The 57,671-nt window shown below is 43.6% G+C and carries 40 protein-coding genes, 6 tRNA genes and 2 pseudogenes (1 of these 48 running past the window's edge); 12 read left to right on the top strand and 36 right to left on the bottom strand.

The window, feature by feature from the left end; all coding sequences use genetic code 11:
• The 14 genes from rsfS to miaB form a co-directional block, all read right to left on the bottom strand.
• On the bottom strand, positions 1 to 78 hold the 5' portion of the coding sequence (gene rsfS / locus PSI22_RS08135) for a ribosome silencing factor (protein ID WP_080516005.1). It extends 249 nt beyond the left edge of the window; the window shows 78 of its 327 coding nt (coding positions 1-78); the start codon lies at positions 76 to 78; its stop codon lies beyond the left edge, outside the window.
• A gap of 95 nt (positions 79 to 173) precedes the next feature.
• On the bottom strand, positions 174 to 854 hold the full coding sequence (nadD, locus tag PSI22_RS08130) for a nicotinate-nucleotide adenylyltransferase (RefSeq protein WP_273579316.1): 681 nt from the start codon (positions 852 to 854) through the stop codon (positions 174 to 176).
• Positions 838 to 1,878 carry a DNA polymerase III subunit delta gene (gene holA / locus PSI22_RS08125; RefSeq protein ID WP_273579315.1) on the bottom strand — a complete coding sequence of 347 codons (1,041 nt, stop codon included), beginning with the start codon at positions 1,876 to 1,878 and terminating at the stop codon, positions 838 to 840. Before holA ends, nadD begins: the two co-directional genes overlap by 17 nt.
• Positions 1,875 to 2,420, bottom strand: a complete 546-nt coding sequence (gene lptE, locus PSI22_RS08120) for an LPS assembly lipoprotein LptE (RefSeq protein WP_038180207.1) — start codon at positions 2,418 to 2,420, stop codon at positions 1,875 to 1,877. Before lptE ends, holA begins: the two co-directional genes overlap by 4 nt.
• A gap of 32 nt (positions 2,421 to 2,452) precedes the next feature.
• On the bottom strand, positions 2,453 to 5,035 hold the full coding sequence (leuS, locus tag PSI22_RS08115; protein ID WP_273579314.1) for a leucine--tRNA ligase: 2,583 nt from the start codon (positions 5,033 to 5,035) through the stop codon (positions 2,453 to 2,455).
• A gap of 198 nt (positions 5,036 to 5,233) precedes the next feature.
• On the bottom strand, positions 5,234 to 5,959 hold the full coding sequence (locus PSI22_RS08110) for an amino acid ABC transporter ATP-binding protein (protein WP_273579313.1): 726 nt from the start codon (positions 5,957 to 5,959) through the stop codon (positions 5,234 to 5,236).
• A complete protein-coding gene (gltK, locus tag PSI22_RS08105; protein ID WP_038180119.1) occupies positions 5,959 to 6,633 on the bottom strand; it encodes a glutamate/aspartate ABC transporter permease GltK in 675 nt (224 codons plus the stop codon). Before gltK ends, PSI22_RS08110 begins: the two co-directional genes overlap by 1 nt.
• Positions 6,634 to 6,637: 4 nt before the next feature.
• Entirely contained in the window at positions 6,638 to 7,378 is a 741-nt protein-coding gene (locus PSI22_RS08100) for an amino acid ABC transporter permease (protein WP_273579312.1), read from the bottom strand.
• Positions 7,379 to 7,532: 154 nt separating this feature from the next.
• The gene (locus tag PSI22_RS08095; protein ID WP_038196099.1) at positions 7,533 to 8,426 is read right to left on the bottom strand and encodes an amino acid ABC transporter substrate-binding protein; all 894 of its coding nucleotides are present in this window, start codon (positions 8,424 to 8,426) and stop codon (positions 7,533 to 7,535) included.
• Positions 8,427 to 8,856: 430 nt separating this feature from the next.
• On the bottom strand, positions 8,857 to 10,386 hold the full coding sequence (lnt, locus tag PSI22_RS08090) for an apolipoprotein N-acyltransferase (protein ID WP_273579311.1): 1,530 nt from the start codon (positions 10,384 to 10,386) through the stop codon (positions 8,857 to 8,859).
• Between the two features lie 10 nt (positions 10,387 to 10,396).
• Entirely contained in the window at positions 10,397 to 11,275 is an 879-nt protein-coding gene (corC, locus tag PSI22_RS08085; protein ID WP_038196074.1) for a CNNM family magnesium/cobalt transport protein CorC, read from the bottom strand.
• Positions 11,276 to 11,348: 73 nt separating this feature from the next.
• Positions 11,349 to 11,816, bottom strand: coding sequence for an rRNA maturation RNase YbeY (gene ybeY / locus PSI22_RS08080; protein ID WP_038180101.1), 468 nt, complete (start codon positions 11,814 to 11,816; stop codon positions 11,349 to 11,351).
• The gene (locus PSI22_RS08075) at positions 11,813 to 12,859 is read right to left on the bottom strand and encodes a PhoH family protein (RefSeq protein ID WP_038217532.1); all 1,047 of its coding nucleotides are present in this window, start codon (positions 12,857 to 12,859) and stop codon (positions 11,813 to 11,815) included. Before PSI22_RS08075 ends, ybeY begins: the two co-directional genes overlap by 4 nt.
• Positions 12,860 to 12,883: 24 nt before the next feature.
• A complete protein-coding gene (miaB, locus tag PSI22_RS08070; protein WP_038180093.1) occupies positions 12,884 to 14,314 on the bottom strand; it encodes a tRNA (N6-isopentenyl adenosine(37)-C2)-methylthiotransferase MiaB in 1,431 nt (476 codons plus the stop codon).
• 203 nt (positions 14,315 to 14,517) lie between these two features.
• On the opposite strand from miaB, the gene ubiF reads away from it, so the two are divergent.
• Positions 14,518 to 15,705 (top strand): 3-demethoxyubiquinol 3-hydroxylase, encoded by a 1,188-nt coding sequence (ubiF, locus tag PSI22_RS08065; protein ID WP_273579344.1) that lies wholly within the window; start codon positions 14,518 to 14,520, stop codon positions 15,703 to 15,705.
• A 349-nt stretch (positions 15,706 to 16,054) separates the two neighbouring features.
• On the top strand, positions 16,055 to 16,420 hold the full coding sequence (locus tag PSI22_RS08060) for a MerR family transcriptional regulator (protein ID WP_273579310.1): 366 nt from the start codon (positions 16,055 to 16,057) through the stop codon (positions 16,418 to 16,420).
• 446 nt (positions 16,421 to 16,866) lie between these two features.
• Here the strand turns inward: PSI22_RS08060 and PSI22_RS08055 are convergent, their stop codons facing one another.
• The 10 genes from PSI22_RS08055 to nagB form a co-directional block, all read right to left on the bottom strand.
• The gene (locus PSI22_RS08055) at positions 16,867 to 18,075 is read right to left on the bottom strand and encodes an MFS transporter (protein WP_273579309.1); all 1,209 of its coding nucleotides are present in this window, start codon (positions 18,073 to 18,075) and stop codon (positions 16,867 to 16,869) included.
• A 522-nt stretch (positions 18,076 to 18,597) separates the two neighbouring features.
• Positions 18,598 to 18,672 (bottom strand) — tRNA-Gln (locus tag PSI22_RS08050).
• 13 nt (positions 18,673 to 18,685) lie between these two features.
• A tRNA-Met gene (locus tag PSI22_RS08045) sits at positions 18,686 to 18,762 on the bottom strand.
• A gap of 53 nt (positions 18,763 to 18,815) precedes the next feature.
• Positions 18,816 to 18,890 (bottom strand) — tRNA-Gln (locus tag PSI22_RS08040).
• A 30-nt stretch (positions 18,891 to 18,920) separates the two neighbouring features.
• Positions 18,921 to 18,995 (bottom strand) — tRNA-Gln (locus tag PSI22_RS08035).
• 71 nt (positions 18,996 to 19,066) lie between these two features.
• Positions 19,067 to 19,151: transfer RNA gene (locus PSI22_RS08030), tRNA-Leu, on the bottom strand.
• Positions 19,152 to 19,156: 5 nt separating this feature from the next.
• Positions 19,157 to 19,233, bottom strand: a tRNA-Met gene (locus PSI22_RS08025).
• Between the two features lie 155 nt (positions 19,234 to 19,388).
• Positions 19,389 to 20,612 carry a DNA-binding transcriptional regulator NagC gene (gene nagC / locus PSI22_RS08020; RefSeq protein ID WP_038249198.1) on the bottom strand — a complete coding sequence of 408 codons (1,224 nt, stop codon included), beginning with the start codon at positions 20,610 to 20,612 and terminating at the stop codon, positions 19,389 to 19,391.
• Between the two features lie 12 nt (positions 20,613 to 20,624).
• Positions 20,625 to 21,788: an N-acetylglucosamine-6-phosphate deacetylase gene (nagA, locus tag PSI22_RS08015; RefSeq protein WP_273579308.1), complete on the bottom strand. Its 1,164-nt coding sequence runs from the start codon at positions 21,786 to 21,788 to the stop codon at positions 20,625 to 20,627.
• Positions 21,789 to 21,808: 20 nt separating this feature from the next.
• The gene (nagB, locus tag PSI22_RS08010; protein ID WP_273579307.1) at positions 21,809 to 22,615 is read right to left on the bottom strand and encodes a glucosamine-6-phosphate deaminase; all 807 of its coding nucleotides are present in this window, start codon (positions 22,613 to 22,615) and stop codon (positions 21,809 to 21,811) included.
• 332 nt (positions 22,616 to 22,947) lie between these two features.
• On the opposite strand from nagB, the gene nagE reads away from it, so the two are divergent.
• From nagE to PSI22_RS07970, 8 genes are all read left to right on the top strand, one after another.
• Entirely contained in the window at positions 22,948 to 24,975 is a 2,028-nt protein-coding gene (gene nagE / locus PSI22_RS08005) for an N-acetylglucosamine-specific PTS transporter subunit IIBC (RefSeq protein ID WP_273579306.1), read from the top strand.
• Between the two features lie 624 nt (positions 24,976 to 25,599).
• Positions 25,600 to 26,451: a phytanoyl-CoA dioxygenase family protein gene (locus tag PSI22_RS08000; protein WP_273579305.1), complete on the top strand. Its 852-nt coding sequence runs from the start codon at positions 25,600 to 25,602 to the stop codon at positions 26,449 to 26,451.
• A gap of 23 nt (positions 26,452 to 26,474) precedes the next feature.
• Positions 26,475 to 27,233: a glycosyltransferase gene (locus tag PSI22_RS07995; RefSeq protein ID WP_273579304.1), complete on the top strand. Its 759-nt coding sequence runs from the start codon at positions 26,475 to 26,477 to the stop codon at positions 27,231 to 27,233.
• Between the two features lie 136 nt (positions 27,234 to 27,369).
• Complete coding sequence (locus PSI22_RS07990) at positions 27,370 to 28,017, top strand: HAD-IA family hydrolase (RefSeq protein ID WP_273579303.1); 648 nt, start codon at positions 27,370 to 27,372, stop codon at positions 28,015 to 28,017.
• A gap of 87 nt (positions 28,018 to 28,104) precedes the next feature.
• Positions 28,105 to 29,229 (top strand): MFS transporter, encoded by a 1,125-nt coding sequence (locus PSI22_RS07985; RefSeq protein ID WP_273579302.1) that lies wholly within the window; start codon positions 28,105 to 28,107, stop codon positions 29,227 to 29,229.
• Between the two features lie 79 nt (positions 29,230 to 29,308).
• Entirely contained in the window at positions 29,309 to 30,538 is a 1,230-nt protein-coding gene (locus PSI22_RS07980) for a DegT/DnrJ/EryC1/StrS family aminotransferase (RefSeq protein WP_038249180.1), read from the top strand.
• A gap of 236 nt (positions 30,539 to 30,774) precedes the next feature.
• A complete protein-coding gene (glnS, locus tag PSI22_RS07975; protein WP_273579301.1) occupies positions 30,775 to 32,442 on the top strand; it encodes a glutamine--tRNA ligase in 1,668 nt (555 codons plus the stop codon).
• Positions 32,443 to 32,811: 369 nt separating this feature from the next.
• Positions 32,812 to 35,493 carry a beta-N-acetylhexosaminidase gene (locus tag PSI22_RS07970; protein WP_273579300.1) on the top strand — a complete coding sequence of 894 codons (2,682 nt, stop codon included), beginning with the start codon at positions 32,812 to 32,814 and terminating at the stop codon, positions 35,491 to 35,493.
• 120 nt (positions 35,494 to 35,613) lie between these two features.
• On the opposite strand, the gene fur is transcribed toward PSI22_RS07970, so the two are convergent.
• The 7 genes and pseudogenes from fur to PSI22_RS07935 form a co-directional block, all read right to left on the bottom strand.
• Positions 35,614 to 36,063 (bottom strand): ferric iron uptake transcriptional regulator, encoded by a 450-nt coding sequence (fur, locus tag PSI22_RS07965; RefSeq protein WP_012987662.1) that lies wholly within the window; start codon positions 36,061 to 36,063, stop codon positions 35,614 to 35,616.
• Positions 36,064 to 36,243: 180 nt separating this feature from the next.
• Positions 36,244 to 36,777, bottom strand: a complete 534-nt coding sequence (gene fldA / locus PSI22_RS07960) for a flavodoxin FldA (RefSeq protein WP_273579299.1) — start codon at positions 36,775 to 36,777, stop codon at positions 36,244 to 36,246.
• A 173-nt stretch (positions 36,778 to 36,950) separates the two neighbouring features.
• A complete protein-coding gene (gene ybfE / locus PSI22_RS07955) occupies positions 36,951 to 37,238 on the bottom strand; it encodes a LexA regulated protein (protein WP_038182970.1) in 288 nt (95 codons plus the stop codon).
• Positions 37,239 to 37,541: 303 nt separating this feature from the next.
• Entirely contained in the window at positions 37,542 to 37,820 is a 279-nt protein-coding gene (locus PSI22_RS07950; RefSeq protein WP_273579298.1) for a helix-turn-helix domain-containing protein, read from the bottom strand.
• A pseudogene (locus PSI22_RS07945) lies at positions 37,801 to 37,965 on the bottom strand (type II toxin-antitoxin system RelE/ParE family toxin); the annotation flags it as partial. The pseudogene PSI22_RS07945 and the gene PSI22_RS07950, both read right to left, overlap by 20 nt.
• A gap of 62 nt (positions 37,966 to 38,027) precedes the next feature.
• Positions 38,028 to 38,987, bottom strand: a complete 960-nt coding sequence (locus PSI22_RS07940; RefSeq protein ID WP_273579297.1) for an AEC family transporter — start codon at positions 38,985 to 38,987, stop codon at positions 38,028 to 38,030.
• A gap of 172 nt (positions 38,988 to 39,159) precedes the next feature.
• Positions 39,160 to 39,522, bottom strand: a complete 363-nt coding sequence (locus PSI22_RS07935) for a hypothetical protein (RefSeq protein ID WP_273579296.1) — start codon at positions 39,520 to 39,522, stop codon at positions 39,160 to 39,162.
• A 148-nt stretch (positions 39,523 to 39,670) separates the two neighbouring features.
• On the opposite strand from PSI22_RS07935, the gene PSI22_RS07930 reads away from it, so the two are divergent.
• Entirely contained in the window at positions 39,671 to 40,564 is an 894-nt protein-coding gene (locus PSI22_RS07930) for a LysR family transcriptional regulator (protein ID WP_273579295.1), read from the top strand.
• Positions 40,565 to 40,871: 307 nt separating this feature from the next.
• On the opposite strand, the gene PSI22_RS07925 is transcribed toward PSI22_RS07930, so the two are convergent.
• The 4 genes from PSI22_RS07925 to PSI22_RS07910 form a co-directional block, all read right to left on the bottom strand.
• Complete coding sequence (locus tag PSI22_RS07925; protein ID WP_273579294.1) at positions 40,872 to 45,563, bottom strand: inverse autotransporter beta domain-containing protein; 4,692 nt, start codon at positions 45,561 to 45,563, stop codon at positions 40,872 to 40,874.
• Between the two features lie 533 nt (positions 45,564 to 46,096).
• The gene (locus PSI22_RS07920; RefSeq protein WP_273579293.1) at positions 46,097 to 46,687 is read right to left on the bottom strand and encodes a TetR/AcrR family transcriptional regulator; all 591 of its coding nucleotides are present in this window, start codon (positions 46,685 to 46,687) and stop codon (positions 46,097 to 46,099) included.
• 207 nt (positions 46,688 to 46,894) lie between these two features.
• Positions 46,895 to 49,978 (bottom strand): efflux RND transporter permease subunit, encoded by a 3,084-nt coding sequence (locus PSI22_RS07915; RefSeq protein ID WP_273579292.1) that lies wholly within the window; start codon positions 49,976 to 49,978, stop codon positions 46,895 to 46,897.
• 1 nt (position 49,979) lies between these two features.
• Positions 49,980 to 51,086: an efflux RND transporter periplasmic adaptor subunit gene (locus PSI22_RS07910; RefSeq protein WP_273579290.1), complete on the bottom strand. Its 1,107-nt coding sequence runs from the start codon at positions 51,084 to 51,086 to the stop codon at positions 49,980 to 49,982.
• 175 nt (positions 51,087 to 51,261) lie between these two features.
• On the opposite strand from PSI22_RS07910, the pseudogene PSI22_RS07905 reads away from it, so the two are divergent.
• Positions 51,262 to 51,396, top strand: a pseudogene (locus tag PSI22_RS07905) (IS256 family transposase); the annotation flags it as partial.
• A 134-nt stretch (positions 51,397 to 51,530) separates the two neighbouring features.
• Here PSI22_RS07905 and PSI22_RS07900 read toward each other — a convergent pair.
• Positions 51,531 to 57,284, bottom strand: coding sequence for an inverse autotransporter beta domain-containing protein (locus PSI22_RS07900; protein ID WP_273579289.1), 5,754 nt, complete (start codon positions 57,282 to 57,284; stop codon positions 51,531 to 51,533).
• Between the last annotated feature and the right edge of the window lie 387 nt (positions 57,285 to 57,671).

The following is a 57,671-nucleotide window of genomic DNA, read 5'->3' as shown; positions in this document are numbered from 1 at the left end:
AACAATATCCTGTGCTTTGGAATCTTCAAGTTTATCAATAACAAATTTTTGTAGTTCTGTGCCTTGCAAAAGGATCACCTTAATTTCATCAAATTGGTTGAATAATGCAGAATAATAGCATGCCAATCTCTGTAAAAGTAAGCGACTCAGCGGCAAATCACAGTATGTTTTCGTTATTGTCGATATAGTCCCCGTGAATCGATATAATTTTGTATCGCTGGAGGCAGTAAATCATCACAACTCAGCCCTTGCTGATGGCGTTGACGAATATCAGTTGCTGAGATGTTTAATAACGGAGTAGCAGCCAGATAAATACAACCATGTGGTTTTTGGCTCAATGATATTGGAGTGTCAATTTTGTGCTGTTCAAGCCATTTCTGCATATCTGAGGTTGAAAGTTGGCTTTGATAACCCGGACGTGAGCAGACCAGAAGGTGGCAGATACCCAGTAATTCTTCCCATTTATACCATGTATGGATGGATTGCAGTGAATCCTGTCCGATGATGAATGCCAGTGGCCGTTGCTCGCCGACTTCTTGACGAAAGGATTTCAGCGTTTCTATCGTATAAGAGGGCGTCTGACGTTCCAGTTCACGGGTATCGACGGTAAAAAGCGGGTTGTCCTGTACGGCCAGACGAACCATCTCCAACCGTTGACTGGCGGTTGCTTCAGGTTGTGGGCGATGTGGCGGAACATGGTTTGGTAGTAAAATGACCTGTTTTAGCCCTACCTGTTTCGCTAATGCCTCCACAGGGCGCAAGTGACCATAATGAATGGGATCGAATGTGCCCCCAAACAGTGCCTGAATAATCGGGGAGCTCGGGGCTATTGTTGAATCAGTGGAATGAAGCATTCAAGAAGCTCTCTGGTAATGTTTTTCCGCATAACAGCATGGAAAGCGTTTCCAGGTCAGCCCAAATAGATTGGCCATAATCCTGTTTGACACACAGTTCCATCTGGATCAGCAAATGTATGGCTGATTGCAGATCTTGCAGTGACAAGCGCTGTAGTGCGGCTGTCAGCAGTGATCGACGGTTTTGCCAAACTTTGTGTTGATCAAACAGTGTCTTCAAAGGGGTCGTCTTATCCTGACGTTTGAGGATTAACAGCAGCATTAGCTCCCGTTGTATAGTGCGAAGCAGGATGACCGCCTCAGTATCTTCTTGTCGAAGTTGTTTCAGTATATGCCACGCCCGTTTGATTTTGCCTGCCAGCAGGGCATCAACCCAGTGATAGGGGGCAAAATGTGCTGCATCGTTGACAGCTTCTTCAACACGGGGAAGCGTCAGCCGATTATCGGGATGGAGCAGAGAAAGGCGTTCCAGCGCCTGAGCCAGTGCCAATAAATTTCCCTCATAGCAATAGCACAGTAGTTGGTTAGCTTCATCTTCCAGTGATAGCCCCATGCTTCTGGCACGTTGTGCCACCCATTGAGGAAGACGGTTTTGTTCAGGGGTCAGACAACTGACGTACACGCCATTTTGCCCAAGTGTTTTGAACCACGGGCTATTTTCCTGCGCCTTGGTGAGTTTGTGCCCACGTAATATCAATAAGATATCTGCGTGCAACAATCCAGACAGCTTGGTTAGTCGTTCTATCATTGCTGCATTTGGGCCATTTTCCGGCAGTAGCAGGGTAAGCGACTGGCGAGAGGAAAACAGGCTGAGTGACTGGCACAGGCTGAAGATTTCTTCCCATTCAGTATGGTTATCCAAAGAAAAGGTGAAATGCTCCAGAAAGCCATGCTGTTCAGCCACTCTGCGGATGCTGTCCTGACTTTCCTGCAACAGTAACGGCTCGTTGCCCCATAGCAGGTAATTGTTTCGCAGCCCTTCATTGAGCTGCGAAAGGAGTTGTTCAGGATAGAGTCGGATCATTGCTTTTGTGCAGTCGCTGCTTGCTGTTTTTCTTCAGTTTTCAAGAGTTCTGCACTGTGAACGGTCAGCAACTGGCGCATAAGCTGGTGGGCTGCTTGCTCGCGCATTTCCTGCTGAATCAGTTCATTTTCCGCATCCTTTGCCAGTGCCTCCAGCGGGTTATCGAAGAAAGAACGATCAACCCTTGCTCGCAATGGATAGATACCGCCATTCGGCATGAGTACTTGGGCATCAACGTACAGTACTAATTGACGTTCCGCCGCTTTACCATCCTGAAATACAGAAGCAGTCTCTTTGTGCTCATTAGAACCCAAGAGTTTCAGGATCGGTACTGAGGCATCGCCACGTTCAACAATCTTGACATCGTTCAGACGAAGTTGCTGGCGTACTGCTCTGGCCAGAGGCCCGTAGGGATCACCTGAACTTAATTGTAATGTTTGAAGTTCTTTTGGTACCTGTGTTGTGCCACGAAGATGAAAACCACAGCCAGCGGTGACCAGCACCGCTAACCCCAGAAACAACGTGAAAATACCATGCCGCACATTATTTCCTACCAAAATATGGACTCCTGTTATCAGCCGACGACCAGATTCAGCAATTTGCCTGGAACATAGATGACTTTACGAATACTGACGCCTTCAAGGTATTTCGCAACGCTGTACTCTTTTGCCGCCATCTCTTGGACATACTCTTTTGTCGCATCTGCGGGTACGGTAATGCGACCACGAACCTTACCGTTAATCTGGATGATGACCAACTTGGTATCATCCACCATTGCCTGCTCATCAGCCTGTGGCCATGCAGCAGTGTCAATGTCGCTTTCATTACCAAGTTCTTTCCACATCACGAAACAAGCGTGTGGCGTGATAGGGGAAAGCATACGCACAACCGCAGTCAGTGCTTCCTGCATTAAAGCGCGATCCTGCTCGGTTTCCTGTGGGACACGAGTCAGCTTGTTCATCAGCTCCATGATAGCCGCAACTGCAGTATTGAATGCTTGACGACGGCCGATATCATCGGTGACTTTCGCAAGGGTTTTATGTAAGTCACGACGCAAATCTTTCTGTTCAGTCGTCAGGCTGGCGATATCCAGCGGCTGGGTTGCTCCTTTGCTGCTGTGTTCATACACCAGGCGCCAGACACGTTTAAGGAAGCGGTTAGCGCCTTCTACGCCAGATTCTTGCCATTCCAGTGTCAGTTCTGGTGGCGCAGCGAACATCATGAACAAGCGAACGGTATCAGCGCCGTATTTATCGACCATAATTTGTGGATCGATACCGTTATTTTTGGATTTAGACATTTTGCTCATGCCAGTATAGACCAGCTCATGACCGTCTTGATCCACCGCCTTCACGATGCGGCCTTTATCATCACGCTCAACAATCGCGTCAGCTGGGGATACCCAGACTTTTTCGCCGCTGTTGCCGGTGTAATAGAATGCATCTGCCAGAACCATACCTTGGCACAGCAGGCGTTTGGCTGGTTCGTCAGAATTGACCATCCCAGAATCACGCATCAGCTTGTGGAAGAAACGGAAGTACATCAAGTGCATGATGGCGTGTTCAATACCACCGATGTATTGATCCACTGGCAGCCAATAGTTAGCGGCGGCCGGATCGAGCATACCTTTGTCATAATCTGGGCAGGTATAGCGTGCGTAGTACCATGATGATTCCATGAAAGTATCGAAAGTATCGGTTTCACGCAGCGCTGGTTGACCATTGATAGTCGTTTTGGCCCACTCAGGATCTGCTTTGATTGGGCTGGTGATGCCATTCATCACAACATCTTCTGGCAGGATAACTGGCAGTTGATCTTCTGGAACAGGAACGACAGTGCCATCTTCCAGTGTCGCCATTGGAATTGGCGCCCCCCAATAACGTTGACGGGAAACACCCCAGTCACGCAGACGATAGTTAACCTTACGGTTGCCAGCACCCATCTCGACCAGTTTATCTGCGATAGCATTGAAGCCTTCTTCATTGCTCAGTCCACTGAATTCACCGGAATTAACCAGTGCATTTTTATCAGTAGCTGCGCCTTCCTGAACAGTTGGCACATTGCCGTCGTTGTCCAGAATGACGGTTTTCATTGGCAGGCTGTACTTGGTTGCAAATTCCCAGTCGCGCTGATCATGGGCTGGGACTGCCATCACTGCGCCTGTACCGTATTCCATCAGAACAAAGTTAGCGACCCAGATAGCAATTTTTTCGTTGGTCAATGGATGAATTGCGAACATGCCTGTTGGCACACCTTTTTTCTCCATAGTGGCCATATCAGCTTCGGCAACTTTGGTATTGCGGCATTCGTTGATGAACTCAGCCAGTTCAGGATTATTTTCCGCTGCCTGTTTTGCCAGAGGATGGCCAGATGCAACAGCGACATAGGTCGTTCCCATGAATGTATCTGGGCGAGTCGTATAAACCGTCAGTGTTTCCTGACTGTCAGCCACATTAAAGGTAATTTCAACACCTTCTGAACGACCAATCCAGTTACGCTGCATAGTTTTGACCTGCTCTGGCCAATCTTCCAGCTTATCCAAATCGTTCAGCAGTTCTTCAGCGTAATCAGTGATTTTGATGAACCACTGAGGGATCTCTTTGCGTTCAACCTGGCTATCACAGCGCCAGCAGCAGCCGTCAATAACCTGTTCGTTAGCCAGAACGGTCAGGTCATGTGGACACCAGTTGACGGCAGAGGTTTTTTTATAAACCAGACCTTTCTCGTACAGTTTGGTGAAGAACCATTGTTCCCAGCGGTAGTATTCTGGCGTACAGGTTGTGACTTCACGATCCCAGTCATAACCGAATCCCAGAGTTTTCAGCTGGGCTTTCATGTATTCAATATTGGAATAGGTCCATGGAGCAGGTGCGGTATTATTTTTGACCGCAGCGCCCTCTGCTGGCAGACCGAATGCATCCCAACCGATAGGTTGCAGGACGTTTTTGCCAAGCATACGCTGATAACGGGAAATCACATCACCAATGGTGTAGTTACGGACGTGGCCCATATGTAGTCGGCCAGAAGGATAAGGTAGCATGGACAGACAATAGTATTTTTCTTTGTTGCTGTCTTCTGTCACTTTAAAAGTTTGCTTCTCTTGCCAGTGAAGCTGTACTTGTCGCTCTATGTCTTCTGGACGATATTGTTCTTGCATGGCACCGATAATCCTATGGTGAGTAATAAAGCTGCGCCTGTAACGCGCATAGTTTGTTTATGAAATCTAAGACCTCATAGCATAGCTGATAAGGGATAGGGGCAACAACACTTGTTAAAGTGAGATCGCTGAAATTTACCTATTTTCGAAGCAGATTAAGGTCGGCGGAAGTCGTGTTATCCGCCGACAGGGAGAAAATCAGTGTAGAATTTTCGCCAGAAAATCACGGGCGCGTTCTGATTTAGGGTTGGCGAAGAAATCTTCTTTTTTGCTGTCTTCGACAATTTTTCCTTCATCCATGAAGATGACGCGATGAGCCACTTTTTTGGCAAATCCCATTTCATGGGTCACAACCATCATGGTCATGCCTTCATTAGCCAGCTTAACCATGACATCCAGTACTTCATTGATCATTTCAGGATCAAGTGCTGAAGTGGGTTCATCAAACAGCATGGCGATGGGATCCATACAGAGTGCACGGGCAATGGCGACACGCTGTTGTTGACCGCCAGAAAGCTGTGCGGGGAACTTATCAGCATGACTGGTCAACCCGACTCGCTCCAAGAGTTTCAACGCTTTTTCGGTGGCGGTTTTTTTATCGCGTTTCAAAACCTTAATCTGAGCCAGTGTCAAGTTCTCAATGATTGATAAATGGGGAAACAACTCAAAGTGCTGGAACACCATGCCAACCTTAGAACGCAATTGAGCCAGGTTGGTGCTTTTATCATTGACCGGTGTGTTGTTTACCCGAATTTCACCCTGCTGGACAGGTTCAAGGCCATTAACCGTTTTTATTAGTGTGGATTTACCGGAACCCGAGGGGCCACAGACCACGACTACTTCGCCCTTTTTGACTTCAGTTGAGCAGTCAGTCAGAACCTGAAATTGGCCATACCACTTGGATACATTTTTCAGGGAAATCATCAAACAGTCCTTTTCTTTAAATAGTTAACTAGCATGGAAGCGGCAAAGCTAATCACAAAATAAACAACGCCGGCAAACAGAATCATTTCAATCTGAGTACCGTCGCGCTCACCTATATTCGTTGCTGTACGGAAAAAATCAGCCAGACTCAGTACATATACTAGCGATGTATCTTGAAATAATACAATGCCTTGCGTTAACAGTAATGGGATCATTGCGCGGAATGCCTGTGGCAGGATAATCAGACGCATACTTTGCATGTGGGTCATACCCAGCGCCAGCGCAGCAGATGACTGCCCCCGGGAAATACTCTGAATACCCGCCCGAATGATTTCGGAGTAGTAGGCCGCTTCAAATAGCGAGAACGCTACCATTGCAGAAATTAAACGGATATCGGTTTTTGGTGATATACCTAGAACATTTTGTAATAAATTCGGCACAATCAAGTAGAACCACAGCAATACCATCACCAGTGGAACTGAGCGAAAGAGGTTGACATACAGGGTGGCAAACCAGCTCAGTATTTTGATAGAAGATAGGCGCATCATTGCCAGCAAGGTTCCCCAAGCAATGCCAATGATAATGGCTATCACGGTAATTTTGGCGGTTATCACCAATCCATTCAGTAGAAATGGCAAGCTGGGAATAATGGAACTCCAGTCAAACTGATACATTTTTCTATCTCCCCCCCAGATTGCCTGGCAAGCGCACTTTTTTCTCAAGCAGAGTCATGGCAAGCATGATCACCAGATTGATGCCAACGTAAGCTAGTGTGATCGCCGTAAATGATTCATAAGCATGTGCCGAATAATCGAGTAATTTACCTGCCTGTGCTGCCATGTCCACCAGACCAATGGTGGAGGCAATAGCAGAATTTTTTACCAGATTAAGCATCTCTGAGGTCATCGGAGGGATAATGACACGATAGGCGTTTGGCAGCAGGACATAGCGGTAGGTTTGTGGCAGAGTCAGGCCCATGGCCTGGCCTGCGGCTTTTTGCCCCCGTGGCAGTGACTGGATGGCCGCTCGAACCTGCTCGCAGATACGGGCGGCAGTAAATAGCCCCAGACAGATTACCGAGGAAATAAAAAATTGAATATTGGGGTCCAGTTCCATCTTGAACCAATTACTCAAATTTTTGGGCAGGAATTCTGGTACCACCAGATACCATATAAAAAACTGGACGATCAAAGGAACATTGCGGAACAGCTCAACATAACAAGCGCCTAGTGTTGCTAGAAATTTGTTCGGAACGGTGCGGAGGATACCGAACAACGATCCAACAACGAGCGCAATAACCCAAGCGCAGACGGAAAGTGCAATCGTCACCTGAAACCCAGAAATAAGCCACCCCAAATAGGTGGTATTACCAAAAGGGGCAGCTTGTAGAAAGATGCCCCAATTCCAATCAACAGACATAATCGTGCTCCCTGAAATGGGGTTGGCTGTCACGCCTAAAACGTTCTATTAGTGGTAATTCATTGACTCAAAAGAACAGGCTAAAAAAATGAGGTAGGGAACGACTACCTCACCCCCATCGTGCCAATAAAATCGAGTGTTTTTAGTTAATTCCTTAATTCAAAGCCTTATCATTTGGTGATTTAAATAAGGTCTTCATCTCATCTGACATGGAGAAGTTCATATTCAGTTTTTTAGGTGGAATCGGTTGTTTAAACCAGAGATCAAAGAGTTTTTCTGCTTCACCGGAGGTCTGTACTTTCACAATCGTGCCATCAATCAATTTCTTGAATTGAGGATCATCTTTGCGCAGCATACAGCCATAAGCTTCTTCTGATTGTGGTTTACCAACAATGATCCACTGATCAGGTTTTTTCGCTTTAGCGCGTTCACCCGCCAGCAATGCGTCATCCATCATGAAAGCGACAGCACGGCCTGATTCCAGAGTACGGAATGAATCACCGTGGTCTTTGGCACTGATTATGCGCATCTGCATTTGCTTCTCGTCATTAAGTTTGTTCAGCAGAATTTCAGATGTTGTACCGGAAGTAACGACAACATGTTTCCCGGCCAGATCGTCAAACCCTTTTATTCCTGAATCCTTATTGGTCAGCAGACGAGTACCGACGACAAAGATAGTGTTGGAGAATGCAGCTTGTTTTTGGCGCTCAAGGTTATTGGTGGTAGAGCCACACTCAAAATCATAAGTGCCGTTTTGCAGCAACGGAATGCGGTTTTGGGAGGTAATCGGGATTAGTTTGACTTGCAGGTTGGGCATATCCAACTTTTTCTTGACGGCATCAACAATCAAGTTGGAATAATCTTGAGCATAGCCGACAACGTTTTGTTGATTATCGTAATAAGAAAATGGAACAGAAGATTCTCTGTGTCCAACAACGATAATCCCATTGTCTTTGATTTTTTTCAGTGTTCCAGTTAATTCCTCAGCATGGGCAGCTCCTACCGCGCTAAGCAACATCATGGTTAACATCAACTTACGCATATACAGCTCCTTTATCGGGTTATTCTTTGAAGATTGGGTTTGCTTGCAGATAGTGGCGTTTACATTTTTGTAGAAACGATTTCCTGAATCTTTTTGTTTATATGCTGTAAAAAAGTAATTCATAATGTTAGTTTTTTGAAACCATAATGTTTCTGTTTCGCGACCTGCCTCGCACTATAAATAAACAATTTTACTTATGTACGATTAAAGAGAAAATAATTTTGAACTCTGTTCACAGTTTGTGTTTTTTAGGTCAATGTATTTATTTTTGATTGTAATTAAGAATAATATAAAGTGTATTGGGTTAAGTGTGTGGTAAAAATAATAAATTATGCCGCTTGGTTGGAATTTTCTGTGGAATGAATGAGGCATAGAGAAGATCAGGGTATAAATAATATACCCTGATCTTTTATTGAGGGATCTACTGAATAGGAAATTAAGTTCGGCGGCGGTTGCTTATCAATCCGAAGCCAATGAACAGTAGTGCTAATCCCCATACCGGCCAATAACCAAAGCGAAAATAAGGGGTGCTGCCACTAGCTGGAGTAACCTTAGCTTCCAACACTTGACGGGTAAACTGTGGAAGCTTGGCTTGTATTGAGCCATCTGGCCTGATAACCGCAGTAATACCGTTATTTGTTCCTCTAAGCAATGGGCGTCCCAATTCAAGAGAGCGCATTCGTGCCATTTGGAAATGTTGCCACGGGCCAATAGAGCGTCCGAACCAGGCATCATTAGAAATTGTCAGCAAAAATTCAGTATCGGGCTTGAAATTATCACGTACTTGCTCGCCCAAAATAATTTCATAGCAGATTGCAGCAGTTATGTTATGCCCTGCTACAGAAAGCTGTGGCTGTATATAATCACCACGATTGAAGGAAGACATTGGCAAATTGAAGAAGGGGGCCAATGGGCGCAATATTGACTCCAGCGGAACAAATTCACCGAACGGAACGAGATGATGTTTATCATAGCGGATCGATGCCGGATATCGGTAAGGTGTTTTATCTCCCAACACGATAATACTGTTATAGAATTTATAGCCTTCCAATGTGGGACGAGCATCAGGAATTCCGGTAATCAGGCTGGTATTACGCTGTCTTAACAAAGAATCCAGTTCGGTCAGGAAATTACCTTGAGTGATTTCGTAAGCAGTAATGGCAGATTCCGGCCAGATGATGATGGGTATTTTACCGATGAAAGGACGGCTATTATTTAGATAGATGTCCAGCGTATTTTCCAGTTCTGAGGGATTCCATTTTATGACTTGGGGAATATTGCCCTGAACCAGTGCGATATCGGCAGATTTCTCTGGCAGTAGGGTATACCACTGATAATATTTCATTGGCCACGGCAGCAGCAGCAGAATAACCGCGGCGATAGCCAGTGAAAGTTTTTTCCGGATAGTGGCAAGCACCAGCAGACCACTGATCATTAGCATCAGGAAGGTGATGCCTTCCACCCCCAGAATAGGGGCAATAGCTTTCATTGGGCCATCGATCTGGCTGTAGCCAAATTGCAGCCATGGAAACCCAGTTAATACCCAACCACGCAGGAATTCAGTCAATTGCCATAGTGCTGGACTGGCAACGACCAGCCTGAGCCCGTTGGCGGCCGGAAAAAAACGGTTGAGCAGGCCAGCAAACAGAGTGGGATAAAGAGCGAGATAGGCAGATAGCAGTATAACCAGAAAGATATTGACGACAGTGGGCATGCCGCCAAAATTCGCGATGCTGACATAAACCCAGTTTGTACCACTGCCAAATAAGCCAAATCCCCAGCAGAAGCCAATAAAGAGAGACTGTCGAGTGGTTCTGTTGAGTGTCAGAATTTGCAGGCCGAAAAGGGACAGGAATGCAGCAGGCCAGAAATCAAAAGGTGAAAAAGCCAGTGTTCCACTGGCTCCTAAGAAAAGTGCCAGCAAGGCGCGTAGCCGCTGGCAACTCAATAATGAGGCTTTGTTCATCCAGATCCTATTATTGTTTATCAAGGCCAGGAACGTCAGCATCATCCGGTATTTTGACATGAACCTGAATGATTTTCCGGCTATCTGCCATTGCTACTTTGAAAAGATAACCATTTATGTCGATAGATTCACCCCGGGAAGGTAGATGACCAAATGCCTGCATCACTAGCCCACCGATGGTATCCACTTCTTCATCGCTGAAATTGGTGCCGAAAACATCGTTGAAATCTTCGATTTGAGCCAATGCCCGTACTGAATAAGTATGGCGGCTTAAGGCACGAATATCGTTATCTTCATCATCGTCGTATTCGTCTTCTATTTCGCCCACAATCAGTTCAAGAATGTCCTCTATCGTGACCAGACCGGAAACACCACCGAATTCATCGATTACAATTGCCATATGGTAACGCTGGGAGCGGAACTCTTTCAGCAGGCGGTCAACACGTTTGCTCTCTGGCACCACAATAGCCTGACGCAGCACTTTATCAATGCTGAAAGGCTCTGCATTCGTGCGCATGAATGGCAGAAGATCTTTTGCCATCAAAATGCCTTCGATGTGATCTTTGTCCTCGCTGATTACAGGGTAGCGTGAGTGAGCCGAATCGATAATCACATCCAGACATTCGTCCAGAGGTTGATTTCGTTTTAAGGTAACGATTTGTGAGCGAGGGATCATAATGTCACGCACGCGTTGGTCAGCAATATCCATTACCCCTTCGAGCATCTCTCGAGTATCGGGATCGATCAGATCGTTCTGTTCAGAATCACGGATCAGTTCAACCAAATCATGACGGTTTTTCGGTTCACCGTGAAAAAGTTGATTAAGAAGCGCAAGAAAGCCTTTCTTAGGGCCAGGGCTATCGTTATTTGAAGGATGGTCGTCGCTCATGGCGTTTGAATGAAAATTCCCCATTAATTAATATTGTAAATCGTAATTTTTAGCATAAAAATGATGCTAACGGTTATTCTTTTTCCGCTAAATAGGGATCAGCATAACCCATTTTTTGTAGAATTTCTGTTTCCAGAGATTCCATTTCTTCTGCTTCATCGTCTTCGATATGGTCGTATCCAAGCAGATGGAGAGAACCGTGAATTACCATGTGTGCCCAGTGTTCTTCAACTGTTTTTTGTTGTTCCTCTGCTTCTTGTTCAACAACTTGACGGCAGATGATTAAATCACCGAGCAAAGGTAATTCCACTTCAGGCGGTGCTTCAAACGGAAAGGATAACACATTGGTTGGTTTATCTTTCCCGCGATAAGTGAGGTTTAAATCGTGGCTTTCTGCCTCATCGACTAGGCGGATTGTTACTTCACTTTCTGCTTGAAATTGTGGCAGAACACTCTCCAGCCAGCGCTGGAAAAGGGCTTCATCAGGAAGCCCTTCTGGGTTTTCACATGCAATTTGTAAATCTAATATAACTGAATTCATTGTGCTTCCTGCTTGCGTTTATCATTAAGCTCTTGTTTCCGTTTCTGTTCCGCAGATTCCCATGCTTCATAGGCGATAACGACTTTGGCGACCACAGGATGACGGACAACGTCTTCGCTATGGAAGAAATTAAAGCTTAATTCATCAACTTCAGACAAGACTTCTACTGCGTGGCTAAGGCCGGATTTCTGGCCTCTTGGCAAGTCAATCTGAGTCACGTCACCGGTAATCACCGCTTTGGAATTGAAGCCAATGCGGGTTAAGAACATCTTCATCTGTTCGATGGTGGTATTCTGGCTTTCGTCGAGAATAATAAAGGCATCATTGAGGGTACGTCCACGCATATAGGCCAGTGGAGCCACTTCAATAACATTTCTTTCGATCAACTTCTCAACTTTTTCAAATCCCAACATTTCAAACAGGGCATCGTAAAGCGGACGCAAGTAAGGATCGACTTTCTGGCTCAGATCGCCCGGTAGAAACCCCAGCTTTTCACCCGCTTCAACCGCTGGACGGGTTAGCAGGATACGGCGAATTTCCTGACGTTCCAGTGAATCAACGGCGGCGGCAACGGCCAGATAAGTTTTCCCTGTCCCTGCGGGCCCAATTCCAAATGTAATATCATAATCAAGGATATTGGCAATGTATTGTGCTTGATTGGGCGTACGGGGTTTCACAACACCCCGTTTGGTTTTGATATTCACAGCCTTGCCATAGTCAGGAATACTTTCTGCCGATTGTTCCAGCACGCGGCTTTCTGTGATGGCCAGATGAATCTGTTCAGGTTCAAGAACTGGGATCACGCTGCGGACAGGTGCGGTTTCGACGTAAAGATGGCGCAGGATACCGGCTACTGCACTGACACACAGTGGTTTACCCACCAGTTTGAAACGATTGTCGCGGCGGCTGATCTCGATTCCAAGACGACGCTCAAGTTGTTTCAGATTGTCATCAAGTGGGCCACACAGACTCATCAGCCGTTGATTATCTGCGGGTTCCAGAAAGATCTCTTGTGTTGCTACTTGTGAGTTTATTTGTGTCACTGATTATCTCTATGTTAGGACCTGTTAAGGCTGATAAATGCCAACGCCGATTTCATCTTCCTTGCGGGTACGGGCGATGACTGACTCAGGTGACTCATGGATGCGCAAATTCATCTCATCTTCAGTACGGATAACTTTACCGCGCAGGGAGTTGGCATACACGTCAACAATTTCGGCATCAACGAACTTGCCAATCATGTCAGGCGTTCCCTCAAAGTTAACCACGCGGTTATTTTCAGTACGGCCGGAAAGCTCCATGATATTTTTGCGGGATGTGCCTTCAACCAGAATACGCTGTGTACTGCCAACCATTGCGCGGCTGAAGCTCATGGCCTGCTGGTTGATACGCTGCTGGAGCAGATACAGGCGCTGTTTTTTCTCTTCTTCACTCACGTCATCCGGCAAATCGGCCGCAGGGGTTCCCGGACGTGCTGAATAGATGAAGCTGAAACTCATGTCGAAATTCACATCGGCAATCAGTTGCATGGTTTTTTCGAAGTCATCCTGTGTTTCACCAGGGAAACCGATGATGAAGTCAGAACTGATCAGAATGTCAGGACGTGCTTTGCGCAGACGGCGGATGATACCTTTGTACTCCAGCGCGGTATGTGCACGTTTCATCTGGGTCAGGATACGGTCAGAGCCACTCTGTACGGGTAGGTGCAGATAGCTGACTAACTCCGGTGTGTCTTCGTAGACCTCGATAATATCATCAGTAAATTCAATTGGATGGCTGGTGGTGAAACGAATACGATCAATACCATCAATGGCCGCGACCAGACGCAGTAATTCCGCAAATGTACAGATATCCCCGTCGAATGTTGCGCCTCGGTAGGCGTTGACGTTCTGACCGAGCAGGTTAACGTCACGTACGCCTTGTGCCGCAAGCTGGGCAATTTCAAACAGAATATCATCACAAGGACGGCTGACTTCTTCTCCGCGGGTGTAAGGAACGACGCAGAATGTACAGTACTTATTGCAGCCTTCCATGATGGAGACGAATGCGCTCGGGCCTTCTGCCCGAGGTTCTGGCATTCGGTCGAATTTTTCGATCTCAGGGAAGCTGATATCAACTATTGGGCTATGGGTGCCTTTCACATGATTAATCATTTCAGGCAGGCGATGCAGGGTTTGAGGCCCGAAGATAATATCAACGCTAGGAGCGCGCTGGCGGATGAAATCCCCTTCCTGAGAGGCAACGCAGCCGCCGACACCAATAATAATTTCGGGATTTTTGTCTTTTAGACCCTTCCAGCGTCCGAGTTGATGGAAGACTTTTTCTTGGGCTTTTTCACGGATTGAACAGGTGTTCAGGAGTAAGATATCTGCTTCTTCGGCGACATCGGTTAACTGATAACCGTGAGTGGTTTCCAGTAGGTCGGCCATCTTGGATGAATCATATTCGTTCATCTGACAGCCCCAAGTTTTGATATACAGTTTTTTTATCGTCGACATTTTATGTATCCGGTATTTCCAGTGAAATGTTGCATCAACACTGAAAAGCGCAGTGTATTGAACATAATGTATTTAGCATAATATTACAGGCTATTGTAGTCATTTGAGGCACCAGTGACCAGACTGTAACATCGGATATTCACAGCCGGAAAGGGAAAATTCCGGTACACTATTTTAATCAGGAAGTTAATGGCGTGATGAATATGAATAATCCACAGCAAAAATTCGATATCGTCGTCGTGGGTGCGGGTATGGTTGGTGCAGCGACGGCTTTGGGACTCGCACAAGAGGGCTGGCGTGTCGCGTTACTGGAGCACCAGCCGCCTCAGCCTTATGATGAAGGTAATGAACCGGATCTTCGCGTATCTGCAATTAGCTGCGCTTCCGTGGATTTATTGAAACAATTAGGCGTTTGGAACCATGTTTTGCGGATGCGCAGTGCGCCTTACCGGAAATTGGAGACGTGGGAACAGGATGATTCCAACGTGACTTTCGATGCCCAAAGTCTCGGGTTGACAGAGTTGGGCTATATGGTAGAGAACCGCATCCTGCAATTGGCACTGTGGCAGGAGTTTGCACGTTACCCGAATCTGACGCTGTTTTGCCCGGCCGCCCTGAAATCGATGCAACGGCAGAATGCACATCAAATGTGGCAAATAACATTGACTGATGGCACGGAAATGAATGCGCGTTTGATCATTGGTGCAGATGGTGCCCGCTCTCAAGTTCGACAACTGGCAGGTATTGGCAGCAATGGGTGGCAATATCGGCAGTCATGTATGTTGATCACCGTCAAAACCGAGCAACCTCAGCAGGACACAACATGGCAGCAGTTTTTCCCTTCTGGCCCGAGAGCCTTCTTGCCTCTGTTTGATCAGTGGGCTTCATTGGTCTGGTACGATTCTCCTGCCCGAATTCGTCAATTACAGTCGATGACGATGGTACAGCTTGAGCGAGAAATCTTTCAGGCATTTCCCGCCCGCCTAGGCAAAGTGACTCCAATTGCTGTGGGTTCGTTTCCTCTGACTCGTCACCATGCCAGCCACTATGTGCGTGAGGGATTGGCCTTGCTTGGCGATGCGGCTCACACCATTAATCCATTGGCCGGGCAGGGCGTGAATTTAGGTTATCGAGATGTTGAGGTTTTGCTTAACGTGCTGATAAACGCCAAAGAATTACAGGAAGAGTGGGATTCTCAAGCGGTATTGATGCGTTATCAACGTCGCAGGATGCCGGACAATTTAGTGATGCAGGCGGGTATGGATCTCTTCCACACCGCATTCAGCCATGATTTGCCAGGATTGAAAACCATGCGGAATTTAGTACTGATGGCGGCACAACGTTCAGGGGCGATGAAGAAGCTGGCGCTGAAATATGCATTGGGGTTGTAGTTAATCTGTAGTAATTCAAACGGATCAGTGCTGGGAGATAGAAAGTGATTTTGAAGAGACAGGGCTTGGATGGCTACGAAGTCCGGTTCTGGTCGTATTGAGTATGATGGAATTGCACAATTTATTGTTGAGTCTAATGAAAAGAGCCTATGATTCCTTTGAACTGGCTCTGCATTGGTCAGATTTGACGATGGAGATACTAATATCATACTTTGTAGTGCCGCTATCGCCGTATGAAAAGTGTTCCATCTTTAGGATATCTATTGGGATAGGCTCTTAGTCTTATTTTCAGAATCTGCAGAAAAGTTAATTTACAGGTATATATTGTCAAATTGATATGAGGTGAGGCATGAAAATAAAGGAGTTATCTAGTAAAACTGGAGTTAGCGCTAGAATGATACGTTATTACGAAGAACAAGGTTTACTTAAGCCTGATAGAACAAATTCTGGTTATAGAAGATTCACATCAAAGGATTTAATCACCATAAGAAGTATACAGTCCCTTCAAGAAGCAGGATTAACGTTAGATGCAGTCAGAGTCCTGATGCCATGTATTGTTAGTGAACCAATCAAACTCTCTCCTTGTCCTCTCATTATTGCAACCCTAAAGCAACACAGAGATAAAATTAAAGCGGATCTTAACAAAAATACACGAGCTCTTTCGTTGCTAGATCAATTTATATCTGACGTCACAATTTTTAGTAAAAATGTATAACATAATGTTAGTATCTTTTTTTAAAACTCAAATAAAAAAGGTCTGTTACATTATATTTTTTAGTAAAAAACTGGCGTGTTTCTCATGCCAGTCATGGTTTTTATAATTTCGTCGGTAGTAGATTTACTAGCTAAATCTATTCTTATATTGGTATTCCTTGCTAATTTTTAAATAGATTGACTGGACAATAAAAACAGTATTCAACGAAAAATCGATATTGTAAAATATTGAAGAGAATTTATTGCGTAATCATGATGTAATTATCTTGAATAAATTTCAATGTTTAAATCTTATTTATTTTTTCGTGATATACTATGGCCTAATTTTAATAATCTGTAGCAAAGACTGAACTGGATTTTATTTAGATGAACTTTTTTCCATGCTTATTTCTCAGCTGAAATTTTTATCGCATCAATAAATTGGATGTATTACCTAATCTCATTTAATTAAGAAGAACTATTATTATTTAGTTTTATTTTAGGAATTAAAATAACGAATGCGATTGTTAATAGTATTCCTCCTGTCAAAGCTGTAGTTTCGGTGTTAAATCTATCTATCAAAATTCCGCCTATAAATGCGCCTGAGCCAATACCTGTATTAAACATCGCGACATGGACTGAAGATGCTCGTTCTCCAGTGTCTGTCGCTAAATTAAGAACAAGAGATTGAAGGGTAACTGTTAACAAACAGATCCCTATACCCCACATAGCAACAAAAGAGTAGGTCAGGGCGACATTACCTTCTGAAAAATAACCAATACCAATGACAGAAATAATTAAGACGGCTAATATTGCTCTTGTAGCAGCAACCAGTCTGGAATCTGTTATAAACCCTGAAATTATATTTCCTATTACTCCAAACATACCAAAAAGCAGTAGAAAGAATGGTAATTGTTCGTGGCTGATTCCAGCTCTATTCTCCAGTAGTGGACTTATATAGGTAAAAGCACAGTAATTTCCACTCAGGGCGAGGGCTGTAACTGGAAATGTTCTTCTTAGATAAGGCTGAGTAATGATTTCTTTTATAGCTATTTTTTTGCTCGCATCAGCTTGATGTACTTTAGGCATCGAAAAGAGTGCTGCAATGGTAATAAGTAATCCCATAATAGCGAGGCTTATAAAAGACAATCGCCAACCAATATTTTGCGAAACAAACGTTGCTATGGGAACAACAGCTACAGAAGCAATAGCAATACCACCAAACACTAATGACGTCGCTTTAGCTTTTCCACTGTCAGGAACTAACCTTACTGCAAGAGGGCCTACAATTGACCAAAATACACCATGAAAGAATGCGCCTATCACTCTTCCTATATATAACCAGAATAAATTTGGTGCAAAAGAAACTATCAGATTTGATATTGAGAATGCCAAGAGAATACCTATAACAAGTTTCTTCTTTTCTACTTTCATAAAAAAAGAAGTGGCGCTTATTGCAGATAATGCTACTACCCAAGCATATCCGGTAACAATCAACCCTATATTACCTGCGGATTTATTATAAGTATTTCCAATTTCATGTAGTACTCCAATAGGAAGGAGCTCAGCTGTTACGAAAATTATTGCTGCCAGCGATAATATAATTATTGAAAACCAGCTTGTTTTACGAACTGGCTTAGTAACAGCGCCTTGGCAATCATTCTCTTCAATTGACATAGAATTCCCCAACCTTTACGCCGATTATTCAGATGAATCATAAGTCACCATGAAATCCTTGACAGTACTGTCAGAGTCAAGGGGTTTGTGATGAAAATGATTTTTTCACCACTATTTTGGAGTCCATGGGCATAGTCAATGGAGAGATGGCGGTTGTCAATAATCTGAAATCTGAGTTATTTTGGGAGACGTGTATTCACTCGTTGACTGGCTTTTTAAATCCGACAAAAGAGGAGAATTCCTACCTTTCCACAATTTCCTGCTTTTCTTTTCGGTGAGTGTAGAGAGGCGAGCCTAAAATTCGCCATAGAAACAACGGTAGAAGGGGATAATTGGTTAACACTAGCCATGCTACCCTTTAATCAGATAATCGCTTGGTGAGCTTTAAAATGGATTTTTAGGTGTTGGTATTTTGATGGAAGGAAAGCAAAAAACCACCTTTCGGTGGCCTTCTATATCAAAGAATATTCTTACTGTATATTCTTTTTCAACACGTCACTTCATGTAACACATTGATAAATATGGCTGGGGTACCAGGATTCGAACCTGGGAATGCCGGAATCAGAATCCGGTGCCTTACCGCTTGGCGATACCCCAATTGAATTGTTAATGGTGGCTACGACGGGATTCGAACCTGTGACCCCAGCATTATGAGTGCTGTGCTCTAACCAGCTGAGCTACGTAGCCATTTACGATGTAAAATTATCAAATCGTAAAGTTTGTGACAATCTTCATTATGATGGCTGGGGTACCTGGATTCGAACCAGGGCATGCCAGGATCAAAACCTGGTGCCTTACCGCTTGGCGATACCCCACCTGAATATCATCACTTGTTTTCAATAATATGGCTGGGGTACCTGGATTCGAACCAGGGCATGCCAGGATCAAAACCTGGTGCCTTACCGCTTGGCGATACCCCACCTGAAAACAACACACTAAAACTTAAACTGTTATTCGAAATAACATTCTAAGTACAACCCAATGAAAGAAATGGTGCGGGAGGCGAGACTTGAACTCGCACACCTTGCGGCGCCAGAACCTAAATCTGGTGCGTCTACCAATTTCGCCACTCCCGCAAAGATGGTGGCTACGACGGGAATCGAACCTGTGACCCCAGCATTATGAGTGCTGTGCTCTAACCAGCTGAGCTACGTAGCCATCTTTTTTCGCTTTGCCTTCATCGGCGGTGCGGGGCGCATTATGCGTATATCAGACCAATGCGTCAACTGCTTTTTTAAAGAAATATGCACAAAAACGTTTGTTTGTTTGGCTTGTAATCGCTTTGCCGATTTTATCGGCAAAAGAGGTTAAAATTATCCGCCAAGAAGATGTTGCAGCAGTACACCGTTCAGCATCGCACGTTTCGTCAAGGCGAATGCACCAATCGCAGAACAATGATTTAGCTCAGAAACGACCACCGGAAGATCCTCTCGGAATGCTTTTAACACCTGCGTATTGATGCAACTTTGAATCGCGGGGAGTAAAACCTGTTCCGCTTCGGTAATATCACCGGCAATGACGATTTTCTGGGGATTAAATAAATTAATCGCAATCGAGATCCCTTTACCAAGATAGTGCCCTACTTGTCTGATAACTTCTACTGCCAGTGGATCACCTTCATTGGCTGCGAGGCAGATCGCATGGATATTGCAATTATTCAAGGCTAGCTGGCTTGGAAAACCCTGTCGTAATTGATGTTGAACTCTGGTTTCTATCGCTGAATTGGATACGATCGTTTCCAGACAGCCAAAATTACCGCAATGGCAGCGTTCGCCAAGTGGCTCGATCTGGATGTGGCCTATTTCACCCAGATTGCCACGTTTGTTGCGCAGAATATTCTTATTGATGATGACTCCTGCTCCCGTGCCACGATGAATACGTACCAGAAGTGAGTCTTCACAATTGCGGGTTGCCCCGAAGTAATGTTCGGCCAGTGCAAGGCTGCGAATATCATGCCCAACAAAGCAAGAGATATTGAAATGATTGTTGAGGTTTTTGACCAGTGGCCAGTTATCTACTTTGATGTGAGGCATATAGCGAATGACACCGTCATCGGGATCAACCAGACCGGGCAGAATGACTGAAATTGCGATCAATTCACGGAGCCGCCGCTGATTTTTCTCGATGAAATCTTCAATGGCGGAGATAATCCGGTTTTCGACTTCCTGTTGCGTATTCTCTGGAACTGAATAGTGCTGTTCCACTAGCGTCTTACCGCTCATATTAAATAGCGCCACCGTGGCGTCATGGCGGCCAAGCCTGACTCCGATGGTATGGAAGTGGTGAGTTTCGGTGATGATTGAGATCGCGCGCCGCCCTCCGGTGGAAGCCTGCTGCTCGACTTCTTTTATCAAGCCCCGTTCCAGTAACTGACGAGTAATCTTGGTTACGCTGGCGGGAGCAAGCTGGCTTTCTTCTGCAATCTGGATGCGGGATATTGGCCCATGTTGGTCTATCAGCCGATAGACCACGGCACCATTAAGCTGTTTGACCAGATCAATATTACCGATTTGCTTCTGTGCATTATGATTACTCATCAGGCGATATACTCACGATAGTTCGATTTCATTTCCATTAACGATGGTTTTGCAGATGTTGAAATCATGAGTAAATGCAGTCAGATTCGCGACCTTACCGGGTTCAATCGTACCGAGGCGTTTATCAACACCGATTGCTCGGGCTGGATAAAGCGTCACCATCCGCAATGTTTCATCCAAAGCAATACCAACATATTCAACACTATTCTTGACGCTCTCAATCATCGTGATTGATGAGCCGCTCAGTGTGCCATTCTCATCAACACATAAGCCATTTCGATAGTATATTGTTTTATTGGCAAAGGTAAATTGTTCTAGTGTATTGGTTTTCGGGTCAAGGCCAGCAGGGACGATGGCATCCGTCACTAAGATTAATTTGTCGGTTTTTAATCGCTTGGAGTTGCGGATATTCGGCCATGAAACATGCATTCCGTCACAGATAATGCCGGCATAGACCTCGGAAGAATCATAGATGGCACTGATTAGCCCTGGCTGGCGGCCGGAAATGGCGGGCATGGCGTTATATAAGTGGGTGGAAAAAGAGATACCCTGCTGGAAGCCGTGGCGAGCCTCTTCATAGGTTGCGTTGGAATGGCCAGCAGAAACAATAATGCCGGCTTCGGTCAACTGATGAATATACTTACTTTCCACTATTTCAGGAGCGAGTGTGATTTTAGTGATCACATCGGCATTAATGCACAGATAGTTGACCATTTCGGAGGTTGGCTTGCGTATATAGGCTGGATTGTGAGTCCCTTTTTTTATGGGATTAATATAAGGCCCTTCCAGATGCAGCCCCAGCGCCTGATTAGGATGCTTTGTCAGATAGGAACGCATCACTTCGATTGCCGTTATCATCAATTCATCGGGACTGGTGATCAACGTCGGCAGAAAACTGGTACAACCGTAGCGCTGATTGGTTTTCTGCATGATATTCAGCGTATCTTCTGTAAGATCTTCCAGTCGCTCATTAAATTGGACTCCCCCACAGCCATTGACTTGTAGGTCAATAAACCCTGGGGAGAGGTTTGCGCCCTGTAAATCGTGTTTTTCAATATGTTCCGGTAATTCATTTATCGGGCAAACGTGCTGAATCAAGCCGTCTGCAATGATAACCGCGTGGTTATCAAGCCTCTCGTACCCGGTATAGATAACGCAGTTAGTTAAAGCGTACATTCTGGCCTCCTGAATAAATACTAGCTGGCGAATTCATTAAGAATATCGGCCTCTAACTGGCGAAAATATTTCACTGTCTTCACTTTCAACTCCATTGTTGCGGGTTCATCACAGACGATGACCGATTTAGCATGCATCTGGAGACAGCTTACTGTCCACATATGGTTGATACTGCCTTCGACAGCCGCTTGCAGAGCCTGTGCTTTTTTCATGCCTGTCGCCAGAATCATGACTTCTTCGGCATCCATCAAAGTTCCTACACCGACCGTTAATGCATATTTCGGAACCTGTTCCACATCATTATTGAAAAAACGGGAGTTTGCGGTTCGCGTTTCAATGGTCAACGTTTTGATACGAGTGCGTGAAGAGAGGGAAGACGCGGGTTCATTAAAGGCAATATGACCATCATTACCAACTCCGCCCATAAACAGGTGGATTTTCCCGTAAGACTTGATCTTATTTTCGTAACGTAGGCATTCAGCATCAATATCTGCTGCATTACCGTTGAGCAAATTGATGTTTTCTTTTGGAATATCAATATGACTAAAGAAGCTTTGGTACATGAACGTATGGTAGCTCTGGGGATGATCTTCAGGAATACCGACGTACTCATCCATATTAAATGTCACTACATGCCTGAAACTGACTTTTCCCGCCTGATACAGAGCAATAAGTTCTCTATAAGTGGTCAGTGGAGTACTGCCAGTGGGTAGGCCAAGCACGAAAGGATGCTCTGCGGTTGGATTGAATGCATTGATTTTACTAACAATATAGTGAGCAGACCATCGTCCGACATCGCTTGCATTAGTTAGGGGGATCAGCCTCATGATTACCTCTTAAATCATTTGTTATTAATTATGGGGGCGACTGGATAGCCGTAGGGCAAAAGCACCTATCATACCTGTTCTGTCGACGGGTTTGACCCATTCAATACCTCGAAGATATTTTTAATCATAAAATAAGTTTTGTGTGCCAGCTAGATAATTGATTAAAAATTTATCAAATGTGGTGACGTTTATCACATATTAGAAGGATTTAATTTGCGATACAAAATAATCTTTTTAGACTAAAAAATGTTTTAACAAGAAATACATAAGTGATGTCATCAGATCATGAATTAACAAAAAGACTCCATTAACGGAGCTTCAAGGGGGCAAGAGTGAACATTCTAAGCTACTTACAACGTATTGGTCGGGCATTGATGGTGCCCGTTGCGACATTGCCGGCAGCGGCAATATTGGTAGGGATAGGGTACTGGATCGATCCGACGGGTTGGGGTGCTGATAATGCGCTGGCAGCACTGCTTATCACATCCGGTAATGCCATTCTTAACAATATGGGGATGTTGTTTGCTGTTGGGATTGCCTATGGTATGTCGAAAGATAAAGATGGTGCTGCTGCACTCGCGGGGTTAATCGGATTTATTGTTGTCATAAATCTGTGTTCTCCCGCATCTATCGCCATGATTAAAAGTATGCCGATTGATGAAGTACCGAAGGCATTTGGGAAGATCAATAACCAGTTTGTTGGGATTTTAATTGGTGTACTTTCTGCTGAACTGTATAACCGCTACAGTAGCGTGGAGTTACCACAGGCGTTGTCATTCTTCAGTGGTCGCCGTTTAGTACCTATCTTAAACTCTTTCCTGATGATTCTGGTTTCTTTTATCCTGATGTTCATTTGGCCAGTGGTTTATGACTGGCTGGTGGCATTCGGTGAAAGTATCACTAATCTTGGGTCAACCGGTGCGGGTATTTACGCATTCTTTAACCGTCTGTTGATTCCTGTTGGCCTGCATCATGCGTTAAACTCGGTATTCTGGTTTGACGTTGCTGGCATTAATGATATTCCTAACTTCCTCGGTGGTCAGAAATCGATTGAAGCAGGTACGGCCATTGCGGGTATCACTGGACGTTATCAAGCGGGTTTCTTCCCCATTATGATGTTCGGATTACCGGGAGCCGCATTGGCGATTTACCACTGCGCACGTCCTGAAAACAAAGCTAAAGTTGCTGGTATCATGATGGCGGGAGCTATTGCGGCTTTCTTCACGGGGGTGACTGAGCCACTTGAATTCTCTTTCATGTTTGTAGCGCCTGTGCTTTATGTTTTGCATGCCATTTTAACGGGGATTTCTGTCTATATCGCGGCCACGATGGAGTGGATCGCAGGCTTTGGCTTTAGTGCAGGGTTTGTCGATATGCTGCTTTCTTCGCGTAACCCACTGGCTGTTCACTGGTACATGCTGATCCCTCAAGGTTTGGTATTCTTCTGTCTCTACTATGTCGTATTCCGTTTCACCATCAAGAAATTCAACCTGATGACACCGGGGCGTGAATTGTCAGCCACCGATGAAACCGATGGTTATAATGTGAATATGGCGAAAAAGAATGGCAATTCGGTGAATAATATTCAGGAAGAAGCTCGTCAATACATTGCCGCAGTAGGGGGATCAGATAACTTGACGGGTATTGATTCCTGCATTAGTCGTTTGCGTTTATCAGTGGAAGACTCTGGGCTGGTCAATAATGAGTTGACCAAACGTCTTGGCGCTTCAGGGATTATTCGTCTGAATAAGCAGAGTGTTCAAATCATTGTGGGAACCCGGGCAGAGTTGATTGCCAGTGCTATGAAGGAAGTCTTGGCAAAAGGTCCTGTTTCGGCAATAGCAGAATCTCAGCATTCTGAGCCTAATATTCGGGCAAAGAAAGATAGCAAGCAGGAAGGCACACCGATTTTGACTTTAATCGCCCCTGTAACGGGTGAATTGGTTAAATTGGAAGATGTACCTGATGAAGCCTTTTCCAGCAAGTTAGTGGGAGATGGCATTGCTATTAAGCCGACGTCAGATACTGTTTTTTCTCCTATTGCCGGGACTGTTGTGAAAATTTTCGATACTAATCATGCAGTATGTATTGCGGCAGATAATGGTGTTGAAGTCATTGTTCATATAGGTATTGATACCGTCACCCTTAATGGCAGAGGGTTTGAACGCCTGATTGAAGAAGGGGTGACAGTTAAAGCAGGTGAACCGTTGTTGAAACTGGATCTTGAGTACTTGAATGCTCATGCCAAATCGATGATCAGCCCGGTTATTATCAGCAATATCGATGATTATTCTGGCGTCATAATGATCGCTAAAGATTCTGTTATTGCCAAAGAGTCAAATTTATTTCAGGTGATATAACGAATTTTATATTTTTCGTATGTAATTATCCTGACCTTTAGTTGAACCGTCACTAATATCTTCAGTTCCGAATCAGAGGTATTTAGTGACGGTTTCTTTTCTTGGCGACAATAAGCAATCTGTCCTCCCAGGACATTCAACATCAATACTTTTCCTTCATGTTGCTGTGATAATTACCAATCTTAATAATTAAAATTAAGATAGACTATGTTATTATTCACGATATATAGATATAATAAATAAAAGTTTAAATATATTATTGTAATTATTTATTTTGTTTTTATATCTTGTGAATTTATTTATTTTTGTTATTTTGACAATAATGATAATTATCTATAAATATAATATTGAAATTTGTTTATTTGATATGAATCAATATGTGATTTATCTCAATTTTTTTTAAAAAAAATATTTTTTATTTGAATTTCAATTTGCTTAAGGTAACTTGTTTCTGATAAGTTTGTTTTCTGTTTCTATATTTACGTCTATCTCAGTAATTATTATCATTGTCAGTTTAGATCTGGCAGAGCACATAAATTATATGCGGGTATAATATTTAATGAGTTTAATATTTTTTAATGAGGTAGATATTATAAAATATATCCTGATTAAGTAGGAGGAATTATGTCTGAATTTCTTTCTGAAGAAAAAATGGAACAGTATTTAAAAAGCTGGGATGATAACGGTTATATAGTTATAGAATCAGCGGTTAGCAGGGAGCAAACCCAGAAAACAGTCGATGCTATATTTTGCTTTTTGGAAATGGATAAAGAAAATCATATTGATTTTTATGATAAAGATATTCGCTCTCGCTCAGGAATTGATGAAATGGGTCGTATTCCTTTTTATCATCATCAGGCTTTATGGGATAATCGTCAAAACCAAATAATTTACTCTGTATATGAAAAAATTTTTGGTACAAAAGAACTATTAGTCAGTATTGATAGAGTAAATATGAATCCCCCGGTTATTGATGATTGGCAATATGAAGGTTTTATTCATTGGGATATTGATGTCTCGAAACGACCACTAGAGAGAAAAATACAAGGGTTACTGAGCTTAACTGATGATGATGGCAATTCAGGGGGATTTCAGTGTGTACCCGGTTTTCATAAGGTGATCTATGAATGGCTATCAAAACAACCGGAAGGGTATAACAGTAGATTCCCTGATATTACAGGAATGAAAATTGAATCTATTCCACTGAAAGCGGGTGATTATGTTATCTTTCATGGTGCACTGCCTCATGGAAACAAACCGAATATTTCTGATAAACCCAGATTAGCCCAATATTTTTGTTGTTTTCCACGGGCTGATATCACTGAGCAGGAAATCACAGAGCGAATGGCAGCTTATAAACAAGGATTACCGACAACATCTATAACGGGTAAAGCTTTTCCTGTTAAAAAAGTTAATCAACAAGGCACATCTAACATAAATTTAACAGAGCTGGGTAAATTATTGTTGGGGGATTAATATATTGTCTCTAAGGTCTTATCATGGATAAAAAAATTCATCACGTAGAGAATAATGTTGATATTTCAATTATTCTACCTAGATATAATGAAAATTATCTGATTATTGAAAAAACTATCCAGCGTATTAGGAAGATCCAAGAAACATTGAAAGTGCAAATTATTATAATTAATGATTCAAATAAAAATAACTTCTATGATCTGGATATTATAAAAATAAAACAACAATACTCTGATGTTGTGGTTATCTCTAATTGTGGTAACTATGGAAAAGGGTATAGCATTAGACGAGGAGTTGATTTAGCAAAAGGAAGATATATTTTCTATACTGATATTGATTTCCCAATAAAAGAGAGTGATTTTTTTAGTGCATATCAAAAAATTGAAACGTCCAATGTTGATCTCGTTATTGGAGAGCGATTCTCAAAGAGTAAATCAAAAGCGAATCTATATCGAAAAATAACAAGTAAGTTTTTTTTAAAAATTGTTAACTTAATACTAAACTGTAAAGTTTCTGATTCTCAGTGTCCATTCAAGATGTTAAAGTCTGATGTGGCAAAAGAAGTATTTTCTAAGCAAAGGATTAAGGGGTATGCATTTGATGCTGAAATTATTTACCTCATGAATAGGCTTTCGAAGACACTATATCAATTTCCTGTTATTTGGGAGGATACAAGGGAGAATTGGAGTTTGATGAAGACGATTATTAATTATAGCATTATGATTTTAGGGGTTTTTTCTATTAAGATTTACTGGATTATCAATGATCCTAAAGTGATCTGAGTTTATTCGTCAATAAGCGATTTGGCGTTGGTTTTAATTTATTTTTATTGGTTTATTATTTTTATAGTTAATTATAATTCACCTTAATTAGCATGAAATAGTGTTTATAATGTTTGTGTTTTATTATGGAGGGGTAATGGAAGTTATTAATATAAAAGCTATTTTATTTGATATGGATGGTACTTTAGTTAAATCACTTTCAGAAGTCGAAGCTATTTGGTCTATATGGTGCGAATTGAACAATATATCCATAAAAAAAGTGTTGGATATTTGTCATGGTGTTCGTTCCAGAGATGTTATTTCGTCTATTGCTCCTCATTTGAATATGGAAGAACAAATACAGCTATTAGATGATTTAGAAATTAAATATTCTGATACTGCTAAGGCATTGCCTGGGGCAAAAGAATTTCTGATTTCTTTAGCGGCTTGTCCGTGGGCTGTAGTCACTTCTGCCAGCCAACGAGTTGCATATCATAGGATGGCGATTTGTGGCCTTAAGATACCAGACTTCATAATTGGTTCTGATGATGTGCTGAATGGCAAGCCCTATCCTGATCCCTATCTTATGGCAGCAGAACGTTTGAATATTGCGGCTGAAGATTGTTTAGTTTTTGAAGATGCTTATGCTGGGGTGCAAAGCGCATTAGCAGCAGGGTGTAAGGTGATACAGATTGGTGGAAAAGAAAAAATGTTTGATTCAGTTATAGGTCTAATTAATGACTGGAATGAAATTAAGCTTGCTGAGATGGGGATTAATGCTTTCAGAGTCCATATGAACTTATAAGTGTAAATTTGAAATTATTTACTGTTAAATATTTATAAGTAACTGAAACGTAATGGTTATATATCAATATTATAGTTGAGATGCTTAATGAATAATGTTATTTCTACTAGAATTGTTTTCTTGGCAGCAGGTATGGGAATTGCTGCGTGGGCTCCTCTTATACCATTGGTAAAGGCTGATTTAAATATTGATGCAGGAGAATTAGGTTTTTTATTACTTTTTCTTGGTTTTGGCTCAATTGTTTCGATGCCGATTACAGGATTTCTTACCACTTTATTTGGTTGTCGTAAGGTTATTATATATTCAGGAATTTTTGTTATTGTCTCTTTACCGCTTTTAATATTGTCACCTAATGTCACTCAACTGGGTTTCATGCTTTTTATATTTGGTGCATCCATTGGTACAGTGGATGTTGCAATGAATATTCAGGCGGTTGAAGTCGAAAAAAATACAAATAGAAATTTAATGTCGGGATTTCATGGGTTTTTTAGTTTAGGGGGGATTTTTGGTGCTGCGGGTGTATCGATATTACTTTATTTGGATTTTTCAGCGCTTGCAGCATGCTTAATTATATCCTTTATATTGTCTGTGTTATTTTTGTTTTCTTTTTCTGGACTTATTAGTCGTCATAAAAGTCATGGGGATGGCGATAGTAAAAAGATTGTTTTTCCCCGGGGAATCATTATTGTAGCGAGTTTGCTTTGTTTTTTAATGGGAATTATTGAAGGTTCTGTAATTGACTGGAGTGGAGTATTTTTAGTTAGTGAGCGTAATATTGATATTTCATTCAGTGGATTTGGGTATGCTGCCTTTGCAGCAGCGATGACAATAGGACGATTCATAGGAGATCGGGTTATATCGAAAATAGGAAGGGGGAAAGTATTTTTTGTTGGTACACTCAGTATCTTCATTGGATTTCTTATCGTTGTTAATGTAGGAACTCTCAATCTATCTATGATTGGGTTTTTCTTTATTGGATTGGGATCATCAAATATTGTTCCCATCTTATGTTCAATATCTGGAACTCAAAAAGTCATGTTGCCTAGCCATGCTGTCGCTTCTATTGTCACATTTGGGTATTTTGGAATTATGATTGGGCCAGCTTTAATAGGATTTATTGCCCAAAATTCTGGTCTAGAGACAGCATTTTATATATTAGCTATTGGTGCATTAATTATGGTGGCAAATACAAAATTGATAAAGAAACATTGAAATAATCTGATTGATTAGTTATGTGCTTTATTTTATAGGATTAATTTTATCTATTTTAAAAATATTAAGGTGTAAAATTATGAATTTCCCACAATGGCCAAGTTTTACAGAAAAAACACTGAAAGATATTCAAGAACCCCTGTTATCTGGTCAAGTAAATTACTGGACTGGAAAAAAAGGCATGGAATTTGAAAATAAATTTGCGCATTGGATTGGCGCAGAAATGGCAATTTCATGTAATTCCGGGACTTCTGCCGTAAATATTGCTGTTGGCGCATTGAATATTGGCCCCGGCGATGAAGTTATCGTGCCTTCTTACACTTTTATTGCAACTTCCTTTGCTGTTTTACAATGTGGCGCTATTCCTGTTTTTTGTGATACGACAGAAGAGCACACCATTGATCCCACTAAGATAGAAGCACTGATTACACCGCGCACGAAAGCAATTATTGTCGTGCATCTTTATGGTGTCGTATCTGATATGGACCCAATCATGGCGATTGCCCGCCAGCATAACCTCAAAGTGATCGAAGATAGCGCACAATGTCTCGGCGGAAAATATAAAGGAAAATCGGCTGGCACAATTGGGGATATCGGTACGTTTAGCTTCTGCCAGTCAAAACATTTTACTACGGGGGGAGAGGGCGGCATGGTCGTGACCAACAATACTGAAATAGGTTGGGAATGCCGGGCTTATCGTGATCATGGGTTTGATGTGCGGAGAAAATTTGACCTTCTCGCTTTAGAAGAAGTTTCGTGGCATGTGCATAATCGAATCGGTTACAATTACCGTATGACTGAAATTCAATCGATTATCGGTCTGAACGAGTTAGAGCGATTTGATGATTGGAATATGAACAATCGCAAGCGATATGCGAAGATCTACGATGAAAAATTTGCGGATATCGACTTGATCCACGGCCTGCCATTGAATAATGAAGACAGATGCAATGCGTACTGGTTATATCCCATTGTTTTTGATCTTGCCAAACTGGATTGCACTGCTGAAATCATCCTGAGTGATTTGAAAAAGATAGGTATTCCGGCATTTAAAATCCAGTGGCCTGAAGCCTATGGTGAGAAAGTATTCAGAGAGCTCCGTGGGTTTGGTTCAGCCAATTTCCCTTTCCATTCGAAAGAATACACATCACCTGAATCTGTCAATTACCGTGATATCGTCTGTGAAACTGCACGTTCTTTATTGCCGAGAACAATCAGCTTGTATCTGCACCCTACATGGGATGAAGAGCATATTGTTTATTGTGCGGATCAACTGATCGCCGTATTGAACAGTCATCGTGTGAGTTGATTTTATTGATGGGCGTTAAACCAACAGCTTATTTTGTTGCTCAAAAATACGTAACAAATGTTGAACTAAAGTAAGATTTTCTCTTAATTGTCGCGGGAAGGGGTTTGTCTTCCCGCTTTTCCGCATTAACTTTGCCCCGAACCCCATTTCCCACTAACAAAGAGTTGTTTCTCGGTTCAGCTTATTAGAATATAGAAGGTTATGTTAAAGCGCTTTTTGCATTGAGGAATAAAATGATGAGTGAGGCAGATGCCCGCCCGACCAACTTTATTCGTCAGATTATTGACGAAGATCTGGCAACCGGTAAACATACATCCGTACATACCCGTTTCCCGCCTGAACCTAACGGCTATCTGCATATCGGCCATGCGAAGTCGATCTGCCTGAATTTCGGCATCGCGCAAGACTACCAGGGGCAATGCAACCTGCGTTTTGACGATACAAACCCGGTTAAGGAAGATATCGAGTACGTAGAATCCATTAAAACTGACGTACAGTGGCTGGGTTTCCACTGGAGTGGCAATATTCGCTACTCTTCTGATTATTTCGATATGCTGCATCAATACGCCATTGAATTGATCAATAAAGGTCTGGCCTATGTTGATGAACTGAGCCCTGAGCAGATCCGCGAATACCGTGGAACGCTGAAAGAGCCGGGCAAAAACAGTCCTTACCGTGATCGCAGTGTGGAAGAAAACCTGGCTCTGTTTGAAAAGATGCGCGCCGGTGAATTTGCTGAAGGTAAAGCATGTCTGCGTGCGAAAATTGATATGGCATCTCCATTCATCGTGATGCGTGATCCGGTGATTTATCGCATCAAATTTGCCGAGCATCACCAGTCTGGCAATAAATGGTGCATCTATCCGATGTACGATTTTACCCACTGCATTTCCGATGCGCTGGAAGGGATCACCCATTCAATATGTACATTGGAGTTCCAGGATAACCGTCGCCTGTATGACTGGGTATTGGATAACATTACGATTGACTACCATCCGCGTCAGTACGAGTTTTCTCGCCTGAATCTGGAATACACGGTGATGTCCAAGCGTAAACTCAACCAATTGGTGACTGAAAATATTGTCAACGGTTGGGATGATCCACGTATGCCAACCATTTCCGGCCTGCGCCGCCGTGGTTATACCGCTGCGGCTATCCGTGAATTCTGCCGCCGTATTGGTGTTACCAAACAGGATAACAACGTCGAAATGGCTGCATTGGAATCCTGTATCCGGGATGATCTGAACGAAAATGCACCACGGGCGATGGCGGTTCTTGATCCGGTTAAACTGGTGATTGAGAATATGCCGGAAGGTGAAGTGATCCTGACGATGCCGAACCATCCTAACAAGCCAGAAATGGGCAGCCGCGAAGTTCCATTCAGCCGTGAGGTTTATATTGACCGTGCCGATTTCCGCGAAGAAGCTAACCGTCAGTACAAACGTCTGGTGCTCGGCAAAGAAGTGCGCCTGCGTAATGCTTATGTGATCAAGGCAGAGCGTGTTGAAAAAGATGCGGAAGGCAATATCACCACTATTTACTGTCACTATGATGAGCAGACACTGAACAAAGATCCGGCTGACGGCCGCAAGGTCAAAGGTGTGATTCACTGGGTGAGTGCGGTACATGCCGTGCCAGCGGAATTCTATCTGTATGACCGTTTGTTCAGTGTACCAAACCCAGGGGCGGAAGATGATTTCTTATCCACAATCAATTCAGAATCATTGGTCGTGCGTAAAGGTTTTGCCGAGCCGGGGCTGGTGAATGCACAGCCAGAAAGAACTTATCAGTTCGAACGCGAAGGTTATTTCTGTGCTGATAGCGGCCTCTCCAGTGCAGAGCATCTGGTATTTAACCGCACAGTTGGCTTGCGTGATACTTGGACAAAGATCTCTCAGGAATAACCAGAGCTAATTTATATAACCAAAACATTAAAAAGGCGCGATTATTATCGCGCTTTTTTTATGTTTAAAATATTTGTAATGAAAATTGACTCTCCCCACTAAAGATTAAAAATTGCCTTATAGTCTTATTTTATGTAGGGTTATTCGCTATTGATAACTGGTGGTACAAAAAATAGCCTGTTCTTCTGGGCGGAAAAAATATTACATTTACTGTAACTATGCCAATTAGCATCTTTTATGGACTGTCGTCGCTGTTTCTGCGTTTGTTATAGCGCGGTATTGACTGACAGAAGCAGCATTACCCAGCTATACCCGATAAATCTGAAGTTGCAGGGTATAAAAGAATAATAAGTTCAGACGAGGTCATTCATGAAAAGCGTTAAATTGCGTACCTTGGCAGCACTCATCACGACAGTTGGATTAATGGGCTGTGTTCATGCAGAAATGACGTCACAGCAGGTAGTGGATTCGCTTAGTCAATTAAAAGTGAATTTCAAAATTAAGGATAATCAAGCAGGAGCACATGGAACTGATTGTGCCATTTTAGGCGCGGACGGGGCTTCCTGTAATCAGGTTCATATCACATTGGCTAATGGCAATCAGGCGATCGACTCCTCTGACTGGGCGATCTATTTTCACAGTATTCGCCAGATCCTGAAAGTCGATCATGAGCAATATAAAATCACGCATATCACGGGTGACTTACATAAGCTGGAGCCGACGAAAAAATTCACCGGTATCAAGGCCAATGAAAAAATCTTGTTACCGATCTTTGGAGAATACTGGCAGATTTACAGCACAGATTTTATGCCACGCTGGTATGCCACTTCCGGTGATGCGACGCCTAAAATACTGGCGAATACCGATACGGAAGATCTGAGTGCGTTTTTATCTGATTTTACAGGTGATCAGTGGAAACGCACTACGTCAGATAACAATATCCAGATGACCCCAGAAACTCGTTTTGTAAAAAACCAGCAGATGGTAAAAATCAGCGGGGATCAACTGCGTGGACAGGTTATTCCGACGCCTAAAACGCTGACTATCCATTCACAAGATGTGAACCTATCCCGTGGCGTGAAATTGGAGTTGGGCGGGTTGAGCAACGCATCAATCAACGTTATTCGAGAACGCTTTGCCTCTCACAATATCAAGCTAACGGATAATGGCTATCGGATTGCGGCACAGATCAACGCAAACAAATTTACAGGCAACTGGCGAGTGCAAGGGGCTTATTCGCTGAATATCACAACTCAAGGAACGCAAATCGTCGCTTTTGATCAATCCGGTGTGTTTTATGGCCTGCAATCCTTGTTATCTCTGCTCCCTGCCAATGGTGATCCTACAATAGCCACACTAACGGCAAAAGACGCGCCCAGGTTCGAATATCGAGGCATATTTTTGGATGTTGGGCGTAACTTCCACAGTAAGGAAGCTGTCCTGCGTCTGCTCGATCAGATGTCCAGTTATAAACTGAACAAATTCCATTTCCATTTGAGCGATGATGAAGGCTGGCGTCTGGAAATCCCCGGTCTGCCAGAGCTGACTGAAGTCGGGAGCAAACGCTGTCATGATCTGAGTGAAACTCAATGTTTGTTGCCGCAGTTAGGATCAGGGCCTGATAGCAATAATATGGGAAGTGGTTATTTTAGTCGTCAGGATTACATTGATATCTTGAAATATGCAAAAGCGCGCCAGATAGAAGTGATCCCCGAGATTGATACCCCTGCTCACGCTCGTGCAGCGGTCGTGTCGATGGAAGCCCGTTACAAAAATCTGATGGCGCAGGGGAAAGAGCAGGAGGCCAATGAATATCGCCTGCTTGACCCGACTGATACCACGAATGCGACATCAGTACAGCTCTACGATCGCCGCAGTTATTTAAATCCGTGTATGGATTCCTCCAAGCGGTTTATTGACAAAATTATCAGCGAAATCGCTTTAATGCACAAAGAAGCGGAATTACCGTTGAACACATGGCATTTTGGTGGTGATGAAGCGAAAAACATTCGTTTGGGAGCGGGGTATCAGGACAAAGATGGTCCAATCGAACCGGGTAAGGGGATCATCAACAAGAAAATAGAAGACAAACCGTGGGCAAAATCTCAGGCTTGCCAGAAAATGATAGCGCAGGGCATTGTTAAAGATGTTAGTGAACTTGACAGCCATTTTGCTATTGAAGTCAGCAAGATCGTCAACACTCATGGCATTGATACAATGCAGGCATGGCAGGATGGCTTGAAACATGTGAAGTCGGCAAAAGACTTCGCGACCAAGCATGTGGCAGTGAATTTCTGGGATACACTCTATTGGGGAGGCTATGACTCCGCCAATGATTGGGCGAATAAGGGCTATCGAGTGGTCGTTTCCAGCCCTGATTATGTCTACCTTGATATGCCGTATGAAGTTAGTCCGAAAGAGCGCGGCTACTATTGGGCAACTCGCTTCAATGATGAAGCAAAAATTTTCAGTTTTGCGCCGAACAATATGCCACAAAACGCTGAAACATCGGTGGATCGCGATGGCAACCGCTTCAATACTCAGAGCAACAAACATTGGCCGGGAGCTTATGGGCTGTCAGGGCAATCATGGAGCGAAACTGTGCGTACTGATGATCAGATGGAATATATGATTTACCCGCGCTTGTTGCCGTTGGCGGAACGTGCATGGCATCAGGCGAGTTGGGAACAGAATTATCAGCAGGGCAGGGAATATAAGGGCGGCGTAACACATTATGTTGATACCAATGCGCTCAACAATGACTGGATAGATTTTGCCAATTTGATGGGACAGCATGAGCTGGCGAAATTGGATAAAGCTAACATTGCGTATCGGTTGCCAGTACCTGGGGGAAGGATCGTATCCGGGACGTTGGAAGCTAATATCGCCTTGCCGGGGCTAGCGATCCAGTATTCGCTGGATGGCGGTAAAACATGGGAGATTTACGATGACAGGCAGCGCCCACATGTCAGCAGTAATGTGAAAGTGCGCTCTGTCAGTACTGATGGCAAGCGTTTTAGCCGAGATGAAGAAGTAAAAATCACGCTCTGATATTTCTTTTAAAAAGCAGCCTGCCGATTAGCTTGAGCTAATCGGCAGTAGCTTAATTAGACTAAATGAGACACAGAAGTGGATAATTGTCATAACTTCTTATTGTGTCGTGTTTTCTCATCATGAGTTTTCATCATGCATCGTGCTATCTTTGCGGCAATCACCAGCAGTACAGTGACCATACAAGTAGAGACTATGGTTTGACAGCTTGATCCCGTAACGTTCAGCGATATCTTTCTGGCGCTCTTCAATAAACTCATCACTGAACTCAATGACTTTACCGCAGTCAAGGCAAATCAGATGGTCATGGTGATGCTGTTGAGTGAGTTCAAAAACCGATTTACCGCCTTCAAAATTGTGGCGTGTGACAATGCCGGCATCATCGAACTGGTTCAACACGCGATAGACAGTGGCGAGGCCAATCTCTTCACCGATATCAATCAGTTTTTTGTAGAGATCTTCCGCACTGACATGATGGCATTCTGGATCCTGTAGCACTTCCAGAATTTTCAGGCGTGGAAGTGTTACTTTAAGTCCAGCATTTTTCAATGCTTTATTGTTGTCGGTCATGCGGATTCAGTCCTGTAACTTAGTAAGGTGAACTTATGATACTTGGGGGTATCGTGAGAGAATCATGATTCTGTTTCACGCTATAGATTATAGGCATGGATATTCTAAATGAAAACCACACCTATCCCGATATCATGACACATTATTGAGGAATTATCCCGTGAAAAGGAGCTTGGCTCCTTATACGCCAAGAATTTCTGACAGGCTCATCTCGGCCTTAATCTGCTGTACCCAAGTTTCAACGCGCTCATCCGTCAATTCTGGCTGGCGATCTTCATCGATAGCAAGGCCAATAAAATGGTTATCGTCGGCCATGCCTTTGGAGACTTCAAAGTGATATCCCTCGGTTGGCCAGTGACCTACGATAATGGCACCGAGAGGTTCAATGATATCGCGAATCGTACCCATACCATCACAGAAGTACTCTGCGTAATCTTCCTGATCGCCACAGCCGAACAGAGCGATGAGTTTGCCATCGAAATTGATCTCTCCCAGTGTCGGGAAGAAATCATCCCAGTCACACTGAGCTTCACCATAATACCAAGTCGGAATGCCGAGCAGCAGGATATCGAAAGCTTCAATATCTTCTTTGCTGCTTTTGGCAATATCGTGGACTTCAGCAACATCAGCACCGCCCAATTTTTTTTGGATCATTTTGGCAATGTTCTCTGTGTTGCCTGTATCGCTGCCGAAGAATATACCTATTAATGCCATAAAATGGGTTAACCTCTTATTTTAATTGTGTATTAAGCTATACACATCACGCTGAAATCAGCAGGAAAAATGTTAATTTTAATAAAATTAAAAGCGTTATTTTGACCAAACATCAATGACAAGTCTGTCAGATTTGTGTGGTAACGTCGTTTCATGCTGTCGAGTGAAAGCCGTTAATTAGTAAGGTGATTTTCTGCCAGTTGAGCTAATAACATTTGTTCAATCAGCTCGCTGCGGCTGATATTGCGCTCTTTTGCCAGATGGTTCAGTGCATCGACGGCATCTTCATTGAGCTTCAATTCCACCCGACGCAGTCCTTTGACTTTATCTCGGCGCAACTGGTTGCGTTTATTGATCCTAAGCTGCTCATCCCTGGACAGCGGATTCGTTTTCGGTCGCCCTGGCCTGCGTTCATCTGCGAACAAATCCAGTGTGGTGCGATCAGTTTGTTCTTTTGCCATAAATTCAATTGTAAAGGGCGTGGCCAATAGTATAGCGGGCAATGATACCTTAGCTGGGCGCGAGCCGCTACTGGTTGATGGGGGAGATGTCTGGCAGGAAGAGAGAGATATGGGGGAGTGGGTTATCTCAGGATATGCATTTAACTATTTACTTTCGAAATACATAATGATGTTTTTTTGTGATCTGAGATCTATCTTTTTTTGTGTTGACTGTATAGATGTCTCCCTACGTGCAGCGACCTGCAATCAAGGGACTATAAAAGCCCCTTGATTTGACAATTTTAAGATAATTAACTCAATTAATTACAATGCAATAGTTGGATTTTCAATTCCACATGCTCTGGCATAACGAGCCAGCGTATTGATACTTGCTTTATCAACGTTTGACTCCATTCGGCTTACTGTAGAGGGGTTAACTCCCATAATTTTGGCGATCTCTTGACGTGTTAAACCTGCATGTTCCCGCCATTTTTGCAAAGTTTCTTGCAACCGCTCTTTTCTTGTTTCTTCTTCGTAAGCCGCTCGATATTCTGGATCTTTCATCCATTTTTCGTGCAGTTCTTTATGAGTTATTAATTTCATCAAGCACCTCTTCTAATCTACTCTTAGCCAACTCTATTTCATGCCGTGGGATTTTTTGAGATTTTTTAACAAAAACTCTTAAGATAATTATCTTACGACCTGATTGATAAACCCAAATCCCTCTCGCAATGTCCGTTCCCATAGTTCAAAAATGAAATAGAAAAATCAAGATATAAGATTAATTATCACATTGATATGTTCATAATTTTATATAGGTAGTAATTGGAGAATAGTAGGTATGGTAACTAATGCAATAAGCAGGGAAATAATAATGGAGAGAGAAATGACTTCCTGTTTAAAACCATACTTATTGGAAAAAACATAAACACCTGCTCCTATTGGCTGTGCAGCCATGACAATCGCAGCAATTAGCCAGATATTATCAGTTTGTTGCATACCAAATAGATAGTAAGCACAGATAAACGTAATCAATGGCTGTATTCCTAATTTAAGGCACAACATTGGCATAGCTAATTTTAGCGCATCGCTGTTGATATGCTCTTTGATTTTAAGCCGAGATAATCCCAATCCTAAAGCGAATAGTGCTGTTGGGCCGGAGGCATTACCAAGAAGTTCAGCAAATGAACGCAAAAAGTTAGGAACGGGAATACCTAAAAAAACGAAAATCAATCCAGCAATAACTGAAATAGTCAGAGGATTGCTCAATGTTGTCTTTAATGCTCCAACGAGGCTTTGACTAATGGATATTCTGTTGCCTGATTGGCGTGTAGAAAAAATATCGTAAGTGATGATAACAGCCATGATTGCAGGAATGTTATGCAAAATCGTGGCGATAGCGGCAGGAAGCGCGGCGGATTCACCATAGACTGAAATTAGGATTGGAACGCCCATATATCCAGTTGTACCATAACATGCACCCATGCTTAAAATCGACGATTGCGGTAAACTAATCCCCATGAATTTTGCTACTAATATTCCTAAAATGTATGCGGCACCAATGCCAGCCAAACTGGCAGTTATGAATCCCCACTGTTGTAGCTCACTCATATCTGCACGAGCAATAGCAAGGAACAATAAAGCAGGGAGTGCGATATAAAGCACATAGTCATTGATTAATTTATCAGATTTTCCGCTGTCGGGGCGTAAGCGCCCGAAAATATATCCGATAAAAATAATAAGAAATATCGGCGCAACTATCATAAACATTTAAAATCAACCTCATATGAGTTTAAAACATAACAACATACTCCCCCAGTTTTACTGGGCTATGCTGTTCAAGAAGTAAGGAATTTCACGATTCTCGCCAAGGAACGAAGGAATATTAGCTACTCCCATATTTTCTTGTTCAATGATATGACCACTTATTGGTCTGTACAAATCAGGAATAGACAGTTACATATTTCTTAAATTCATCAGGGAAATGTTTAAACTGCTTCATAAGGGGTTCATGACAATTCAATAACATGATAAATGAAAATTTAGCGTCTGATGGAAGTTTATCTTGATGAGCAAGTTGTTTTATCACGGAAGCTAAATCTGTTGGATCATTTGGGCCGGAACCAAAAACAATGTCTCTTATCCCTGTATCAAATATATTTGATATTAAAGATATTTTTTTATCTGTTGAAATCGAAAAAGGACATCTTTCAGATCCTTCTCTTAATGTTTCATCCAAAATACCATCAATATTAAAATTTGAAAATCTTGGCTTGTGATTTTTAGGTAGTGTTAATAAAGCCATGTTATATTCCCTCTTGTTATCAAGTTTACTTTGTTTTTATTAAAAATAAATTTACTGTATCAATGTTGATTAAAATAATTATTTTTGTTAAATGTATAATTTCTTTTTAATAATCGAATTTATCAATAATAGTGGTAAGGGCGACTCTATGAAACTGGATCTTCGTACTGATCGTCTTAATGGGCGCGGTATAACTCTTGAGCAACTACGTGCCTTTGTGTATGTTGCTACATATGGCGGGTTTGCCAAGGCTGGCGAAGAATTGGGACGTTCACAATCCACTCTTAGCTTCAGCATTAAACGACTTGAAGAAGATATTGGTTGTCGTTTAATCGATAGACGTCATGGTCACCTTATTGGATTAACTAGTGAGGGAAAGCAATTTTTACTCGCAGCAAAGGATATTCTTTTTCGTATGACACAAGCGTTACAATCGGTGAAAAAATTTCAGTTGAGAGGCCAAATTGCATTTGGTGTGCCAGATGATTTCAGCATTACAAACTTGCATAAAGTGATTTCTTGGTGTCAGGCTGAACATCCTGAGTTAAAAATAGAGATTATCTCAGCTTCATCACCTATGCTTTTAGCTCTACTGGAAAAACGGCAATTAGACATGGTCATTACTAAGGAAATAGCCGGACAGCCAACCAACACCAATAATAATAACATCCTACTCATTGATTCATTGCACTGGGTTGCATCAAAAGCGATATATTTTAATGAATTTCAAGAAATTCCTCTTGTTATTTTTTCTGAAGGTTGTGTTATCCGCGAATGTGCTATAAAAACGTTGGAGAATGTAGATAAACCGTATTTCCTTGCGTACGTAAGTTCCTCATTTGAAAATATAAAAAGTGCAGTAGAACACGGATTAGGGGTTAGCCTATTGCCACTCAGAGCATTAACCGATGATTTGTATGTATTATCCTCCGAACATGGCGTACCTAGTGTTCCAGCAATTAAGCTTGTTTTACATATTGCAGCTCAAGGGGATTTATATGAATTCTTTGCTGATTATCTACGCCGCTCATTATCAGAATAGCACCCAGAATTCCAGTTTGTGTAAATTCGAAAAGGAATTCTCATTCTTTTGGTAAAAATACATATTGACTGGCCCACCCCCATCATACCCAGGCATCCCCTCCTCAGCACCAGTTTCTATGTTCACAAGACATCTCGCGTCCCGATCAGCTGTCGCCTGTGGTTTGGTGCTAGTGCGAATCTGGCTACCGGCCAACCGTACGTCTGCCTTATCTCTCATTAAACTTTAGTTAAGGACAATAAACACCCTGAAATTATCAGGGTGTTTATTAGGTTATAGAAGTAGTCCATCGCAATAGACGATAAAGCTAACTTCCTATGCATATAATTAACATTCTGTTGAGGGCAATTAAAGCATAACCTACACTCCCATTACTGAAATTTTTAGAATAATTATTTGTAGAGTTTAGTTTGGTTTTACTCCATACACCCCAATGGTGTGGCCAACCTAGATATTTTTCAATTCCTCCCTTTTTTTCGGGATACATATCGTATAGTGCATTTAGCTCATCAATGGAGGGTAACGGACAATGTTTTTTTCCATCTTCCTCAAGTAATTCTGCCCATTCTTCACCATTCACACTTTTGGTAGTATCTTCTGGAGCCAGCATCACTTCAGATGCTAAAGGAGGCCGAGTCAATATTATATTATTTACGGATACTTTCTCATGCATATGCCCCCAATACTTGGCCTTATCCGTATCAGGGCTGGTAATCACGGTAAAGATAACATTCTTAGTTTCCGTTTTCCCTACTCCATAGGCCTTGATGATGAAGGAAGTTTTTAGTCCCTTGCCATTATCGGTGACAGGAATAACCAGCGTGCCATTCTCTGGTGTAATGGCTGTAAAATCACCGTTTTTTCCATGCAGTGTTACCGTGGATGTTTCTTCCTGATTTTGGCGGTTATGGGCTTTGGTCTCAATGGTTACAGGGACAGCCCGGGCAGCCTTTCCATCTTTTGTTGTCGCCTTAATGGTTAAGGTAATAGTGTCACCTTTCTTCACTCTGACCGCCATATTCCCATCTATATTCGCTTCTGAAGGGGATAACTCCACCGTAAAATCACTGGCAACGCCTTTTACTGTACCATCGGGATGGCCGCCCAGTTTATTGCCCTGCTGAGTGGTATCTTTGTTAACTTGTGAGCCAGTTTTTTTGCCTGTTTGGGAACGGGGGATCATCGCCAACTGTATCACTTGACCGCTATGCTCATCGGTCAGAGGATAGGCGGGAACCGTTCCTGTCTGAGCCGGATTGATAACATGATTAGGATCGTCACCAAGCGTTGCCACCACGAATTCAGGTGATTTAGACGCATTAGGACCATCCACAGGGTATTTTATGCCCCATGCAAATATCGAATTGTCCTTCTCATGCCCGCCATTATTAGCGTTAAAGTGGTAGGTCGCCGTTAACTGTTTTCCAACTTCCAACGTACCACCGATTTCCAGATTTTCAATAATAGGGCTACGGTCAGGGTCAATGACCCTGCCTTTGTCGCCTCCGCTGTCAAGTTGATTACTCGTTCTATCACCGGTATTTGTAGATACCGGATCTCCGGGCGTTTTTCTGCCGTTTATCGGTGTAATTGTAATTTTCAATTGCTTGCCGATATCTTCATGAGCTAATACAGGGGAGGTGATTTCTCCGCTATTGCCATTAATGTTGCCTTTGGCGGTAGAATGGGGGATTTGCTCCTCATTGCCATCCTCCTTAATGCGTGTCCATACGTACTCGGACTGATCCGTTGCCTCTCCCGTGCCGGGTTTAAAGACATAAGTCGCTTTAAGAGCAGAACCGGTTTCCAGTCTGCCGCTCAGTATTAACTGCTCAATGGAAGGCTTACCCTGTGGGTCAAGAATGGTTCCCGGCTTGCCGCCTGTGGGCGTGGTTTTATTACCGTCTTGTGCATTCATGCTGATATCAACGGTTTTGTATTGACCTGCGATGTTCTTGCTATTAACCGGCTTAATGGACACTGCCAACGTTTTACCCGCATCTTCCTGTTTCAAATCCTTAGTCAGTGTTCCTGTTTTTGCTTTCTCATCTTTACTGGCATCAGGCACTTTTGCCCATTGATCGTCAGCCACAGGGGTATTTTTGTCATGCCAGATATATTCAGACTGGTCATGGGGATCACCCCCATTAGCGTCAAACGTGTATCTGGCTGTCAGGGGGTTATTGATTTCCAGATTACCTGTCAGAATCAATGTGGTGATTTCCGGCTCTGTATGCGGGTTGGCTACGCTTCCCTTACCATTCCCCCCTGTCACCCCTGATGCAGCATCAGGCATGCTGGTGTCAACGGTCACAGGATCTGTGGCTCGGATATCCAACGCATTGAAAGCCAGTACCGAGAGTTCAAGCACTTTACCGTTGGCAGCTTGCGTAATCAGGAATTTCTCCACGGTATCGTCCCCTTTTACTCTGCCGGATTTCTCCAGCCCGTTGGGGCTATTTGGGTTGAAGGAAACCGGATTGGCCTGTGCAGTATCAGCCAATTTATTCACTGTATTTTGAGTTGTTCCCTGAACGCCCCAAGCATAGAGGGATTGATCCGTTTTATCGCCGCCATTGGCATCAAACCGATAGGTAGCATATAAATTTCCGCCAACGTCCAAAGCTCCATGAAGTTTCAGATCGCGGATGAGCGGTGCGGTCGGGGTAACAAATGTGATAATGGCCGGGTGGTTCAGCTTTTTACCTTCTACTTCCGGTGTAATTTTTTGAGAGCCAATTTTAGTACCCGCCGTGACAGTCACTTTATAGATGCCACTTTCTTTCGGATCTTCCGACACGTTGCCGATTGTCGGGTCTTTATCCCCTGTCAACTGCGTGTTGTCAGGAACAAATTTAACGAGGTGTGCCACGCCTTTAATGGAATTGCCCTGCACGTCTTTCAGCGTCAGTGTTAAAGTGGTCGTAGATTGGCTGTCGGCGGGTAGTACCTCTTTATTCAGTTTAGCCGCGGGAGTGTTGACATCCACAATGTCCCCCAGCGGAGTACCAAACTCTATCTTCGCAGAAGACAGTTCCTTGCTGCCCACGCTTAATGTAACTGTCCACTTGCCTTTGCCAGAGCCTGCAATCACACTTGCTTTATAGATGCCACTGCTCTGTGGATCTTCTTTGAGTTCACCGAGTAGAGGGGAAATTTCCTTTGAGGCACCGTACATTTCGCGGTTATCCGGCGTCAGGGTAATTTCGTTCCCCACGCCCGTGATGAGATTATCGTCTTTGTCTCTCAATTCCAGAATGAGATGGGTAATCTCGCCTTCTTTTTCCAGATGTTTGTTTTCTGGCGCAAATTTCGTTTTGCTAATATCGATCATCTCTGACAACGACCCATTAAACTCAATCGTTAGTGGAGGTAACTCATGGCTATCCACTGTGGCGATGATTTCCCATATACCTTGTCTATTACCCGCCGTGATATCAAGTTCATAAATGCCGGGGGCGATTTCTTTTGCATCCGTGCCGAATACTGGGTCTTTCTCTCCCTTTTTTAGTTCCTTTTTATCGTCGGTCAACTTGATTCTGCCCGCCGCACCAGTCACTGGCTGATTATTTTTGTCCTTCAGTACCAACCGGGTTTTTGTCTGGGTTTTGCCATTCGCCAGCATCGCCAGTTTTTTTTGTTCAAAACCGGAACTTGAGATACTTATCGCTGTAGAAATGACTTGTACCTGAATTTCCACCCGGTTGGAACCGTTGCCTTGCGTATCGTAAGCCACGCCGGACAGGATGTAACGGTTGTTGCTATTTTTCACATGATACGGTGGCAGAATTAGCAGGTACTGGGTGTCACTGCTGTTCACTTTATCCAGCTTGCCGCCCGCAGCGATAATACTGGCCTCATTCCAGACAATCTCTTTCAGCCCGTATTTGCTGTTGACACTGACGTTAAGGGGTTTGATTTCACCGCCGTACCCGCTAATCAACGCTTCCGCCACCAGCCGGATAACTTCCCGTTTGCGGTATTCCAGCACGATTTGATTATTACGCTCGACTAAATCATAACGGCTGCCTTGCAAGCTGCGCTTAGACGCCACCGCATTGGGATCAACCTGTTTTGACCACGGTGTGCCGATTTCATAATTCAGCCCCAGATTGAACAGCGTTTCACCTCCACCAGAGGTGCTTTGCTTGCGGTCAATGCCTAACGTGACTAAAGGAATAGGGGTGTAATTAGCGCCCACGGTAAAAGCAGACGGATTTTTCTGTCGGCGGTCTTCGCTGATCAGCCCGACTTCATCACCAAAGTACTGCTCGTACACCAACTTGCCGCCCAATTGTGGATAGGGCGGTAAATAACCCTCTGCCCGTAAGTCAAAACCATTGGCTGGGCGCTCGTCATAATCAGCCAGTTTTTTCGCTTCTTTCCAGCCACTTAAGCGGAAATAACTGTTTGCACCGAATTTCAGGTAATCACGGGCATATTCCGCCCCCAAACCGAGACGGGTATGATCACGGGTTATGTCATGGTCGAGGAAGGTGTTATAGCCGAGCATTCCGTGGTCGAAAAAGTAACGGTGTCCTAAGCCAAAGTTAGCTGTGGTACGGCTGTCGATATGACGCAGTCCGAATTGGGTGAACAGCAGGTTAGCTTTTTCATCATAAAGTGGCAGCAGCATATCAAACTGGCTGCCGTCGAGACGGCCACGGTCATCCACATTGGCCTGTATCTTGGCTGTACCGTAGTGTTTTAGCCAGTTCTGCACAGTTTGATTGGCTTCACTGACCGCCATACCCCGTAACTGACTTTTCGCACTGTCCATCACGTTGCCGCTTTTCAGTAGTCCGGCCGCATGGGAGGCCGTGCCAGCGAGCCAGTGCTCAGTGCTGTTTTCGGGAATGGGTGTTTCTGCGGCTACGGCTACCGGTGTAAAAATGACCGCGGCCGGAAAGGCAATCTGCGCAAAGATATTCACCCAGACTAGCCACCTGAGAAGGTAGTGTTGTTTTTTTGTCTGCTGTCTGTTTTGTTTCTTTGACATTTTTAATGAACCTATCAAGATAGAAAATAGTTATATCGGTTTGTATGGCTGTGGGACATTATTGATTAACGGAGAATCAGAGAGGGTGTTTATGCCTTACATCCTAATGCACGTATATTAAAATAAGTCTTGGTATATATGGATTAGGATTTATCTCTAAAATGGCCTTTTAAATTAAATGATTAATTCGTTCAGCTTATTTCACACGGAATAACTATTTTGTTTTAATATGAAAAACACCCCTAGAAAATTTAAACTAGAAAGAAGAAGGTGAAATCAGTAACTGGTGTTAGTTTTATTGATTATTAGCAGATTGTAAAATCACGACAAGGAGGAAAATATTTCATCAATAGTAGGAACCGCAGAAACACGGGGGTTCCGGTTTTTTTGTCATAAAATAAAATAGAAGAATTTACATAAATATATGTCGTATTGTTAATTTTAAATCGATTGGGTATATAAAATATTGATGGCAATATTTTCCGAGCCTTCTGATTAAGGCGCCGGCCTTAATCAGAAAACAGGTACGGATATTATGATGCAAAAATTTTTCGTATCATGTAGGTAAAAGAACCCATGCTCTCAAGCCACTTAAAATTCGGCTCTACCAACTCTCTCCCTATCGCACCCCCGGCGGTTATCATTAGCCAGGATGCCGTCTGTTCCGCATTAATCTGTTTATCAATTTCCCCTGTTTCAATCCCCTTACGGATTAATAGGGCTAAACGTTCCCTGACTTTTTTTTCATTTTCGATAAATATCTTATTAATTGTAGGGTTACGGCTAGCTTCAGCGATAATTTCGATGCTGAGTCGTGCATAATCAGGTTGGTTATACAGGTGGATCAGGCTTGTCATCATCTTTTCTATTGTTGCCATAACCGAGCTTTCATCATCATTGGTATGCAAAATTTCGTTATAGTCATGGCTGTCTTCTTCTGCGATAGCTTCAATAATGGCGTTTTTGGTTGGGTAATAGTGAAACAGATTACCTGGACTCATGCCTGCTGCCTTGCAGATTTCTGCTGTGGATGTTGCATGAAATCCTTTCTCTATAAAACAGGAGATGGCAGCATCAATGATTTGTTTGCGTTTAGCGCGCTGTTTTTCTGTCTGTTTTGACAAAACATATTCCTCCAAAAGATCGGATATAAAAAATTAGATTAATTACTCTATCTAATGTTCGGATGTTATTATACAGACTAAATGTTTATTCTTCTTATTTAATCATCAGAAATAGTTTTATGAGTATTACACGCATAAAATTGCTTAAATATTATTAATGTCCGGCTGTTAATTTGCACAAAAACATGCCGGACATAAAATAATCTGTCAGTGATAATCGAGATCGTCTTTCGTTACTGAGGTAAATTTCTTAAGGTGTGGAGTAATAAAGTTTTTAAAATCATCCATATAACTGTAAATAACCGGTACAAACAGTAAACTGAGTAAAGTTGAACTGAGTAGCCCCCCAATAACCGAGATTGCCATCGGCGCCCGGAAACTGGCATCTGCGCCGCTGGTAATGACCAGCGGGATCATGCCGGCAATCATGGCAATAGTCGTCATAATAATAGGCCTGACACGCTCTCTGCCTGCCTGAATAATGGCTTCATTTCGTGGCATACCCATCCGGGATTTTTCGAGAATAAATTCAACCAACAATATTGAGTTTTTTGAGACTATTCCCATCAACATTAATATGCCGATAATAACGGGCAGATCAATGGCGGCACCATAAATAAGCAATGCGATAATTGCGCCACCGATAGCAAATGGCAGAGCAATCAAAATCGTCATTGGCTGTAAAAAGTCTTTGAACAGAATAATCAGAATAGCTAATACCATCATGATACTGAGCGTTATGGTCGTCGTGAAACGATCAAACATTTCATTCATATATTCAACTTCACCATACTCGACTCTTTTTACCTCCAGAGGCAATTTTTTCATTGTGGGTAATTCATTAATTTGTATAAATGCTGTTCCAACCGCAATACCATTAAGATCTGCATCAATACTCGCTTTCCGCTGTCTGGCAATCCGTTCTATTTTGTCAGGGCCTGAGGCAAAAGAGATATTTGCCACCGATTTTACAGGAACATTGACGCCCGATATGCTATTTACGTACAGATCATTTAATACGGTCAGGTTATCCCTGTCTTCTTTGGATAATAAGACGCGGATCGGAACTTGCCTATCTGGTAAGTTAAACTTAGCGACTCTGGAATTGATTTCACCTATTGTTGCCGTTCTAATCACAGTGCCAATTGCATCGGTTGTCACGCCAGCTCTGGCGGCTGTATCAATATTAGGCGTTATGATAATTTCCCGTCTTGGCAAGGGTTGCAAGAGCTTGATATTCTTCAATCCCTCCAACTGCATCATCTCTTGACGTAACTGTTCTATTGTCTGAGACAAAATTTCTGGGTTTTCACTGGCTAGAACAATCGAAATATCTCGGCTGCCACTACTATTGCCAAAGTTATATCGAATATCTGGAATCTCATTTAAGATAGGAATCAATGATTGCTCAAATTCTTTTTGTGACCAGTCACGTTCACCTGTCGGTACTAAATTTATAATAATGTTACTTCTATTCTGGCTAATCTCACCAGAGGAGCCATCAACGCCGGCAACAGAGAAAATATCGATAATTTCTGGGCGGCCTTGCAGTTTTTTAATAATCTTCTGCAACGTTTCATCACTTTGTGCCGCTTGTGTGCCGGGGGGGGCTTCTACTTCTATTGTGGTGATACTAATATCCGATTTAGGCATAAAACCCGAGGGTAACAGTGCGACCAGGGCTAATGATCCCAAAAGAAAAACGATGGCTAATAGCGAAGCTGTTTTGCGGAATTTTAATGTTTTTTCCAGGATAGAAAGATATTTCTTTATCCATTTGGGTGTCTCTGTTTCATCCGTTTTCGGATGTTTTTTAGGCTGTAGCAGATAGGCGGACATCAGCGGAGTCACCAATCTGGCGACCAGTAATGATGATAATACTGCCGCTGATACGGTAATACCGAAGGGAACAAAATATTTACCGATAAAACCACCAATAAAACTGACGGGCAGAAAAACAGCGACAATGGTAATAGTAATAGCGACTATTGCAAATCCTATTGCATCTGACGCTTTGATGGCGGCAATATAAGGTCTTTCACCTCTTTCAATATATTTCTCTATATTCTCTATTTCGACGATCGCATCATCAACTAAAATACCTATCACCAATGTTAATGCCAATAAAGTGATACTGTTCAGGGTGTAACCAAATAAATGCAGGATAAAAAATGCCGGTAGTATAGATAATGGCAGTGCAATGGCTGCAATCAATGTCGCTCGCCAGCTTTTGAGAAAGAAAAAAACCACAATGACAGTTAGTATTGCACCTTCTATTAATGTCTGCATGGTCGCATTATAACTTGCCACCGTATATTTTACATTTGATGAAACAAGTTTAATATTGACATCCGGATATTCTTCTCCGGTCATTTGTAATGCCCGTACAACCCCTTTTTCTACCTCTGTATCACTTGAACCTTTAGCGCGGAATACGGCGAAACCCACAACAGTTTCATTATTTAAGCGGGCAATGGTGATGGTTTCTTTATGTGAATCTCTAATCGTGGCGATATCGCCCAATTTTACCCAATTATCGTTTGCTAAAGGAAGTTTTAACTGGTGTAAATAATCTATTTCATTTTTTGCACCTAAAATACGAATGGTATGATCTTGTCCTGCGACAACCATTTTTCCGCCAGGAATATTGACGTTATTTTGAAGTAATAACTGGTTAATATCCGCAACACTGATCTTCAATGCGGCCATCTTTACCGGATCAGGTTCAATCAAAATTTCCTTATTTGTGCCACCCAGCCTCGTTATTTTTTGAACGCCGGGCACCATTAATAACTTTTTACTTAATTTGTCATCAACAAACCAAGATAAATCGGTCAAATTCTTATCTTTTGACTGAACCGCGTAATTCAGGATAGCGCTGCCCTCTACATCAATACGGCTTATTAGCGGTTCATCTATTGATTGGGGTAATTCCGAACGAATCTGTGTAATTTGCTCCCGGATATCATTTGTCGCAACATTCGGATCAATTTTTATATCAAACTCGATAATTGTGATGGATACGCCATCCGTTATCGTTGAGTTAATATGTCGAATGCCCGGCAATCCAGAAACTGCGCGTTCTATGGGCTGTGTAACTGCATTTTCCAATTCGGAAGGCGATGAGCCATTTTGTGTGACAGTCACAGTCACAACCGGAAAATTAATAACGGGGTTTGCATTAATAGGCAATTTTAAAAAGGAAAATAACCCAGCGACAGTGAGTGCCAGAAAAATAACAATCGTGGGAATAGGTTTTCTGATGGCCCATTCGGATAACTGATATTTCATCTTATTTTCCCTGTGGCATAATGGCAACAGTATCCATTTCTTGTAGGAATGGATATGCAGAAACAATGATTTTATCTTTTGACGATAAGCCGGACTTTATCTCAATCCAGTTATCAAAAATGCGCCCTGCATTAATTTCTTTTTTCTCTACTACATTGTTTTTACCGACAACATAGACACTCGGTTTATTTTTATTTCCCATATTGACAGCACTATAAGGAATGGCATTGACTTTTTCTGGTTTAAGCTGAAATAAGGCATGGCCGAAATCCCCCAGTTTGACATCGGCGGGGACATTTTCGAGCGTAATTCTTATTTTTCCTATTTGGGTAACAGGATTAATTTTCGGTGAGATATATCTCACTTTGCCGGTTATTTTGCTGCCGGAAGTGAGAGAAATAGCCGCAGGGATTCCTGTGTTTATTTGTTTTAAAGCAGAGATATAGGCTTCAGCCGAAAATTCGTGCTGGTTGTTTTCGATCAGTTTAAACAGTTGATTGCCATCGGTTATCATACCTGCCATCGCAGTTCGTTCACTGATAACGCCTTCCTTGGGTGCAAATATGGTTGTTTTCGCGCGCTGGGTTTTTTCCCCTTCCAATTGTGCCTGTAACTGCCGATACTCTGCTTTTGCCGCATTTAAGGCTGATAAGGATGAATTTGCCTGCATTTTGTATTTGTCAAATTCACTGGCAGAAATTACACCTGTATTTGCCAGCGGTTTTGCACGCTTAAGTTCGGACTGTGCCTGATTACTCGTCGCTTCATTCTGTTTTATCAAAGCCAGCGCTTTTTCCAGTTCCGCTTTGGCTTGTTTGACTTTTTCATCCTGAACCAGTGTTTCTAATGTAGCTAACACATCACCTTTTTTGACATAGTCGCCTTCTTCGACCAGCACCTCTGTGATGATATGCTGGGGGAGCGCCGGGCTTATCACAATCTCATTTTTTGCTACGACTGCTCCCAATATTTTGATAGAAGGAGTGAACTGTACAGCCTGCATGGTTGTGGTTGAGACATGCATCTGTTCTTGGGGGGACTGGGCATTTGCAGTGGAAATGAACAGAGAAAAACAAACGCCAAGAAGAGATAAAAGATTTCTTGCCATTCCTCGTCCTTACAGTGATCACTTAGGTTAGTGTTGAGGTTTTAGATAGATTAGTCTATCTATAAAATTCGTGCAACAGTGTTTTGTATTAGCGACAACTCACGAGGATAAATGACAAGAATCTCCAAAAAGGGGGCAATATCCACTCTCTGGAAAAGAGATGGGAGACACGGCTAATTCGGTGAAAAAAGTGATTTGGCTGGCGATTCAGGAGGCGGCTAAAAAGTGGACAATGCCGATCCATAACTGGCGTCTGGCGATAGTTCACTTTATGATCGAATTCGGTGACCGACTAAACGATCACCGTTAAAATGAAGTGGCGATTACACAAAATCGCAAACAGGGTCCAAAAAACTGCCCCTTGTTGTTGGCAGGACGCCAAGGGGCAGTTTAATTTTTTGATCAATGCCTTAAAGAGCAGTAATTCAATTAGTAAATAATGTATTAATCAAGGCAAGATGTCTGCTTATGATTTGAATAAACATTCGGGGCAGGTGCTGCATTATCATTGCTAAGATCTAGACTCAGCCTTGAGCCTCCGTCATCATCCCTAGAGTAATATCCATAATCAGTAGGCCAACCAAATTCTTTTTTCACCTTATTATCAGGATGTGCTTTACGAAGATTTTGGAGATCCTGAATATGTGGCGATATTTTCCTAGCTATATCTTTACAATATTCAATAACCTGATAGGCATCATAGTATGCCCAGTTTTCGTTATTATCCAATCCGTGGCCTTGAGTTGGATGTAGGGTAATTCCACGGTTTTCATCGTATAAGATTGGTCGATTAAACGTTAATCCACTTGCTTTTATTGTATTCTTCATATGCCCCCAATATTTGGCCACTGACACATTAGGGCTGGTAATCACAGTAAAGATAACTTCTTTCGGTTGTATTGAAAGTTCCTTACCCGGTCTACCATCATTCAAAGTGGCTGACAGTTTAGTTTTTACACCCTTACCATCAGGATCAGTGATGTTGATAATTAAATCACCGTTCTGATCTGTATGCCCCGTATAAGTTCCTTTGCTACCTTTAAGAATTCCTTTATTATTAACAACTTCTAAATCTGCTGTTACTTTATCCGATTCTCCCTTGCGATTTTCTGCAGTCAGACTAATAGTAACAGGCACTCCGCCAATTGGTTTTCCTTCATTGGTAGTCTTAATTATCCACTGGATATTGTCTTGTTGTGCACCATCAAGCAGGTTCTCCTTGGCCATAAGTTTAACAACCGGGTTCCCACCAACGTTCACTTCAGGTTTACCCTCTTTATTCCAATCCTCCTCGAAGTTATCCGCAATCCCTTTCACCGTACCATCCTTGTTGCCCTCTAAATTATTGCCTTCATCTGCTTCTTGGCGTGTATCTCTGTTATATGACTTGCCACGCCCCAGTTTCGAACGGGCCTGTATCGCAATCTGGATGACTCGGCCACTATCTTCCGGTTTCAAACGGTATCCCGGGATGGTATTGGTGTTATTTGGCGGGACAATATGATCCTTATCATCACTACTAAATTGTTCCACCAGAAACTCGGGGGACTTATCGTAATCAGGGTCTCCTGCGGGATATTTGATACCCCATAAAAAGAGGGAGTTATCTTCGTCATGTCCGCCTCTATCCTCAAATTTATACGTTGCGGTCAGTTCCTCATTAACGGCTAACTTACCGTGGATCTTCAGATCTGCAATTCCGGGGCCCCGGGTTGGGTCAATAATCTGCCCTTTAGAATTACCGCCCTGAAGTTCATTACCTTCACTCTGACTGCTATTCTTCGAGATATCAGTACCCGGTTTGCTTCTGCCATTTTTGGGTGTCAAAACAATTTCCACAAATTTATTAATGTCTTTGTCACTCAGCTTATAAGATTCGACCTGACCTCCTTTACCATCGACAGTGCCTGTCGCTCCTTGTTCACCGATGTCTTCCGGCGTGCTGCCTATTGTTGCCACCCGCCTCCAGATGTAGGTAGTTTTATCTTCCACGTAACCGTTATTGGGCTCAAACTCATAAGTGGCTTTCAGGGTTGAGCCTACAGACCGGTATCCGTGTAAGACCACATTCTTAATGGAAGGAATGGCATTAGGATCAAGAATCGTCCCCGGCTTACCCCCTGTCGATTTCGTTTTATTATCGCCCTCGTCGGTCATGCCAATATCTACCGTTTTGGGTTCACCGGCTTCGTTGTTTCCGTTAACGGGCCTGACGGTAATCGCCACGGTTTTCCCTGCATCCGCTTGCTCCAGTGTTTTGGTCACCTTGCCTGTTTTGTCCTGAGCATTCTTGCCTTTGTCCGGTACGGGCAGGTAATCTGCTGCCGGAGTCCCCTTTTCATGCCAGGCAAACTGGGAGAGGTCGGTGGCGTCACCGCCATTACCGTTGAAGGTATATTCGGCTGTAAGCGGTTGATTGATTTCCAAATCGCCACTCAGGACAATTTTGTCGATACCGGGTTTAGCATCCGGGTCAGCCACGCCGCCCTTGCCATTACCGCCCGTAATGCCCCTGTTTGCTGTCGGGTCGGTGATATCGGTGGTCACCGGCGCTTTGGCCCGCAGGTTCGCCTCGTTAGCCGCCAGTATCGACACTTCCAGTACCTTACCGGCATCGCTGCGTTCAATAACATACTTCACTTTTTCATTATCCGCCGCCCCGGCGGTTACCCGGCCTTCCCCGTTTTTCTGCGTCAGTACCGGCTCTTTCACCCCGGCGGCCTCCGCCAGCGCCATCACCTGTTTCGCGGTAGTGCCTTTATCTCCCCAGACATAGAACGAACGGTCAGTCGTATTACCGCCTTTGTCTTCAAACTGATAGAGGGCATGCAGGGTTTCATTGATATGTAAAATGCCATTCAATTGCAGATTGTTCACGGCTGGCGCTTTGTTTTCATCAAACTCAATCACCGTTTCCTTCTTCATCTCCGTGCCATCCACGGTGGTGGTCAGCGTCCAGTTGCCGGTTTTCTGGCCTGCGGTGACCACGATTTCATACACCCCGTCCGACACTTCTTTAACATCACCGACTTGTGGATCTTTGCCTTCTCCCTGTAATTGACCCGCCGCATTGACCCTGATGCTGTCTTTGGCCCCCGTTACTGGTTTGCCCTGTTTATCTTTCAGCACCACTCGTAAGGTTTTGGTGGAGACGCCATCCGCTGCCAGCGCGTTACTGCCATCCGCCGGCTCAACGGTAGAGCCTTGGGTATCCAACACATCGGCCAGTGATTGCCCGAAGGTGAGGGTGGCAGGGCGTTTTAGCGGCTTACCGAACACCTCTGGCGTGAGTGTCCATTTGCCTTTTTTCGCGCCTGCTGTTACGGGGATTTCATAGGTGCCGCTGTCCGGTGGGACTTCCTTCGCTGTTCCGGTGGTCGGCATTTGCCCCTGACCGTACAGCTCATGGTTATCCGGGATCAGATTGATGCTGTTTTCCGCCCCGGTGATCGGGTTGCCGTCCTTGTCTTTCAGGTTCAGCTTAATCACCGTGCTATCCCCTTCATTCGGCAGTTCCCCTTTTTCGGGGATAAATTCCGATTTATCCGGGTCAATCAGCTCTGCTTTCGAAGAACCGAAGGTGATTTCTGTCGGGGTATTCAGAGGCTTACCGTCTATCTTGGTAGTGATTTTCCACTGGCCGGTTTTGTCGCCCGCTTTCACTTTGACCTTGTAAATACCGCTGTTTTCCGGCTCTTCCCAGACCTTATCAATAGTCGGTTTGTTTTTGCCGCCACCCGACAGCTTATCGCCATTGTCTTCGAATGTGATACTGTCCTTCGCGTTAGGAATGGGCTTGCCGGATTTGTCCTTAAGATGGAGCGTCATGACGGTACTGTCTTCATTGTTGGCCGCCAGGACGTTCGTCGCCGGTGTAAACGTTGAACCGCCGGTATCGACAATGTCCGTCAGCGACTGCCCAAAGGTAATGATGGCCGGTTTCAGCGTTTTGCCTTCCACCGCCGGGGTGATTTTCCATGTCCCTTTTTTCTTGCCTGCCGTCACTTTGGCCTTATAAATACCGCTGCCCAGCGGATCTTCTCTGACCGTGCCCAATGAGGGAGTGGGGTTCTGGCCGTACAATTCACTTTTATCATCGGTCAGCGTGATTTTATCCGCAGCTCCCGTGATGGGGTTGCCGTCCTTGTCTTTCAGGTTCAGGACGATGTCTGTACTGTCGCCTTCCTGATTCAGGTTGCCATTTTCCGGCTTAAATTCGGTCTTGTCGGTATCGATCATCTCGGATAATGACGAGCCAAAATCAATCACAGTCGGGGTTAATTCATGCCCGTCAATGGTCGGGGTGATTTTCCATTTGCCGTGCTTGGTGCCGGCGGTGGCAGGAACTTCATAAATGCCGCTACCTTCCGGAACTTCCTTGACTTCCGTACCCAGCACCGGATCTTTACCGTCACCGGTCAGTTGGGCTTTATCCTCGGTCAGTTTGATATTGTTGGCTACGCCGGTCACTGGCTTGCCGTCTTTGTCGGTCAGTTTCAGGCGGATAACTGTTTGGGTTTTGCCGTCCGCCACCATCGATTTCTCGGCGGGTTCAAAGCCGGAACCGCCGGGATTGATAGCAGAAGAAACCACCTGTATCAGGGTTTCCATCCGCTCAGAGGCATTGCCTTGAGTGTCATAGGCGATGCCGGACAGAGTGTAGGTGTTGTTGCCCTTGTCATGGAACGGTGGCAGAGTCAGCAGGTAACGGGTGCCCCCGTGAACCGGCTCTGCCGCCAGATTTTCTGTCTGTGCCGGCGCATTCACGCTTTCGAGTTTACCGCCCCCCGCCACCAGACTGGCGGTATCCCAAACGATCTCTTTCAGTCCATGTTGGGCGCTGACATTGACATTCAGCGGGATCACCGCGCCGCCGCGCCCGTTAATCCGGTTTTCCATCATCAGACGGATCAGATTTTTCTTACGGTATTCCAGTACAATCTGGTTATTACGCTCCACCAAATCATAACGTCCACCTTGCAGGCTGCGTTTAAAGGCTACTGCATCCGGATCAACCTGTTTTGACCACGGGGTGCCGATTTCATAATTCAACCCCAGATTAAACAGGGTTTCACCGCCGCCGGAGGTACTCTGTCGGCGATCCAAACCCAGCGTCACCAGCGGAATAGGGGTATAGCTGGCGCCTAGGGTAAAGGCGGCCGGATCTTTCTGCCGGCGCTCTTCACTCAGCAAACCGACTTCATCACCAAAGTACTGCTCATAGATTAATTTGCCGCCCAACTGTGGATAGGAAGGCACATAACCTTCGGCACGCAGGTCAAAACCATTGGCCGGCCGTTCTTCGTAGTCTTTCAGTTTCTTACCGTCTTTCCAGCCGCTGGCGCGGAAATAGCCGTTTGCCCCGAATTTCATAAAATCACGGGCGTATTCAGCGCCGAGGCCAAAGCGGGTATGGTCGCGGGTAATGTCGTGGTCAAGGAAAGCGTTATAGCCAAACATCCCGGTATCAAAGAAATGACGCTGACCCAGCCCGAAGTTGGCCGTGGTGCGGCTGTCAATATGGCGCAGGCCGAACTGGGTAAAGGCCATCTGTTTTTCGGTGTCATAGAGCGGTAACAACATGTCGAACTGACTGCCGTCTAAGCGCCCCCGGTCATCCACATTGGCTTGTAACTTAACCGTCCCGTAGCGTTGCAGCCAGTTCTGCACGGTCTGATTGGCTTCACTCATTGCCATACCGCGTAACTGACTTTTGGCACTGTCCAGCACATTACCACCTTTCAGCATTCCTGCCGCGCGGGAAGCCGTACTGGCCAGCCAGCGTTCGGGATTATTTTCAGTATGGCTTACCGGAGATTCGGCTGCGGCGGCTTGTGTCAGACTCTCAGCCAGTAAATGACCGGACTGAGATTTAGGCACGTCAATTTCATCTCCTGCGCTCAGAGCAGTAAAGGGCTTGTGGAAGGTACGAAGTTGGTTGAGTTTTTTCAATTCCGTTACGGTCAGGCCATGACGCTTGGCGACGGATTTAATACTTTCGCCCGCGGCCAGCCGGTAAGATTCAGTCTGCAAGGTATGTGGACGGATCGCCTGTGAATGTCCGGGGGTTTTGTCGGCGGCCACGGCGGGCGTGAAAACGCCGACCACCGGAAATGCAATCTGGGCAAAGATATTCACCCAAGCGACCTGCCTGAGCCGTTGTTGTGTTGTCCACTGCTTGCTTTGTTTTTTAAGCATATTCAATCAACCTTCAGAATCAACATTATCCTCATCAGACGGGGGCTAACCCGCTGATGCCATTGACTCATCCTGGAGTGCTGTTGCTATCCTCATATAAGTTGACAATTAGTACCAAACTGTCAACTAAGGATTTTTTATCTGAAAATGAGGAAATTGCAGAAAAACAAACCAGCTAAAGTTAACATTTTGGATGATACGTCTTTCGAATTTGAACAAAGTACAGGATTAGAAAATTACCTAGGAAGATCAGTAAAAAAAGCCGTGAACAACGCGGGGGGAGTACTCTCAGGAGAGGGATTTATTTATGGTTTACTATCAATAAACTAGCGTAATTTTTGCGGGGGAGGAAAAAATTAACTACGTTTAAAACAAGCCAATTTAAGT

The sequence above is a fragment of the Xenorhabdus aichiensis genome (genome assembly GCF_028598775.1).
GTDB lineage: Bacteria > Pseudomonadota > Gammaproteobacteria > Enterobacterales > Enterobacteriaceae > Xenorhabdus > Xenorhabdus bovienii.
This window is presented reverse-complemented; position numbering and strand designations above follow the sequence as displayed.

Bases quoted from the DNA above. Each gene is read 5' to 3' on its own strand.
- lnt (WP_273579311.1), bottom strand. From the start codon at position 10,386: ATGAACAAAGCCTCATTATTGAGTTGCCAGCGGCTACGCGCCTTGCTG.
- PSI22_RS07985 (WP_273579302.1), top strand. From the start codon at position 28,105: ATGAATAATGTTATTTCTACTAGAATTGTTTTCTTGGCAGCAGGTATG.
- PSI22_RS08110 (WP_273579313.1), bottom strand. From the start codon at position 5,959: ATGATTTCCCTGAAAAATGTATCCAAGTGGTATGGCCAATTTCAGGTT.
- PSI22_RS07970 (WP_273579300.1), top strand. From the start codon at position 32,812: ATGAAAAGCGTTAAATTGCGTACCTTGGCAGCACTCATCACGACAGTT.
- glnS (WP_273579301.1), top strand. From the start codon at position 30,775: ATGAGTGAGGCAGATGCCCGCCCGACCAACTTTATTCGTCAGATTATT.
- gltK (WP_038180119.1), bottom strand. From the start codon at position 6,633: ATGTATCAGTTTGACTGGAGTTCCATTATTCCCAGCTTGCCATTTCTA.
- nagB (WP_273579307.1), bottom strand. From the start codon at position 22,615: ATGAGGCTGATCCCCCTAACTAATGCAAGCGATGTCGGACGATGGTCT.
- PSI22_RS07950 (WP_273579298.1), bottom strand. From the start codon at position 37,820: ATGAAATTAATAACTCATAAAGAACTGCACGAAAAATGGATGAAAGAT.
- fldA (WP_273579299.1), bottom strand. From the start codon at position 36,777: ATGGCATTAATAGGTATATTCTTCGGCAGCGATACAGGCAACACAGAG.
- fur (WP_012987662.1), bottom strand. From the start codon at position 36,063: ATGACCGACAACAATAAAGCATTGAAAAATGCTGGACTTAAAGTAACA.
- PSI22_RS08060 (WP_273579310.1), top strand. From the start codon at position 16,055: ATGAAAATAAAGGAGTTATCTAGTAAAACTGGAGTTAGCGCTAGAATG.
- PSI22_RS08055 (WP_273579309.1), bottom strand. From the start codon at position 18,075: ATGTCAATTGAAGAGAATGATTGCCAAGGCGCTGTTACTAAGCCAGTT.
- nagC (WP_038249198.1), bottom strand. From the start codon at position 20,612: ATGAGTAATCATAATGCACAGAAGCAAATCGGTAATATTGATCTGGTC.
- ubiF (WP_273579344.1), top strand. From the start codon at position 14,518: ATGAATAATCCACAGCAAAAATTCGATATCGTCGTCGTGGGTGCGGGT.
- PSI22_RS07940 (WP_273579297.1), bottom strand. From the start codon at position 38,987: ATGTTTATGATAGTTGCGCCGATATTTCTTATTATTTTTATCGGATAT.
- PSI22_RS07915 (WP_273579292.1), bottom strand. From the start codon at position 49,978: ATGAAATATCAGTTATCCGAATGGGCCATCAGAAAACCTATTCCCACG.
- PSI22_RS07925 (WP_273579294.1), bottom strand. From the start codon at position 45,563: ATGTCAAAGAAACAAAACAGACAGCAGACAAAAAAACAACACTACCTT.
- nagA (WP_273579308.1), bottom strand. From the start codon at position 21,788: ATGTACGCTTTAACTAACTGCGTTATCTATACCGGGTACGAGAGGCTT.
- leuS (WP_273579314.1), bottom strand. From the start codon at position 5,035: ATGCAAGAACAATATCGTCCAGAAGACATAGAGCGACAAGTACAGCTT.
- PSI22_RS07980 (WP_038249180.1), top strand. From the start codon at position 29,309: ATGAATTTCCCACAATGGCCAAGTTTTACAGAAAAAACACTGAAAGAT.
- PSI22_RS07990 (WP_273579303.1), top strand. From the start codon at position 27,370: ATGGAAGTTATTAATATAAAAGCTATTTTATTTGATATGGATGGTACT.
- ybeY (WP_038180101.1), bottom strand. From the start codon at position 11,816: ATGAATTCAGTTATATTAGATTTACAAATTGCATGTGAAAACCCAGAA.
- holA (WP_273579315.1), bottom strand. From the start codon at position 1,878: ATGATCCGACTCTATCCTGAACAACTCCTTTCGCAGCTCAATGAAGGG.
- PSI22_RS07910 (WP_273579290.1), bottom strand. From the start codon at position 51,086: ATGGCAAGAAATCTTTTATCTCTTCTTGGCGTTTGTTTTTCTCTGTTC.
- corC (WP_038196074.1), bottom strand. From the start codon at position 11,275: ATGAGCGACGACCATCCTTCAAATAACGATAGCCCTGGCCCTAAGAAA.
- PSI22_RS07995 (WP_273579304.1), top strand. From the start codon at position 26,475: ATGGATAAAAAAATTCATCACGTAGAGAATAATGTTGATATTTCAATT.
- ybfE (WP_038182970.1), bottom strand. From the start codon at position 37,238: ATGGCAAAAGAACAAACTGATCGCACCACACTGGATTTGTTCGCAGAT.
- PSI22_RS07935 (WP_273579296.1), bottom strand. From the start codon at position 39,522: ATGGCTTTATTAACACTACCTAAAAATCACAAGCCAAGATTTTCAAAT.
- miaB (WP_038180093.1), bottom strand. From the start codon at position 14,314: ATGTCGACGATAAAAAAACTGTATATCAAAACTTGGGGCTGTCAGATG.
- PSI22_RS08100 (WP_273579312.1), bottom strand. From the start codon at position 7,378: ATGTCTGTTGATTGGAATTGGGGCATCTTTCTACAAGCTGCCCCTTTT.
- nadD (WP_273579316.1), bottom strand. From the start codon at position 854: ATGCTTCATTCCACTGATTCAACAATAGCCCCGAGCTCCCCGATTATT.
- PSI22_RS07930 (WP_273579295.1), top strand. From the start codon at position 39,671: ATGAAACTGGATCTTCGTACTGATCGTCTTAATGGGCGCGGTATAACT.
- PSI22_RS08000 (WP_273579305.1), top strand. From the start codon at position 25,600: ATGTCTGAATTTCTTTCTGAAGAAAAAATGGAACAGTATTTAAAAAGC.
- PSI22_RS07900 (WP_273579289.1), bottom strand. From the start codon at position 57,284: ATGCTTAAAAAACAAAGCAAGCAGTGGACAACACAACAACGGCTCAGG.